At 64.7% G+C, this 56183-nt stretch carries 55 protein-coding genes (1 of these 55 cut by a window edge); 30 read left to right on the top strand and 25 right to left on the bottom strand.

The genetic code is table 11. The annotated features are described in order from the left end of the window. Positions 1-28: 28 nt before the first annotated feature. Positions 29-1732, bottom strand: coding sequence for a potassium-transporting ATPase subunit KdpA (gene kdpA, locus NLY36_RS10435; protein ID WP_023699137.1), 1704 nt, complete (start codon positions 1730-1732; stop codon positions 29-31). Between the two features lie 18 nt (positions 1733-1750). After that, a complete protein-coding gene (locus NLY36_RS10430) occupies positions 1751-1840 on the bottom strand; it encodes a K(+)-transporting ATPase subunit F (RefSeq protein ID WP_023669708.1) in 90 nt (29 codons plus the stop codon). Positions 1841-2242: 402 nt separating this feature from the next. On the opposite strand from NLY36_RS10430, the gene NLY36_RS10425 reads away from it, so the two are divergent. Next, positions 2243-4033 carry a flavin-containing monooxygenase gene (locus tag NLY36_RS10425; RefSeq protein WP_023735104.1) on the top strand — a complete coding sequence of 597 codons (1791 nt, stop codon included), beginning with the start codon at positions 2243-2245 and terminating at the stop codon, positions 4031-4033. A gap of 154 nt (positions 4034-4187) precedes the next feature. Here the strand turns inward: NLY36_RS10425 and NLY36_RS10420 are convergent, their stop codons facing one another. Next, complete coding sequence (locus NLY36_RS10420; protein ID WP_023735103.1) at positions 4188-5414, bottom strand: amidohydrolase/deacetylase family metallohydrolase; 1227 nt, start codon at positions 5412-5414, stop codon at positions 4188-4190. Positions 5415-5518: 104 nt separating this feature from the next. After that, positions 5519-5884 (bottom strand): RidA family protein, encoded by a 366-nt coding sequence (locus NLY36_RS10415; RefSeq protein WP_023735102.1) that lies wholly within the window; start codon positions 5882-5884, stop codon positions 5519-5521. 175 nt (positions 5885-6059) lie between these two features. Here NLY36_RS10415 and NLY36_RS10410 point away from each other — a divergent pair, with 175 nt between their 5' ends. Continuing rightward, positions 6060-6545: a hypothetical protein gene (locus NLY36_RS10410; RefSeq protein ID WP_023698654.1), complete on the top strand. Its 486-nt coding sequence runs from the start codon at positions 6060-6062 to the stop codon at positions 6543-6545. A 132-nt stretch (positions 6546-6677) separates the two neighbouring features. On the opposite strand, the gene NLY36_RS10405 is transcribed toward NLY36_RS10410, so the two are convergent. Further along, entirely contained in the window at positions 6678-6908 is a 231-nt protein-coding gene (locus NLY36_RS10405; protein ID WP_023698653.1) for a hypothetical protein, read from the bottom strand. Between the two features lie 146 nt (positions 6909-7054). Between NLY36_RS10405 and NLY36_RS10400 the strand changes: the two genes are divergently transcribed. The 3 genes from NLY36_RS10400 (at position 7055) to NLY36_RS10390 (ending at position 10430) form a co-directional block, all read left to right on the top strand. Next, a complete protein-coding gene (locus NLY36_RS10400) occupies positions 7055-7696 on the top strand; it encodes a glutathione S-transferase family protein (RefSeq protein WP_023698652.1) in 642 nt (213 codons plus the stop codon). 137 nt (positions 7697-7833) lie between these two features. Next, positions 7834-9336, top strand: a complete 1503-nt coding sequence (locus NLY36_RS10395) for a helicase HerA domain-containing protein (RefSeq protein ID WP_023735101.1) — start codon at positions 7834-7836, stop codon at positions 9334-9336. 128 nt (positions 9337-9464) lie between these two features. After that, entirely contained in the window at positions 9465-10430 is a 966-nt protein-coding gene (locus NLY36_RS10390) for a hypothetical protein (RefSeq protein ID WP_023726477.1), read from the top strand. Between the two features lie 70 nt (positions 10431-10500). Here the strand turns inward: NLY36_RS10390 and NLY36_RS10385 are convergent, their stop codons facing one another. Further along, positions 10501-10944, bottom strand: a complete 444-nt coding sequence (locus tag NLY36_RS10385) for an SRPBCC family protein (protein WP_023735100.1) — start codon at positions 10942-10944, stop codon at positions 10501-10503. 415 nt (positions 10945-11359) lie between these two features. Here NLY36_RS10385 and eglC point away from each other — a divergent pair, with 415 nt between their 5' ends. Genes eglC through NLY36_RS10370 form a run of 3 tightly spaced genes read left to right on the top strand, consistent with a single transcriptional unit; the run spans position 11360 to position 15868 of the window. After that, positions 11360-12784: an endo-1,3-1,4-beta-glycanase EglC gene (gene eglC / locus NLY36_RS10380; RefSeq protein WP_023698648.1), complete on the top strand. Its 1425-nt coding sequence runs from the start codon at positions 11360-11362 to the stop codon at positions 12782-12784. Continuing rightward, positions 12785-14545 (top strand): type I secretion system permease/ATPase, encoded by a 1761-nt coding sequence (locus tag NLY36_RS10375; protein ID WP_023698647.1) that lies wholly within the window; start codon positions 12785-12787, stop codon positions 14543-14545. A gap of 3 nt (positions 14546-14548) precedes the next feature. After that, positions 14549-15868, top strand: a complete 1320-nt coding sequence (locus NLY36_RS10370) for an HlyD family type I secretion periplasmic adaptor subunit (RefSeq protein ID WP_023735099.1) — start codon at positions 14549-14551, stop codon at positions 15866-15868. Here the strand turns inward: NLY36_RS10370 and NLY36_RS10365 are convergent. From NLY36_RS10365 to NLY36_RS10355, 3 genes are all read right to left on the bottom strand, one after another. Beyond that, positions 15855-16169: a type II toxin-antitoxin system RelE/ParE family toxin gene (locus NLY36_RS10365; protein WP_023735098.1), complete on the bottom strand. Its 315-nt coding sequence runs from the start codon at positions 16167-16169 to the stop codon at positions 15855-15857. The two genes, NLY36_RS10370 and NLY36_RS10365, sit on opposite strands and share 14 nt — an antisense overlap. Further along, complete coding sequence (locus NLY36_RS10360) at positions 16166-16447, bottom strand: type II toxin-antitoxin system ParD family antitoxin (protein ID WP_023669694.1); 282 nt, start codon at positions 16445-16447, stop codon at positions 16166-16168. The genes NLY36_RS10365 and NLY36_RS10360 overlap by 4 nt, the downstream gene beginning before the upstream one ends. 68 nt (positions 16448-16515) lie before the next feature. Next, positions 16516-17511, bottom strand: coding sequence for a GlxA family transcriptional regulator (locus tag NLY36_RS10355; RefSeq protein ID WP_023728507.1), 996 nt, complete (start codon positions 17509-17511; stop codon positions 16516-16518). A 51-nt stretch (positions 17512-17562) separates the two neighbouring features. Between NLY36_RS10355 and NLY36_RS10350 the strand changes: the two genes are divergently transcribed. The 6 genes from NLY36_RS10350 to NLY36_RS10325 all read left to right on the top strand — a co-directional run bounded on the left by NLY36_RS10350 (position 17563) and on the right by NLY36_RS10325 (position 21902). Beyond that, the gene (locus tag NLY36_RS10350; RefSeq protein WP_023710841.1) at positions 17563-17925 is read left to right on the top strand and encodes a hypothetical protein; all 363 of its coding nucleotides are present in this window, start codon (positions 17563-17565) and stop codon (positions 17923-17925) included. A gap of 3 nt (positions 17926-17928) precedes the next feature. Next, positions 17929-18360 (top strand): type II toxin-antitoxin system VapC family toxin, encoded by a 432-nt coding sequence (locus NLY36_RS10345; protein WP_023735097.1) that lies wholly within the window; start codon positions 17929-17931, stop codon positions 18358-18360. A gap of 35 nt (positions 18361-18395) precedes the next feature. Further along, positions 18396-19544: an amidohydrolase gene (locus tag NLY36_RS10340; protein ID WP_023735096.1), complete on the top strand. Its 1149-nt coding sequence runs from the start codon at positions 18396-18398 to the stop codon at positions 19542-19544. A gap of 88 nt (positions 19545-19632) precedes the next feature. Further along, positions 19633-19992: a hypothetical protein gene (locus NLY36_RS10335; RefSeq protein ID WP_023735095.1), complete on the top strand. Its 360-nt coding sequence runs from the start codon at positions 19633-19635 to the stop codon at positions 19990-19992. Positions 19993-20097: 105 nt separating this feature from the next. Further along, positions 20098-20973 (top strand): alpha-1,2-fucosyltransferase, encoded by an 876-nt coding sequence (locus tag NLY36_RS10330; RefSeq protein WP_023735094.1) that lies wholly within the window; start codon positions 20098-20100, stop codon positions 20971-20973. Continuing rightward, positions 20970-21902 (top strand): glycosyltransferase family protein, encoded by a 933-nt coding sequence (locus NLY36_RS10325; RefSeq protein WP_023735093.1) that lies wholly within the window; start codon positions 20970-20972, stop codon positions 21900-21902. Before NLY36_RS10330 ends, NLY36_RS10325 begins: the two co-directional genes overlap by 4 nt. On the opposite strand, the gene NLY36_RS10320 is transcribed toward NLY36_RS10325, so the two are convergent. Then, positions 21868-23079, bottom strand: coding sequence for a cytochrome P450 (locus tag NLY36_RS10320; RefSeq protein WP_023735092.1), 1212 nt, complete (start codon positions 23077-23079; stop codon positions 21868-21870). The genes NLY36_RS10325 and NLY36_RS10320 overlap by 35 nt on opposite strands. 13 nt (positions 23080-23092) lie before the next feature. After that, positions 23093-23761, bottom strand: a complete 669-nt coding sequence (locus NLY36_RS10315) for a GNAT family N-acetyltransferase (protein WP_031202403.1) — start codon at positions 23759-23761, stop codon at positions 23093-23095. A gap of 198 nt (positions 23762-23959) precedes the next feature. On the opposite strand from NLY36_RS10315, the gene NLY36_RS10310 reads away from it, so the two are divergent. Together NLY36_RS10310 and NLY36_RS10305 are read left to right on the top strand one after the other, a co-directional pair. Then, the gene (locus NLY36_RS10310; RefSeq protein WP_023735091.1) at positions 23960-24952 is read left to right on the top strand and encodes a hypothetical protein; all 993 of its coding nucleotides are present in this window, start codon (positions 23960-23962) and stop codon (positions 24950-24952) included. A gap of 160 nt (positions 24953-25112) precedes the next feature. Further along, positions 25113-25553: a lipid-binding SYLF domain-containing protein gene (locus NLY36_RS10305; RefSeq protein WP_023735090.1), complete on the top strand. Its 441-nt coding sequence runs from the start codon at positions 25113-25115 to the stop codon at positions 25551-25553. 293 nt (positions 25554-25846) lie between these two features. Here the strand turns inward: NLY36_RS10305 and NLY36_RS10300 are convergent, their stop codons facing one another. From NLY36_RS10300 to NLY36_RS10265, 8 genes are all read right to left on the bottom strand, one after another. Then, positions 25847-26827: an ABC transporter permease gene (locus NLY36_RS10300; protein WP_023735089.1), complete on the bottom strand. Its 981-nt coding sequence runs from the start codon at positions 26825-26827 to the stop codon at positions 25847-25849. Positions 26828-27062: 235 nt separating this feature from the next. Continuing rightward, on the bottom strand, positions 27063-28034 hold the full coding sequence (locus NLY36_RS10295) for an ABC transporter permease (protein ID WP_023735088.1): 972 nt from the start codon (positions 28032-28034) through the stop codon (positions 27063-27065). Beyond that, positions 28031-29581 (bottom strand): sugar ABC transporter ATP-binding protein, encoded by a 1551-nt coding sequence (locus NLY36_RS10290; RefSeq protein ID WP_023735087.1) that lies wholly within the window; start codon positions 29579-29581, stop codon positions 28031-28033. Before NLY36_RS10290 ends, NLY36_RS10295 begins: the two co-directional genes overlap by 4 nt. 277 nt (positions 29582-29858) lie before the next feature. Further along, complete coding sequence (locus tag NLY36_RS10285) at positions 29859-30893, bottom strand: ABC transporter substrate-binding protein (RefSeq protein ID WP_023735086.1); 1035 nt, start codon at positions 30891-30893, stop codon at positions 29859-29861. A 78-nt stretch (positions 30894-30971) separates the two neighbouring features. Continuing rightward, positions 30972-31886, bottom strand: coding sequence for a sugar phosphate isomerase/epimerase family protein (locus NLY36_RS10280; protein ID WP_023704173.1), 915 nt, complete (start codon positions 31884-31886; stop codon positions 30972-30974). A gap of 21 nt (positions 31887-31907) precedes the next feature. Then, the gene (locus tag NLY36_RS10275) at positions 31908-33443 is read right to left on the bottom strand and encodes a mannitol dehydrogenase family protein (protein ID WP_023714098.1); all 1536 of its coding nucleotides are present in this window, start codon (positions 33441-33443) and stop codon (positions 31908-31910) included. Next, entirely contained in the window at positions 33440-34222 is a 783-nt protein-coding gene (locus NLY36_RS10270; RefSeq protein WP_023691914.1) for an SDR family oxidoreductase, read from the bottom strand. The genes NLY36_RS10275 and NLY36_RS10270 overlap by 4 nt, the downstream gene beginning before the upstream one ends. Before the next feature lie 79 nt (positions 34223-34301). Beyond that, the gene (locus NLY36_RS10265; protein ID WP_023735085.1) at positions 34302-35189 is read right to left on the bottom strand and encodes a MurR/RpiR family transcriptional regulator; all 888 of its coding nucleotides are present in this window, start codon (positions 35187-35189) and stop codon (positions 34302-34304) included. A gap of 289 nt (positions 35190-35478) precedes the next feature. On the opposite strand from NLY36_RS10265, the gene NLY36_RS10260 reads away from it, so the two are divergent. Further along, on the top strand, positions 35479-36663 hold the full coding sequence (locus NLY36_RS10260; RefSeq protein WP_023735084.1) for a Gfo/Idh/MocA family protein: 1185 nt from the start codon (positions 35479-35481) through the stop codon (positions 36661-36663). A 6-nt stretch (positions 36664-36669) separates the two neighbouring features. Here the strand turns inward: NLY36_RS10260 and NLY36_RS10255 are convergent, their stop codons facing one another. The 3 genes from NLY36_RS10255 to NLY36_RS10245 are packed head-to-tail and all read right to left on the bottom strand — an operon-like array spanning position 36670 to position 39712. Next, a complete protein-coding gene (locus tag NLY36_RS10255; RefSeq protein WP_023710857.1) occupies positions 36670-37533 on the bottom strand; it encodes a carbohydrate ABC transporter permease in 864 nt (287 codons plus the stop codon). Continuing rightward, complete coding sequence (locus NLY36_RS10250; protein ID WP_023698623.1) at positions 37530-38420, bottom strand: carbohydrate ABC transporter permease; 891 nt, start codon at positions 38418-38420, stop codon at positions 37530-37532. Before NLY36_RS10250 ends, NLY36_RS10255 begins: the two co-directional genes overlap by 4 nt. Then, the gene (locus NLY36_RS10245; protein ID WP_023698622.1) at positions 38420-39712 is read right to left on the bottom strand and encodes an ABC transporter substrate-binding protein; all 1293 of its coding nucleotides are present in this window, start codon (positions 39710-39712) and stop codon (positions 38420-38422) included. The genes NLY36_RS10250 and NLY36_RS10245 overlap by 1 nt, the downstream gene beginning before the upstream one ends. Before the next feature lie 316 nt (positions 39713-40028). Between NLY36_RS10245 and NLY36_RS10240 the strand changes: the two genes are divergently transcribed. From NLY36_RS10240 to NLY36_RS10210, 7 genes are read left to right on the top strand one after another with little or no spacing between them, the layout of a single operon-like run. Then, positions 40029-41303 (top strand): extracellular solute-binding protein, encoded by a 1275-nt coding sequence (locus NLY36_RS10240; protein ID WP_023735083.1) that lies wholly within the window; start codon positions 40029-40031, stop codon positions 41301-41303. A 48-nt stretch (positions 41304-41351) separates the two neighbouring features. Further along, positions 41352-42284, top strand: coding sequence for a carbohydrate ABC transporter permease (locus tag NLY36_RS10235; RefSeq protein WP_027049764.1), 933 nt, complete (start codon positions 41352-41354; stop codon positions 42282-42284). Further along, complete coding sequence (locus NLY36_RS10230) at positions 42281-43138, top strand: carbohydrate ABC transporter permease (RefSeq protein WP_023698619.1); 858 nt, start codon at positions 42281-42283, stop codon at positions 43136-43138. Before NLY36_RS10235 ends, NLY36_RS10230 begins: the two co-directional genes overlap by 4 nt. After that, entirely contained in the window at positions 43135-43875 is a 741-nt protein-coding gene (locus NLY36_RS10225) for a PIG-L deacetylase family protein (protein ID WP_023698618.1), read from the top strand. The genes NLY36_RS10230 and NLY36_RS10225 overlap by 4 nt, the downstream gene beginning before the upstream one ends. After that, the gene (locus tag NLY36_RS10220; RefSeq protein WP_023698617.1) at positions 43872-44747 is read left to right on the top strand and encodes an ROK family protein; all 876 of its coding nucleotides are present in this window, start codon (positions 43872-43874) and stop codon (positions 44745-44747) included. Before NLY36_RS10225 ends, NLY36_RS10220 begins: the two co-directional genes overlap by 4 nt. Next, positions 44744-45514: a GntR family transcriptional regulator gene (locus NLY36_RS10215; RefSeq protein WP_023683130.1), complete on the top strand. Its 771-nt coding sequence runs from the start codon at positions 44744-44746 to the stop codon at positions 45512-45514. The genes NLY36_RS10220 and NLY36_RS10215 overlap by 4 nt, the downstream gene beginning before the upstream one ends. Before the next feature lie 37 nt (positions 45515-45551). Beyond that, a complete protein-coding gene (locus tag NLY36_RS10210; RefSeq protein WP_023686509.1) occupies positions 45552-46343 on the top strand; it encodes a sugar isomerase domain-containing protein in 792 nt (263 codons plus the stop codon). A gap of 60 nt (positions 46344-46403) precedes the next feature. Here the strand turns inward: NLY36_RS10210 and rsgA are convergent, their stop codons facing one another. Continuing rightward, a complete protein-coding gene (gene rsgA / locus NLY36_RS10205; RefSeq protein WP_245260180.1) occupies positions 46404-47417 on the bottom strand; it encodes a ribosome small subunit-dependent GTPase A in 1014 nt (337 codons plus the stop codon). A gap of 268 nt (positions 47418-47685) precedes the next feature. On the opposite strand from rsgA, the gene NLY36_RS10200 reads away from it, so the two are divergent. Next, the gene (locus tag NLY36_RS10200) at positions 47686-47823 is read left to right on the top strand and encodes an endonuclease/exonuclease/phosphatase family protein (protein WP_023691904.1); all 138 of its coding nucleotides are present in this window, start codon (positions 47686-47688) and stop codon (positions 47821-47823) included. A gap of 459 nt (positions 47824-48282) precedes the next feature. On the opposite strand, the gene NLY36_RS10195 is transcribed toward NLY36_RS10200, so the two are convergent. Beyond that, entirely contained in the window at positions 48283-49878 is a 1596-nt protein-coding gene (locus tag NLY36_RS10195; protein ID WP_023704161.1) for a GMC family oxidoreductase, read from the bottom strand. 305 nt (positions 49879-50183) lie between these two features. Between NLY36_RS10195 and NLY36_RS10190 the strand changes: the two genes are divergently transcribed. The 4 genes from NLY36_RS10190 to NLY36_RS10175 all read left to right on the top strand — a co-directional run bounded on the left by NLY36_RS10190 (position 50184) and on the right by NLY36_RS10175 (position 54878). Further along, positions 50184-51254: a sugar ABC transporter substrate-binding protein gene (locus tag NLY36_RS10190; protein WP_023683136.1), complete on the top strand. Its 1071-nt coding sequence runs from the start codon at positions 50184-50186 to the stop codon at positions 51252-51254. 102 nt (positions 51255-51356) lie between these two features. Continuing rightward, the gene (locus NLY36_RS10185) at positions 51357-52397 is read left to right on the top strand and encodes an ABC transporter permease (protein ID WP_245260942.1); all 1041 of its coding nucleotides are present in this window, start codon (positions 51357-51359) and stop codon (positions 52395-52397) included. Positions 52398-52402: 5 nt separating this feature from the next. Then, complete coding sequence (locus NLY36_RS10180; protein ID WP_023704159.1) at positions 52403-53905, top strand: sugar ABC transporter ATP-binding protein; 1503 nt, start codon at positions 52403-52405, stop codon at positions 53903-53905. Positions 53906-53909: 4 nt separating this feature from the next. Further along, entirely contained in the window at positions 53910-54878 is a 969-nt protein-coding gene (locus NLY36_RS10175) for an ABC transporter permease (protein ID WP_023704158.1), read from the top strand. A gap of 74 nt (positions 54879-54952) precedes the next feature. Here NLY36_RS10175 and gloA read toward each other — a convergent pair whose 3' ends face one another. Beyond that, complete coding sequence (gene gloA, locus NLY36_RS10170) at positions 54953-55363, bottom strand: lactoylglutathione lyase (protein ID WP_019856614.1); 411 nt, start codon at positions 55361-55363, stop codon at positions 54953-54955. A 157-nt stretch (positions 55364-55520) separates the two neighbouring features. Here gloA and NLY36_RS10165 point away from each other — a divergent pair, with 157 nt between their 5' ends. Beyond that, positions 55521-56183: the 5' end (the start) of an FAD-binding oxidoreductase gene (locus NLY36_RS10165; RefSeq protein ID WP_023735081.1), read on the top strand. It continues 780 nt past the right edge of the window; 663 of the gene's 1443 nt are visible here — the first part of the coding sequence; it begins with the start codon at positions 55521-55523; the stop codon falls past the right edge of the window.

The raw sequence follows: 56183 nt of genomic DNA, 5'->3' as shown, positions 1-56183 counted from the left end.
TTTGGGTAGAACCAGGACATGACAAGCCTCAGAATGTCTGGCCGTTGATGGCAGCCAGGTGCTCGACGATCGGTCCGATCGCCAGTGCCGGGAAGAAGGTCAGGCCGACGACGATCAGGATGACGCCGACGAGCAGGCCGACGAACAGCGGGCCGTCGGTCGGGAAGGTGCCGGCGGAAGCCGGAACCGTCTTCTTCGTCGCTAGCGAGCCGGCAATGGCAAGCGCTGGAATGATGACGAAGAAGCGACCCACCCACATGGAGATGCCGAGCGTGATGTTGTACCAGGGCGTGTTGCCGGAAAGGCCGCCAAAGGCCGAGCCGTTGTTGGCCGCCGCCGAAGTGTAGGCATAAAGAACCTCGGAGAAGCCATGCGGACCGCCATTGGCCATCGAGGCGACGGCGCTTGGCAGCACGACCGCTATTGCCGTGAAGACCAGCATGACCAACGGCAGAGCGAGGATGGCGAGCATTGCCATCTTGACCTCCTTGGCCTCGATCTTCTTGCCGAGATATTCGGGCGTGCGGCCAACCATCAGGCCGGCGACGAACACGGTGATGACGATGAACATGACGATGCCGTAGAAGCCGGCGCCGACGCCGCCGACGATGACTTCGCCGAGCTGCATGTTGAGCATCGGGACCAGGCCGCCAAGTGCTGTGAACGAGTCATGCATGGCGTTCACCGCACCGCAGCTCGCAGCCGTGGTGATGACGGCGAATAGTGCCGAAGCGGCAATGCCGAAGCGGCTCTCCTTGCCTTCCATGTTGGCGCCGTCGACGCCCAACGCATGGACCAGCGGATTGCCCGCGGCTTCCGCCCAGTAGCAGATAACGACGCCAGCGATGAACAGCACACCCATCGTGGCCAGGATCGCCCAGCCCTGGCGCTGGTTGCCGACCATGCGGCCGAAGACGTTGGTGAGTGCAGCACCCAGCGCGAAGATCGTCACCATCTGGATCATGTTGGAGATGGCGTCGGGGTTTTCGAAAGGATGCGCGGCATTGGCGTTGAAGAAGCCGCCGCCATTGGTGCCGAGCATCTTGATGGCGACCTGCGAGGCGACCGGCCCAAGGGCGAGCGTCTGCTTGGCGCCCTCCAGCGTGGTGGCGTCGACATAAGGCCCGAGCGTCTGCGGCATGCCGAGCCAGACATAGACAAGGGTGAGCACGATGCTGAGCGGCAGCAGGATGTAGAGCGTGCAGCGGGTCATATCGACCCAGAAATTGCCGATCGATTTGGCCGAGGCGCGGGCGAAGCCGCGGATCAGCGCCACCGCAATGGCAATGCCGACGGCGGCGGACATGAAGTTCTGAACAGTCAGGCCGGCCATCTGCACGAGGTAGGACAACGTGCTTTCGCCGCCGTAATTCTGCCAGTTGGTGTTGGTGACGAAGCTGACGGCAGTGTTGAAGGCGAGATTGGGTTCGACCGATGCCATCCCGGCCGGATTGTAAGGCAGGACGCCCTGCAGGCGTTGCAGAAAGTACAGCACCAGGAAGCTGGCAAGGCTGAAGAAGATGATTCCTGCCGCGTAGGTCGTCCAGTGCTGCTCCTCGCGCTCGCTGGTTCCCGAAATGCGGTAGAGGCCGCGCTCAACGGGCCCGAGTATGGGCGAGAGAAAGGTGCGATCGCCATTGAAGACGCGGTACATGTAGCCGCCGAGCGGCTTCACCAGCAAAACGACGATCCCGCAATAAACCAGGATCTGTATCCATCCGTTGAGTGTCATGGGTTTCCGTGCCTTGCTTCAGAAGCGTTCTGGGCGAACGAGGGCGTATGTCAGGTAGACGAGCAGGAACAAGGTCACGCCGCCACCGAGGATGTAATCGACAAGCATGGTGCGATCCTTCCGCTTAAAGAGCGTCGCAAGCTTTGATGTAGGCGAGGGAAAGACCGAAGAACAAAACCTCGATCCCGATGACGACGATGTCCATTTGTGTTGGTCCTTGCTTCTGCTTGTATTTGGCGCCAGCGACTGGCGAGCCAGAAATTCCATGAGAACGGCCCGCCGTAACTCTGGGGTCACGGCGTCCGCAGCGTTTTGCTCGAGATGGAATATGGACCCGATCGCCATAAAGGTTCGAGACGGGGCCGGGAGGAAAGATATAAAATTCCTATAAAGATTTCCGGGAGATGGCTCCGTTCCGGGCCGCTAGAAACCGACGCCATGATATCGCGACCCCTCTTGCGGCGGCTCCGTCTTTCGAAACAATGGGAACGCAAAACGAGGGAAAAACAGATGCTCGACATGGCACCATCGAAACAGGCGGCGACATGGCTTTGCGCGCTTGCACGGGCGCTGGAAGCTGATGACGCCGAGGCGGCCGCCAACCTGTTCGTCGAGGATTGCTACTGGCGCGATCTGCTGGCTTTCACCTGGAACATCACCACGATGGAAGGCCGCGATGAGATCCGCGACATGCTGCAAGCGACGCTGGCGGAAGCGAAGCCCTCACACTGGACGCTGTCCGGCGAGGCGACCTCGGATGAGGGCACCGTCGAGGCCTGGTTCACGTTCGAAACGGCGGTCGCGCGGGGCGAAGGGATTGTGCGCCTTACGGACGGCCGCTGCCGGACCTTGTTCACGGCGGTGCGTGAGCTCAAGGGGTTCGAGGAACAAAAGGGACCGGCGCGGCCGCTTGGTATCCGTCACAAGGCCGATCCGAAGCGCGAAACCTGGGCGGAGGCGCGGGCGCGCGAGACGCGCGACCTCGGCGCCACCGAGCAGCCCTATTGCCTGGTGATCGGCGGCGGGCAGGGCGGCATCATGCTCGGCGCGCGGCTGAGGCAGCTCGGTGTGCCCACCATCATCATCGAGAAAAATGCGCGCCCCGGCGATTCCTGGCGCAACCGTTATCGCTCGCTCGTGCTGCACGATCCGGTCTGGTACGACCATCTGCCCTACATTCCGTTCCCGGAGAACTGGCCGGTGTTCACGCCCAAGGACAAGATGGGCGACTGGCTGGAGATGTACACCAGGGTGATGGAGCTCAACTACTGGGTCGCCACCAAATGCCTCAGCGCCAGCTATGACGAGGCCGAGAAGGTGTGGACTGTGGTGGTCGACCGCGTCGGCCGGCAGATCACGCTGAAGCCGAAGCACATTGTCTTTGCCACCGGCGCCTATGGCCCGCCACGCCAGATCGCGCTGCCCGGCGCCGAGACCTTCAAGGGCGAACTCCTGCATTCCAGCCAGTATGCAAGCGGCGAGAAATTCCGCGGCAGACGTGTCGCTGTCATCGGCGCGGCAAGCTCGGGGCACGATGTCAGCGTCGACCTCTGGGAGAGCGGCGCAGACGTCACCATGATCCAGCGGTCGCCGACGACAGTGGTGAAATCCGACACTCTGATGGAAGTCGGCTTCGAGATCTTCTCGGAAAAGGCTTTGGCGCGCGGCATCAGCACCGACAAGGCCGACCTGATCGTCGCGTCCACGCCGTTCGCGCTTGTACCCAAGGGCCAGCGGGATCTTTACGAGGTGATCAAGGCACGCGACGCAGACTTCTACGACCAGCTACGCGCCGCCGGCTTCGCCATCGATTTCGGGGAGGACGAGACCGGGCTGTTGATGAAGGCCTACCGCACCGGCTCCGGCTACTACATCGATGTCGGCGCCTGCGAACTGATCATCAATGGCGAGATCAAAGTGAAGAGCGGCGTCGGCATCAGTTCATTGACGCCGACCGGCATCCTGTTCGACGACCGCAGCGAGCTGGCCGTCGATGCGATCGTCGCCTGTACCGGCTACCAGTCGATGAACGAGACCGTGGCGGCCATCGTCTCGCGCGAGGTCGCCGACAAGGTCGGGCCATGCTGGGGCCTCGGCTCCGGCGTCAAGGGCGATCCCGGTCCTTGGCAAGGCGAGCTGCGCAACATGTGGAAGCCGACGGCGCAGGACGCGCTGTGGTTCCACGGCGGCAATCTGGCGCTGTCGCGGTTTTACTCGAAATATGTGGCGCTGCAGATCAAGGCGCGGATGGAAGGGATTGCGACGCCGGTGTTTGGGGCGGTGAGTAACGCAGGGCGCTAGCGATCTCCTCCCCCCTCGAGGGGGAGATGTCGCCGAAGGCGACAGAGGGGGTCGCCGCGCGTGGAGCGCTGACCTCCAGCTGCCGCGAGGAGCTTGCGTCCGGTCGAACCGACCCCCTCTGGCCTGCCGGCCATCTCCCCCTCAAGGAGGGAGATTATCCACGCCCGAAATGCCGTGCCGCGACCTCGACATGCGTATGTGCCGCATGCGGCTCGAAGCGCTCGGTCTCGTTGTGGTCGGGCGCCTCGTTCGGCCACCAGACACCGCCGATAACAATGCCTTCTGAGACCAGCCGCTGATCCGCGATCAGCGCCGCACCGACCGCATCGACGAAGGTAAAGCGCCCGGGGCGCAGTCTCAGCACCGCGACATCGCCGACACCGCCAACTTTCAGCGTCCCAAGCTCCGGCCTGGCGATCGCCTCGGCTGGCCTTTGCGTGGCGGCGCGCAGCACCTCGACCAGCGGCATGCCCAGCGCCATCAGCTTCGACATGCAGACCAGTATGTCGAAGGCCGGACCGTCGACGCAGTAGAGATGCACGTCGCTGGAGATGACGTCGGGCGCGAGGCCCTCGGCCAGCATCGCTTTCGCCACGGCGAAGTCGAACGATCCCATGCCGTGGCCGATGTCGAAGATGACACCGCGTTCGCGGGCCAGCCGCATGTCCGGCCGCACCGCGCCGGAAGCGAACACCGGCGCGTTGGGGAACGGGCGAAAACAGTGCGTGAGGATGTCACCCTTGCGCAGGCGCGGCAGCACCTCGGAACGGCCGGGCGGCGGCTCGTCTATATGCGCCATCAGCGGCAGGCCGGCCCGGTCGGCGGCTTCCAGCGCGAGGTCCACCGGCGCGATGCCGCTGGTGCCGCCGGCATGCTTGCCGGAGCGCACTTTTACGCCGACGACGACACCGGCGTGCTCGCGCACCGCGGCCACCGTCTCGCGTGGCTCGCAGAGCCTGAGATCGCTGCATTCGCCGACAGAGACGCTTTGCGAGAAGCCGAATATGCCGGCAAAGGAGATGTTGACATAGGCCAGGATGCGCACCTTCGAGCGCTCGATGACATGGCGGCGAAAGCCCAGAAAATTGCCGGCGCCGGCGCTGCCGGCATCGATGAAGGTCGTGGTGCCGCTCTTGGCCGCCAGCCGGTCGGCGTCGACGCCCAGCGAGGTGCCGCCCCAATAGACATGGCTATGCAAATCGATGAGGCCGGGCGTGACGATGCAATCACGAGCGTCGACTATCTCGGTGGCGTGCTCGGCATCGATCGCCGCCTCGATGGCCACGATGCGTCCGCCCGCAACGGCGACATCGCGCGGCGCGTCCAGGCCCGAGGCCGGATCGATCAGGCGGCCGCCCTTGATCAGGAGATCGAACTGCATCGGCGCCTGCCTCTCTTCGTTTTGGGGCATGATCTCTGGACAAAACGGTTTCCGTTTGTCCGAGAAAACCCCGTCTCCACTTTTCGGGATCATGCCCCGGCTGGTCAAACCGGCCGGTAGGCGACGGCTTCGACCTCGATCTTGATGTCGATCATCAGCCGCGATTCGACCGTGGTGCGGGCCGGCGGATTCTTCGGGAAGTGCTTGGCGTAGACGGCATTGAAGGCGCCGAAGTCGCGCGCGTCCTCGAGCCAGACCGTGGTCTTGACGACATCGTCCATGGTGCAACGGGCCAGCGCGAGTGCCGCCTTCACATTCTGCAGCACCTGCTCGGTCTGCTCGGTGATGCCGCCCTTGACCACGATGCGGTCGCCGTCGACCGGCACCTGACCTGAGATGTAGACGAAATCCCCGGCGCGCACGGCCGGCGACAGCGGCACGTGGGATGTTCCAAAACACTCTTTGGGCAAGGGAAACTCCTGTTCAGAATGGCGGGCCGCGCCCCGTTTTCGCCGACCGCTCTACGCCTGTCCCGGTGATCCTCATAGGGGGCTTTTTGGAAAGCAACATTTTTCCAAACGCGTGTTGCTTTATCGCAGGCTCGCCAGCATCTTGCGCGTCGCATTTTCCCGACAGGAGATTTCAATGACCTTCGACAAGAACCCGTTTCCAGAGGGCGATGCCGATCGTCACGCGCTCTGGGAAATGCTGGTGCGGCGCGACATCGACGCCTTTATCGGTCAGGACTGGTCGATGGTCGAGGATAATTTCCTCGCCGACAGCTTCTTCGGCATGCATGCGCATTTCCTCAGCGATGCCGACGCCTGGCGTCTGCAATTCCCGAGCCTTGCCGTCTATCGCGACGAATGGCTGCGCCAGGCCAAGGAGACGGCGGCGACCGAATTCGCCGAGCCGCTGCGCGAGGCGCTGTTTCGCGTCACCAACATGCGCGACATCGACGTCGATGGCGACCGCGCCGTGCTGCACAAGAAGTTCAACGGCTCGGTGGCCAAGGCCGATGGCAGCGTCGACAAGCTGAAATGGCAGACGCTGTATTTTTGCAGGAAGGTGGCGGGCCACTGGAAGATCGGCGGCTTCGTCGGCTACATGCCACATCCCTTGGGGATCTGAGTCTTGCCGCTTATGCTACTGCCGGCCTTCGCGCACGAAGACGTGCGCCTCCCGGGCTGCAGTTGTAAAAGCTCGCCAACCGAACTCACTCGAGCTCAAGCGAGTTGAACGGGACAGGTTCGTCCCACAGGGCTAGCGGGAGCGGTGGTCGAACACGACCCCCATGGTCTTACCAATTGCCGCCATGACGACGAGCTCGACGAGATCGTCGTCGCTGTCGACACAGGTTGGATCCATGCGGCGGATAGCGTCGAGCGCCGCCCTGGTCGAGACGGTATCGCCGGCGCGGAATCTGGAAAGCGCAGAGGAAACAAGGTTCTGGGTTGTCACGTCGATGACAGGTACGCTCTGCACTACGTTCATGGCTTCCTCCTGCCAAGAACCCTCTCCCGAAGGAAATAATACGCCGAACGACGGCGTGTGCCAGCGGAATCGTGGTCCGACCAGATTGCCGAGATGGCACGTTTGCGTGTTTGATAGGATCGAGCCCACAGCATCCAGGACCGGACATGAAACTGCACTTCAGCCGCAATCCCAATCCGCGCCTCGCGGTTGCAACGGCACGTCATCTGCAGGCCAAGGTCGAGTTTGAGTTTGCGGCACCCATGGCGCCCGGGCAGGCTGAGCGGTTTCGTCAGCTCAATCCCAATCTTACCCTGCCGATATTGGCATGGCCGGGCGGCAGCCTGTGGGAAGCCGACGCCATAGCCTGCCTTCTGTCGCGCGAAGCGGGTTCGGATTTCTGGCGCGGCGGCGGCGACCAACCCGACATGATCCGCTGGCTGAGCTGGGGCAAGGAAAATTTCGTCCGGGCCTGCGACACCGTGCATTTCGAGCGCGGAACCAAGCAGCGCTACGGGATTGGGCCCGTCGACCAGGGCAAGGTCGAGGAGGGGCTGGCGGAGTTCCGCATCGCGGCAGCGATTCTCGAGGCGGAGCTCGCCAAGCGGCCATGGCTTGTGGGCAAGTCGCTTTCCTATGCCGATTTCCGCATGGCCACGTTTTTGCCGTTCAACGATGCAGCCGGCCTGCCGCTGGCGGACTATCCCTCTGTTCTGGGTTGGTATCGCCGGCTCGAAGCCATCGATGCTTGGCGCGATCCCTTCGACGGGCTGGAAGCGCCGCTTCTGCCGCCGGTCAACTCCGCTTGATGTGCCTTCCCTTTGGGCAGATGGGCTGATGTGTGGCGCTTTGGCAGCATAGGTGTGGAACAGCGGGCGAGTTGCCATGGCGCGCTCGACGGCTCGCGGCCGGGTTGATAAGCCCTGTCCGCAAGGAGAGTCGTGACATGACCGTAGCCATCGAGATGGGACAGACGACGGCGGGTGCGCCGGCGGCGCTCGACCTTGAGGAGCTGCTGGCGACCCGGCTTCTGGTGCAAGGCAATTCCGGCTCCGGCAAATCGCACCTTTTGCGCCGGCTCCTGGAGCAGAGCGCGCCCTGGGTGCAGCAGACCATCATCGACCCGGAAGGCGATTTCGTCTCGCTGGGCGACCATTACGGCCATCTGGTCATCGATGCCGAGGAGCATACGGAGCGTGGCCTGCAGGCAGCCGGCGAGCGGGCGCGCATCCATCGCGTCTCCACCGTGCTCAATCTCGAAGGGCTCGATGCCGAGAACCAGATGCGCCGCGCCGCTGCCTTTCTCGGCGGGTTGTTCGAGGTTGCCCGCGAGCATTGGTATCCGATGCTGGTGGTGGTCGACGAAGCGCAGCTGTTCGCGCCCGCCGTGGCAGGCGAAGTGTCCGACGAGGCGCGAAAGCTCTCGCTCGGCGCCATGACCAATTTGATGTGCCGCGGCCGCAAGCGCGGCCTTGCCGGCATCATCGCCACGCAGCGGCTGGCAAAGCTCGCCAAGAATGTCGCGGCGGAGGCGTCCAATTTCCTCATGGGCCGTACCTTCCTCGATATCGACATGGCGCGCGCCGCCGACCTTCTGGGCATGGAACGGCGTCAGGCCGAGGCGTTTCGAGACCTGGAGCGCGGGCACTTCATGGCGTTGGGCCCAGCGCTGTCGCGCCGTCCGCTGGGCGTGCGCATCGGCCAGACCGAGACCAGCCCGCGCAACGGTACGCCGCGGCTGATGGCAATGCCGGAAACAGCGCTCGAGGACGCACGGGCCATCATCCTGGCAGCGCCGCCGCCCGAGACGATGCGCGCGCCGCGCCGGATGGCGTCGCCGGAGCTGCTCGACCAGCTGATGGCGGCCAAATCGGCGGCGATGGAGATCCGCCCGGAACCTGCGGAACCGGCGGTAAGCGCCGAGGATATGGCCGAGCGGCGAGAGCGGGTGGACCGTGTCCTGCGCGCCATCCTGGCGCAGCCCGATGCGGGTTTCCGCGTCATCGGCGTGCTTTATCAGGAGTTCGTCGTCCGCTGCCGCATCGAAGGCCTCGCTTCGGTGGTGCCGGACCTCTCAGAATTCCGTCGCATGCTGACGCGTGCCCGCGCCGGGCTCGGCGCCGACATGGCAGGCGATGACGCCTGGCAGGACGTTTCCGTGCGCGCCTCGCTGCTGCCCGAGGACATGCAGGGCGTGTTCATGATGATCGCCCGCGCCGCCAAGGCGGGTTGGCCGTGCCCGAGCGACGCGGCGATCGCGCGCGCCTACGGCTCGCATTCGCTGCGGCGCGCCCGGCGGCTGCTCACCTATATCGAGGAGCAGGGCCTCATCGTCTGCCAGCTCGACGGCACCGGCCGCCGCACGGTGACGCTGGTCGAGCTCGCCTGGGCGACGGCGCCGGGCGACCCCAATGCCGCGGAGGCGGAACAGGGCAGCCTGGCGCTGTGAAAGGCGAACAGGCAGCTACCTGACTTGCTTGCGCGGTTCTGAACAAGATGTGTTTCGCCGATCGGCGCGCGACGATTTATGATGGGTTTCCGAGAATCGCAGAACGGTTCGGGCGGGAGGGTTGTCCGGTGCGGTTGAAATCTCTGGCTGTCTTTGTCTTTGGCCTCCTCGCCGTCGCCGGCATCGCCTTGACGATGTCTGCCCGGTCTTTTGCCGCGTCCTCCGATATACCGGCCTGGCTGCAGGCCCATGTCGGCAATGACGACGGCGAGATTTCGCAAGTGGTGCTGGAGCGGGCGCGCGCGCTTTACCTGAAGAAGGTCGCGCAAGGCGCGGTCCACAATGGCTGCTATTTCGCCATGGATGCGACGCGCCCCGGCGATCTCGGCAATGGCGTGCTAGGGCGGCGCTACTACGTCATTTGCGAGGCCAAGCAGTCGTTCAGGGCGATCTCGTCGGGCCATGGCGGCGGCCGCAATTTGAAAGGCGTGGTCGATTTCTCCAACGGCAAACGCTGCGCGAAAAACTTCGGCAATGCCCTGGACTCGTCCTTGACGACCGGTGGCGCCTATATGACCGGCGAGGCAAAGACCTCATTCAAGGGTTTTTACCGCATCGGCGCAAAAAAGGACCAGGCGCTGCTGCGCACCTTCATCCAGTTCGACGGTGAGGGGGAGACGGCGAATGCCAGGCAGCGGGTGATCGGTGGCCACGCGGCGCGGCTGTTGCGCGGCATGTGCCTGCGCAAGAACCCGAACAGCTCCTATGCCGACCATGACGGCTTCGTGCCATACGGCAAGCTGGTGGATTATGCCGGCGGCCGCAGCAATGGCTGCACCAGCTGGTCGCCGTCCGACGCCGACCAGATCATTTCGATGGTGAAGGGCAATCCGACGACGCTCTATATATACCCGGAATCGCGCGACATCACCGCCGTTGGTAAATCGGGCGCCTATTGGAATGCGTCCTGCCTGAAGGAGATCGGCAAGCCGAAATTCTGGCCGCGAAAGAGCCTTGAGCCGATCATCGCGCAATACGCCAAGGACAACCCGCCACCGCCGCCACAACCGTTGCCGATCTGCACCGGGCCGTGAGGGATGAGTCCTCGGCTCGGCATTGTCGGCGGCGCGGACTGGCTGGGCGGCGCCGCCGATCCGATGGGCTCTACTGATTGATCTCGGGTTCGACGAGCTTTGCCAGATTGCGCAGCGACTCCTGCCAGCCGAGATAGCAGGCTTCGGCCGGAATAACGTCCGGGATGCCGGCCTGCGTGATGTCGAGTTCCGTGCCGACCGACACTTTCTTCAGGAGCACGGTCACTTCGATCTGGCCGGGCAAATTGGGGTCGTCGAACCTGTCGGTGTAGCGCAGGCGCTCGCCGGAAACGAGTTCGAGATATTCGCCGCCGAAGGAATGGCTGCCGCCCGTCGTGAAGTTTCGGAACGACATCTTGAAGGCGCCACCGACTTTCGCGTCGAAGCTGTGTACCGTGCAAGTGAAGCCGTTCGGCGGAAGCCATTTCGCCAGCGCGTCGGCTTCTGTGAATGCGCGGTAGACCTTCTCCGGGCTGGTCGGCAGAACGCGGTGCAAACGTACGGTGCTTGGCATCTCTTCGGTATCCTTTGTGGTTTCGTTGTTCGATGCCCCAAGGACGGGTGAACCTCACCCGGTCCGACATAGCCTGTCAAATTTTCTTGAGCCCTTTGCCGGCTGCCATCTGCCCGCGACTTCGAGTCGCCGCCTCAGGCAGGCGGTCGTGTCGCGTCAAATTGCATGCTCATTGACAGGTTGCCTAACCTTTCGGCGCGGATCTGACAATTTATTAAAATTGTAAGTCTCTCCTACAAAGTTGTATTAGGATCAGCTTAACGCCTTCGGCATTATTTATTAAATGATGGGCGACGATCTTCTTCGTGTACTATAGGATGATTCCCTGGAACGATGGATCAATTTAAAAGTTGATCCGAAATGGTTGCTCGAAGGTTGTCGAACGATCAAGACAGCACGCACAAGGAGTGTCGGAATGACCACAGTCCTCAACGCCAAAGGCATTCCACTTCCCTATACCGGCGCTTCCACCCATTGGTTCTCGGCGACTGGAGGCGCGTCTTACCGCTACGGCACCTCGGGCAACGATTCCTTCTGGGGCGACACCAACGTCAAGGTCACCATGTATGGCGGCGCGGGCGACGACTATTACCATCTCTATTCGACGATCAACAAAGCGGTCGAAAACTACGGCGCGGGCGTCGACACGATCGATACCTGGATGAGCTACAAGCTGCCCGCCAATTTCGAGAACCTCGTCGTCACCGGCGACGGCCACTATGCCTTCGGCAATGCTCAGGACAACATCATAACGGGCGGCGCTGGCAGCCAGACGCTGGACGGCGGCAAGGGCAATGACGTGCTGATCGGCGGCGCCGGCGCCGACACCTTCATCATCACCAAGGGCAATGGCAGCGACCTTATCTCCGATTTCGGCGCGACCGACACGGTGCGCCTCAACGGCTATGCCTTCACCTCGTTCGAGGCCGTCCACGCCAATATGGTCCAGGTGGGATCGAACGTGCAGCTGAACCTCGGCTCGAGCGAGGTGCTGGTGTTCCACAACACCACGATCGACAAGTTTCAGCCCGGCCAGTTCGAGCTGCCGATCGACAAGACCGGCATGACGCTGTCCTTCAACGACGATTTCAACACGCTGAGCCTGTGGAACGGCCAGAGCGGCATCTGGGATTCCAATTTCTGGTGGGGGGCGCAGAACGGCAGCTCGCAGCCCCAGAACGGCGAGCTGCAATGGTATATCGACGCCAATTATGCGCCGACCAGCTCGGTCCATCCGTTCAGCGTCGCAAGCGGCGTGCTCACCATAACCGCGGCGCATGCGCCCGACGACATCAAGCCGCTGATCAACAATTACGAATACACTTCCGGCATACTGACGACGCACGACACCTTCTCGCAGACCTATGGCTATTTCGAAATGCGGGCCGATCTCCCGGAAAATGCCGGCGCGTGGCCGGCCTTCTGGCTTCTGCCCGAAGACGGTTCATGGCCCCCGGAACTCGACGTGATCGAAATGTATGGGCAGAACCCGAATGCGCTTCTCATGACCGCGCACACAAATGAGACGGGAACCCACACCACGGTCGGGTCGACGGTGAATGTCTCCAACACCGACGGCTATCACACCTATGGCCTGTTGTGGACGCCGGACAAGCTGGTCTGGACCTATGATGGCGTCCAGGTCGCGGAAGCGGCGACGCCGTCCGATATGAACAAGCCCATGTATATGCTGGTCGACCTTGCGGTCGGCGGTCAAGCCGGCGCGCCGCCCGACCATCTGGCGACGCCCGCGCAAATGAAGATCGACTATATCCACGCCTATACGCTGAACGATTTGCAGCAGAGCCATCTGAGCACGACAGCCGAGCACGCGGTCTAGATGTCACGGGACCGCGCGCCACTCAGGGATGCGGCCATCGGCCTGCGCCCGGTTTTCCTGCCCGGCATCGCCGATATCGGCATCTTTTCGTTGCTGATCAACATCCTGCTCCTGGTGATCCCGCTCTATCTGCTGCAGGTCTATGACCGGGTGTTGCCGTCCTCCAGCGTCGAGACGCTGCTTTATCTCTCGGCCATGGCGGTCCTCGCGCTCGCCTTCCTCGGCCTGCTGGACGCGGTCCGCGCCATCTACGCGCAACGTGTTGCGGCCACCGTCGACCTGAAACTGGGCGCGCGGACATTCGCCGCCTCGCTTGGCGCCAGACATGCCGGCAGCGGGCTGTCGCCGCTGAACGACCTTGCCACGACTTGCGCCTTCATCAGGTCGCGCGGCGTGGCGGTGTTGTTCGACCTGCCGTTTGCGCCCGTCTTCCTGGCCTTGCTCTATTTCATCCATCCCGTCCTGTTCTGGCTGACGCTCGCCGGCGCCGTGCTGCTGTTTCTCTTGGTCGTGGCCAACCAGCTTGCCATCGGCAGGAACGATGCCATGTCGGCGGAACGCTCGGCGGTGGCCAGCCAGGCGGAACAGGCCTTCGCCCGCAACACCGACACGCTGCGCGCCATGGGCATGGTGCAAAATGCCGCCGCGGTCTGGGGACAACACGTTGCTGAGGCGCTGACCCTGCATGACCGTTCCGGAAGCGCCAATGCGATCTTCAGCGCGACGTCGCGGGCGCTGCGCATGATGCTGCAACTGGCGATCCTCGGCGCCGGCGCGTGGCTGGTGCTACAAGGGCAGATGACCGCCGGCATGATCTTCGCTTCGTCGCTGGTGTCGTCGCGCGCGCTGCAGCCGCTCGACCAGCTGATCGGATCCTGGCGGCAGATCGTCGACGCCAAGCGATGCTGGAAGCGGCTGGACACCGCCCTTGCGGCGCAACCAGCGCAGGGGCGCAAGCTCGCACTGCCCGATCCATTGGGCGCGATTTCGGTGCAGGATCTGTTCTTCATCGCGCCGACTGCGGCTTTCGGCACGGAGCCCATCCTCAAGCGGTTGAATTTTGCCATCGGCGCCGGCGAAGCGGTGGCGATCGTCGGCCCGAGCGGGGCCGGCAAATCGACGCTGGCGAAATTGCTTGTGGGCGCGCTGCAGCCGACCGGCGGCGCGGTCAGGGTCGACGGCGCCGACCTGAGGAGCTGGGACGAAACCCAGCTTGGCAGGCATATCGGCTATCTCGCGCAGGAGGTGGAGCTTTTCCCGGGATCGATCGCGCAAAATGTCGCCCGCTTCGAACCCGACGCCGATGACGCCGCGATCGTCGAAGCGGCCAGGCGCGCCGAGGCGCATGAGCTGATTCTCACGCTGCGCGACGGCTATCAGACCATGATAGGCCCGTCGCATACCGTGCTGTCGGGCGGCGAGCGCCAGCGGATAGGGCTGGCGCGCGCCTTCTACGGCAAGCCACGCATGCTGGTGCTGGACGAGCCCAACGCCCATCTCGACGGCAGTGGGGAGGCGGCGCTCGAAGGGATGCTTTCGGCCGCGCGAAGTGTAAGCGTCACGACCGTCGTCATCACGCATCGCCCTTCGATCGCCGCGGCCTGCGACCGCGTCATGGTCCTGCGCAACGGCATGGTCGAAGCTTTCGGCCCTGCGAGCGAGGTGCTGAGGCAACCGGCGGCCGGCAAGGCCGGGAGCGCGGTGGTGACAGGCTCGTTCGTGCCGACCGTGCGCCCGCACAGCGTCCGCTTCGGGTCATAGACGATGATGCAGCAGAGCCTCGCCTTCGAAGGTCGACCGCGCACCGACTTCCGCCGCATGGCCGTCGTCGGCTACGTGGCCATAGCGCTCTTCGTCGGCTGCTTCGGCTATTGGGCGGCGAACGCGCCGCTCTCCGGCGCGGTGATCACCTCCGGCACGATCTCGGCGACGGGCGGCAACATCCTCATCCAGCACCCCGAGGGCGGCATCATCGAGCAGTTGCTGGTGCATGAAGGCGACCGCGTGCAACAAGGCGAACCGCTGGTCCTGCTCGACCGCAGGGCGGCCGAGACCGACCTCAACCGGCTGACCAGACAGACGATCGCGCTCAGGGCAAGTGCCGCGCGACTTGAGGCCGAGCGCGACGGATCGGACAGGCTGGCGCCGATCGCCGAAGCAGCACCCGCGCCGTTCCAGCGCGATTTCGACAATCTGGTGCACGAACAGCAGAAGGAGTTCGAGGCCAGGCTCGCCCGGTTCCGCTCCGAGCAGTCGATCCTGGCGCAGCGCGTCGCCATGCATCGTGAGTCGGCGCTGGGACTGGAGGCGCAGAAACTCGCCATCCAGCAACAGGCCGAGATCGTGAAGAAGGAACTCGGCATCAAGACCGGCCTGCTCGACAAGGGTCTAACCAACCGCAGCGAATATTCGCAGCTTCTGCGCAGCGAGGCCGATCTGGTCGGCCAGGCCGGCGCGCTGGAGGCGGATATCGCAGCGACCAAGACGCAGATCGTCGAAGCCCAGGCGCAGGTCGAGCGCGCGACCACGCAGCGCGTCGAGGACGCGCTGACCAAGCTCGACGAGGTTCGCACCAGCCTGGCCGACATCGGCGAACAGATCACCGCAGCCGAGGCGGTGCTGGGGCGCACGACGATCAAGGCGCCGGCAGCCGGCATCGTGGTATCCTCGATCTACAACTCCAAAGGCAGCGTGATTGCGCCGGGGCAGAAGATCATGGAGATCCTGCCGACCGCGTCGGGCCTCATCGTCGACGCGAAGCTGCGGCCGAAAGACGTGGACCTGGTTCGCGTCGGCCAGCCGGCGAAGCTCAGGCTGTCCGCCCTGAACGCGCGCCTCACCCCTGAGGTCCCGGCTACGGTGACGCAAATTTCCGCCGACCGGCTGATCGATGAAACCACGCATGAGGCGTATTTCCGCGCCAGGCTGAAGATCACCGACACGCTGCCGCAGGGCGTGAAAGCCGAGCAGCTTTACCCGGGAACGCCGGTCGAGGCGTTTATCAGCACCGGCGACCGAACCTTCCTCGAATATCTGGCGCGGCCGATGCTGGACTCGTTCGCGCGGGCGTTCACGGAGCGATAGGCGCCAACTCGTCCTCCCAGTTGACGCCGCCGTAGAACACCCTGAGAATCACCACCTGGTCGCCTTCTACGGTGAAGGCCACAGTCAGGCGGCGCTCGAAGCCAACGATGCGAAGCCCCGGCCGCACATCATCCCTTAGGGTTCCGCGTTCCGAGGCATGGTCGAGACCCAGGCAAAATCGCTCGATCCGCTCGATGTAGCGAAGGGCGGTGAGGTTGCCGGATGCGTGAGCGACCGTATCGTATATCCATAACAGGTCCGTCTGGGCTTCCGGCAAAAGGACAACATGCCGGCGCTTCACACGTTCCCCTTGAGGCGAGCTGCGTGATGTGCGCGGATGCTGTCAAAAGACTTGTCGGCCGGGATGGCCTGGGAGGGGTCTGCCTTCCACCTATCATAGGTCGGCGCGACCTCCTCACGCAGCCAGCGCTCCACGGCGGCGTCGCGTTCCTGCAATGCGCGAAGACCGGCGCGGATCACTTCACTGCTGGTCGCGTATGTGCCGGACCGAACGAGCTGGTCGATGAAAGCAGCCTGCTCGGCCGGCAGGCTGAAGGTGCGTTTTTCGGTGGCGGACATGGATCCCTCCTATCAGGTTGGTATGATATTATCATACCAACGGCGAGATCGCACGCCCCAATATAGGCTTAGGGACCGCTCCCCTTGCCGTCGGCAAAGACACCGGACATTCGGTTCGGATGCCTGAGATGGGTCGGCGTGATACCGGTCTGATGGCGGAAGACACGGCTGAAATGGCCGGCATTGGGAAAACCGCAGCGGTAGGCGATGTCGCCGATTGCCAAGTCGCTCCCCTCCAGCAGCGACTTGGCCTGATGTACGCGCAGCGCAAGATAGGCGGCCATCGGGCCGATGCCGAGCTCGGCGCCGAACAGCCGCTCAAGCTGGCGCCGGGATAAATGCAACCGGCCCGCGATCTCGGCGACCGACAGCGTCTCCTGGAGATTGCTTTCCATCAGAAGCAGCGCCCGTTTCACCGCTCGGCTCGACGCGGCCGGAAAGAGATCGCCGACGGGCTGCACATCCAGGCTCGAGCGGATGCGGTCGAGCACGAGGATCTTGGCGGCTTTTTCCGCAGCCTTGCGGCCGATGAACTGCGACACGAAATGGCCGGCAAGGTCGGCCGCACCCGTGCCTCCGGCGCAGGTCGAGCGGCCCCTATCGACGGAAAACAGGCTGTCGGCATGGGCGTTCACATCAGGGAATTGGCTGCGGAAATCCTTGATGTGAAACCAGCTGACGGCAGCACTGTAGCCATCGAGCAGACCGTAGCGCGCGAGCACGAAGCTGCCGGTGCAGAGTGCCGTCAGCGGCACGCCCTTTTCGGCCGCCCGCAACAGAAAGGCCTCCTTTTCGGAGCTGAGGCTGCGGTTGGTGTCGAGCAGGCCACCGACCACGACGACATTGTCGAACTCCTGCGGATTGCCGATCGCCTTGGTCGGCAGCAACTCGACACCGCAACTCGCCCGGATCGGCAGGCCACGCTCGCCGACGATCTCCCAGTCGAACTCGATCCGGCGGCTGCGGTCGCCTTCATCGCCGGCGAGCCGCAGCGTGTCGATGAACAGCGACAGCGGCGACAGCGTGAAGTCGCGAACCAAGAGAAACGCAAACCGCCTGGCCATTGTTGCTCCGAAACCGTTCCTTCGGGTGGATGGAAGCAATTATCGCGAAAGATGTCGCACAGGCGAGCACGCGGCGCTTTTCAGGAGAAGCCACCGGATGTCGGAGATGAGATTGACGACTTTCTGATGCGCCGTCACGGTACCGCCTTTGGCTTCAACAGGCCGAGACCGCTCGCATCCATAACAATTTGCCGCTATATTGGGTTCATGACAAAAGCACAGACCAAACAGGAGCTGACCGGCAAGTGGGTGGTGCGCGATTCCCGCAGCGGCCGCTACGTTGAAGTGCGCGGTGCTGATTCGATGAAGTCGTCGCAGTTGCCCCTGAAAAAGGGTGTGGACCTTACGAAGCCGATTGCTAATCAAGCCCTCAAAGGCGGCTCTCACCAGGTGCGCAAACCCAGGGATAGTTGATCCTTGCCAGGGGCGCTTCTCGACACGCATACGTTTTATTGGCTGGTAACGGCCGCAGGCACGCTTTCGGAAGAAGCTCTCATCGCAATCGCCGAGAGCCAAACTGCGGGCAAGCTTTATGTTTCCCCAATCACTGCGTGGGAATTGGCGATCGCGTCCCATAAGCCGACGCACAAGAACCCGCCCTATCTCGGCATAGGAACGCCGTCGAAATGGTTTTCCGAGGCAGTTGCAGCAACGGGATCTAAGATCATCCCGATCAAGCAACGTATCGCTTGCGAGGCAGCGACCGTGGTGACCGATACGGGGCATAAGGATCCCGGCGACTGCTACCTGATCGCGACGGCGCGAGCAAGAAAAATTCCGATCATCACCCGCGACACAATCATGCAGGGGCTTGCCTCGCCGGACTATCTACAGGTCATTGTATGTTGAGTTTGCAGCCACAGCACCAAAGCGGAGCCCAAGCCATGACCCTGACCAATCGCGATATCATCGAGCTGACGGCATGGCGCCGCAAGCTGCACCAAAACCCGGAAATCTCCAACGAGGAAGAACAGACCGCCAAGGAAGTCGTCAGCTTCCTCGCCGATACAGCGCCGGACAAGGTGCTGACCGGCCTCGGCGGTCATGGCGTGGCGGCGGTCTATGACAGCGGCCAGGCGGGACCGACGGTGCTGTTCCGCTCGGAGATCGATGCGCTGCCGATCGAGGAGCTTTCGGGCGTCGAGCATGCCTCGCAGGTGCCGGGAAAATCGCATATGTGCGGCCATGACGGCCACACCGCGATCCTGGCCGCACTTGGCCGCCAGCTCGGGCGTGAGCGGCCGGCCCGCGGCCGCGTCGTCTTGATGTTCCAGCCGGCGGAGGAGACCGGCAATGGTGCGGCCGGCGTCGTCGCCGATCCACGCTTTGGCGAGATCGCGCCGGACTTCGCCTTCTCGCTGCACAATCTGCCGGGCGTGCCGTTCGGCGAGGTGCGGCTCAAGCCCGGCGTCGTCAACTGCGCCTCGCGCGGCATCCGCATCGTGCTGGAGGGCAAGACCGCGCATTCCTCCATGCCCGAAACCGGCGTGTCGCCGATGCCGGCGATCAGCCAGCTGATGCCGGCGCTTCCGGCACTGGGGCGCGGCACTTTCGCCGATGACGATTTCAGCATGGTGACCGTCACCCATGCGACCATGGGCGAGGCCGTGTTCGGCATCGCGCCCGGACATGCGGAGGTGTGGGCGACGCTGCGCACAAGGCGCGACGAGCGCATGGCGGAGCTGGTCGCAGCTGCGGAAGCCCTGGCTGCCAGGATCGCGGGCGAGCACCACCTTTCCGTGCGCTGCGACTATCACGAGATCTTCGTCGCCAGCGTCAATGCGCCGGATGCGGTGGAGCATCTCAACCGCGCACTCGACGAGGAAGGTGTCGCGCGCAGCGAAGAGGCCCTGCCGATGCGCGCCTCGGAAGACTTCGGCATCTTCGGCCACAAGGCGAAGTCGGCGATGTTCTTCCTCGGCGCGGGCGAGCGCACCCCGTCATTGCACAATCCCGACTATGATTTTCCCGACGATCTGATCCCGATCGGCTCGAAGATCTTCATGCGCACGGCGCGCAACCTGCTGGGCTGAGCGCCCATGCAAGATACGCATCCTGAAGCTGCCTTTTTGCTGCTGGAATCGTCTTGTAGTCGCGTCCTACATTAGGAGGGGCTTGCGGATGAGAATTGCAATGGTCGTCGCGTTGACTGCGACAGTGGCAGGGTGCGTATCGTCTCCGGTCCAGTATGGAGCCTCGCTCTCGACACAAGACCCGAAATGGCCAACGCCGGAATGCCAGCAGGCGCGCACGGAGGCCTTGAAGTACGACAGGCGCGAGAAGGAGAATCCCGGATGGGCCGCTGGCGTCGTGCTTGGGCCTTACAGCATGGGGCTCGTTGCGGCCATCAAGGAGAATGAGCAGAAGCGGCGCCGGCTGCTCGCACGCGAGGTGCATTTGCAGTGCTCAAGCCTGCCCTTGCCGAGGGATCTGGACTTCGATCCAAAGATCTACGCGCCAAAGCCGACGCATTATCCCTGAGGGTGGCTTGCCGGCGGCGATCATGATGCGCCCTTGGCGTCAGAGGCCAGTCGACCGGCCCGCGCAGCTCGGGTAACAATGACCGTCTTTGGCGAAAGGGGTCCAATGCGGCAAGTGCCCATCGTGATGCAGCCGTTTGGCGGCATGGCGAACAAGATGTTCCAGTACATGTTTTGCCATGTGCTGGCGAAGCGTATCCCCGGTGGCTATGTCTGCGACGCCGACCTGCCGGAATGGTCCATTGCCAGGGTGCGGCCGCCTTTGTTGTGGAAATACCGGCTGCTTCGGGTCGACGGCTATCACCGCTACGACCTCGACGGGATCATAGCCGCGTTCCGCGACAGGCGGGCGCGGAGCATCCGCTTCAAGGGCTTCGCGCAGCGGCTGGGTTATTATGACCGGGACGAGGTCTCCGGGCTGTTCGACGGGCGTGCCGTCGCCGCGCCGACCCATGGCGACGATTTTCTCGTCATCCATGTGCGGGCCGGCGACATCCTCGACGGCTTCCACCGCAACTATTGCCCGATGCCATTCGGCTTCTTCGAGACGCTCATCAAGGATAGCGGCCGCAAGCCGGTCTTCGTCGGCCAGACCCATGACGACAACGATTATTGCCGGCGCCTGCGTCAGCGTTTTCCCGATGCTGTCTTCGCGCCGAAGGCGTCGCCATTGACGGATTTCGAGACGCTGCGCCGGGCGAGCCATCTCGTCACGGGGGTGAGCAGCTTCTCCTGGCTGGCCGGTTGGTTGTCTTCGGCGCGGACGATCCATCTGCCGGTGGCCGGCATATTCGACCCGCGCATCAGGCCGGATATCGACTTGCTGCCGCTTGACGACCGGCGCTATCGGTTCCACCAGTTCGACATGGGCGACTGGACGGGCTCTTCGGAGCAGCTTGCAGCATTTTATGGCGACGCGATCCCGTTCCGGCAGGTCGAGCCTCAAGCAGCAGCCGGTGGCGCGGGGAAAGCGTTGCGATGAGAATTCCGTTTTCCGTTAACAGGCCGGTGATCTGCGCGATCATGAAGCTGGAGCAGCCCTATGTGATCGAGTGGGTCGCCTGGCACAAGCTGCATGGCTTCGACCTGATGATCGCCGACAACTGCAGCGCCGGACCGCAGACGGCGGTGCTCCAGGCGTTGCGCGATGCCGGCTGGATCCGGCTGGTCGACTGGCGACACGACACGGTGCTGCCGCAGCGGCGGGCCTATTCCTATCTTTACTGGCAGGCATTGCTCCACGGCTATCGCTATCTGGGCTTCATGGACGCCGACGAGTTCCTCGAGCCGCTCGACGCGCCGCCCTGGAGCGGAGCCGAACTGGTCCGCTCGCTTTTGAGCCGCCCGGGCGTGCGCAGCGTCGCCTTTCGCTGGGTGAATTTCGGCAGCGACGGCAAAGAGGCCTATGACGACGAACTGGTGACGGTGCGGTTTCAAAGGCGCGGCACGCATGACGCCCCGACCGCGCGCTGGAAGAAGTCGTTTGCCCGCGTGTCCTCGGTCCTGCGCAAGGCGCTGCGGGATCCCGGGCAGTTCATGCCGCACCCGCACGGTTTCCGCATCTCGCTGCGCAGGACGCTGGTCGACGGCATGACGCTCGACAAGCACCCGGCGGCCATGCCGATGGAATGGAAGATCGGCTGGATCCGCCACTATGCCGTGAAATCGAGGCAGGAACTGGCCGACAAGCATGCCCGCGGCGGCGGCTTCACGCCGTCGAGCGAGGCGCCGTCGCTGGACGAGTACCGGGTATCGAGAGATCAGAACGATATTCTCGATCCGCTCGACGATGCGACGGTGGGCGCCTTGCGGGCAAAGGTTTCGGAAATCGTCAGGTCGCTCGACCCGGCGGTCATCGCCCAGACGCGGCCGCTTTTCACGCAGCGGGGTCGAGGATCAGCGGCGCGGTAGCCATGCCGTGAAACGACATCGTGGCGCGGCGCTCGGCATTTGCGGCATCGAGCCGCCATCCGGGCGCACGGGTGAACAGGGCTTCTATCATCGCCGCGATCTCGATACGGGCGACATGTTGCCCGAGGCAGACATGCAGGCCGGTGCCGAAGGTCATCGACATGGCTGGCGGGCGCGTGAGGTCCAGCCGGTCGCCATCGGCGAAGACGGCATCGTCGCGATTGCCGCTGCCGAGCACCGGCACGACCGCTTCGCCAGCCGCAATCCTGACGTCGCCGAGGTCGATGTCCTGCGCCGCGATGCGGGCGACGGCGTATTGCACCGAGGCGCCATAGCGCAGCAGTTCGGCCGCCGCGCTGCTCCAGTCGACAGCGCCGCGCTCGAGCAGCGCGCGCTGTTCGGGAAAGCGATCCAGCGCAACAATTGCGTTGCCGAGAGCGTCGACGACAGTCTCCTGTCCGGCAAACAGCATGAAGACGATGTTGGCCACCATGTCCCCGCTCGACCAGCGGCCTTGCGCAACCTCCCGCACCATGCCGGCAACCATTCCGTCCGGCCGGTAGGCCTGTCGAGCCAGCCGCTCCTCGACAAAAGCTTGGCATTCGCGATAGGCCTCGGCGCTTGCTGCCGGCGGCTGCGCTCTTCGCAGGTCGAATGCGCTGGCCATGCGGCGGGTCACCGATTTCAACGCCCAAGGGTCCTCGATCTCGATGCCGAGGATTTCCTGCAGCAGCCAGAAGGACACCGGCACGGCGAGCCCGGCGACGGCGTCGACGCGGCCATCCGCCAGCGCACGCTCGACCAGCTCGTGGCTCAGCGCGCGAAGACCTTGCGTCAGCGCTTCGATGGCCGGCCGTGAGAAAAAGCCAGCGACCGGCCGGCGCAAGGCGCCATGCTGAGGCGGATCGGCGAGCAGCACCGAGCGGCTGAGCAGAGCCATGGGCGCATGGTCGACGAGCTTGCGGCGGACCTCTTCATATGTACCCGGCGGCGCCTGAAGAAGAGCGGGATGCTTCAGCGCGCCCGACACCAGCTCATGGCTGAACACATAATGCGCGTCGGCCAGCTCGGGATAGGGCGCGACGCCGCGCGCAATGCCGCCGGCGGCGCGCATGCGGGCGAAATGCGGAAACGGGTCGTCGCCGAGCGCGAACGGATCGAAATGCGGAGCTGTCATGACGGCTCGAATCTCATGCCTTGAGATTCTTGGCTGAAATGACCCTGAAGCCGCCTGACGTGGCGTCCTGCGGGAAGAAGTCCGGCATGACGTAGAGGAACTCGCATCCGTAGACGCGGTAGTGCATGCGCAGCAGCGGATCGCGGATGATCTCTTCCAGCGGCGGTCTTGTGCCGGTCTGGTTCCAGCGGTCGATGGTGGCGCGGAACCGCGCATCGGCCTTGACATGATCATACTCTTCGCCCGAGGAGCCGGCATAGGACGAGCAGCGGCCATCGCCGATCAGCCAGCTGGCGCCCAGGCGGCGGCCGTGGCTCTCCATCTCCTTCAAGAGCCGCACCGCCGTGTTGGAGCCGCGATGGCTCGGCCGGACGCAGAGATTGTAGGCGTAAAGTGCGTAAACCGGCTCGCTGCGCGGCAGCGATGCATAGGCATCGAAATTCCTGGGGAAATCGGCGCGCACCAGCGGATCCTGGCTGGTCTCGGTAAAGCAGATGGTGCCAGCAAGCAGATCGCCATCGATCGCGCCGAACATGGTGTGTCCGAGTGCCAGCCGGTGGCGGATGGTCGTTTCGCTCGCCTGCAGCGGTGCGGCCCAGGCGGCAGCCTCAAGCTCCATCAGCAAAGGGATGTCTTCCAGGTCTAACCGGCGGATGGGTATCGCAACATCGTCTAAATTCATGTGTCGGCTGCCTCGACTTCTAACGCGTTGATGGCGCATGGCAGTTTCTTGCCAATGCGGTTTGCAGCTTCACGGAAACGTCAACCTGTTCTATCTCCTGTTTGACGCATGCCGGATGGAGAACCATTTCACGGCTTTCACAAGCCTGTCTAATTATCATGGTTCCCCTTTGCAATTACATACGGACAACGGAAACGCATGATATTTTACGTCGCGCACCGGGAGCACGCCTACACGCAGGCGGTGGTGCTTCTGTATCACCGGACTGACCTGGAGGCGTGGTTCCGGCTGGTGCGCTACGAGGATGCCGGGCTGCTGCGCGGCGTTCGCGCCGGGGTGGTCATCTGGTCCGACATGGACCGGCTGACATCGGACGAATTGAGCCGCGCGGCCGGCATCAGCGCCGAACTGGCTGACAACACCGGCCTGACGCAGCTCAATCACCCGACCGCCAGCCTGCAGCGCTTCGACCTGCTGCGCCTGCTTCATGCCGACGGCAGCAACGCTTTTCGTGTGTTCAGGCCGGACGAGCTGGAAGAGGCGATACGCTATCCCGTTTTCATCCGCGACGAGACGGGCGCACTCTACAGGGAGCCGCCGCTGCTGCACGACCGGCCGGCGCTGGACGCCGCGATCGCCCGGCTGGACGGTAGCGATCTGGTGCGGCCGATGGTGGTGGAGATGATCGGCACCCCCGGAATGGACGGTTATTTCAGGAAGTACGCGGCGTTTCGGGTCGGCGATACGATCTACGGCCAGCATTGCGCCATGTCGAAATCGTGGTTCGTCAAGAATTCGCCCGAGCAATTGCTGCCGGCGCATATCGAAGAAATCAGGACCTATATCGATACGAATCCTGACGCCAATGCGGTCATGCAGGTCTTCGAAAAAGCCCGCATGCAGTATGGCCGCATCGACTACACTTTCGTGGACGGCAGGCTTGTAGTGTTCGAGGTCAACAGCAACCCCACCGTGCTCAGCGACCCGCCGACGCCGTTCGCCATCTATGACCCCAAGCCCTTTGCCGATCTTCAGGCCGACGCGCTGCTCGCGCTGCCGCAGGCTACCGAGGCGGGCTCGCTGGCTGCAATCGACACCGCCCACCAGTCGGCGCTGGCCAAGTTGCGGCGCCATTACCAGATGAGGCGGTTGAAGTTAACGCTGCGAAAAGTGCTCAGGAAGAGGAAATAGCCGCCGCCTCCTCCGCAACCCGAAAGTACACCACGTCAAGTTTCGTCGGATCTTGTCACAGCCTGCCTGGAACCAAATCACGGGCTAGATTGTTCAAGTTTGTTACGACGCCGACGAGCCCTGCCGGTTGGGCAAGCGGCGATCCTGAGGAGCTCCCACCATGACCATCTCGTCCAGCTTTCGTTCGCTCGCGGTTGCGGCCATCACAACTGTGTCCGTCAGCGCTGCCAGCGCCGCGCATGCCGATAGCGGCACGATCCGCTTTGCCGTCTACAAGGCGGCCTTCTTCGTCGGCGGTTCCGGCGGCGAGGGGACGCTGACCTTCCACGGCCGCTCCTATCCCATCACGATCGGCGGCGTTTCGGGCGGCTTCGCCTTCGGGGTTTCCAAGACCTATTTCCGGGGCACCGTGCGCCATATCCGCAGGGTGCGGGATGCGACCGGGGTTTATGGCGCGGCCGGCGGTGGCGGCGCGCTTGGCAAGGGCGCGCAGGTGATCGTCATGACCAACGACAAGGGCGCCACGCTTGAACTCACGGGCCGACAGGTGGGGCTGCAGGTGAATGCGGATCTGAGCGGGATGGCGATTTCGTTGAAGTAAGGGGGCGCTCCCTCGCGTTCTCGGTGGGGTAAGCTCGTCTGGGGCGATGATAATCGCCTATGGCTGCGCCAGCCCCCTCATCCGGCCGCTTCGCGGCCACCTTCTCCCCGCTGGGGAGAAGAGGCTGGCGTTGACGCTGGCGCCCTCCTCTCCCCTCGGGGAGAGGTCGGATTGCCCGAATTGCCCTTCGCAATTCGGTTGGCAATCCGGGTGAGGGGGAACTTGCTCCCGTGCGCTTGGCCTGAACCTTGGATGGGGAAGCTTCGCCCAATGCAGCGTCGGGCGCCAGCCGCCTACCGCTCCTCCACAATCCGCAAATACGCCGCCGTCACGAACAGCACGATCAGCCCGAACAGTATCCGTCTCGCCCCCTCCGGCATCTGCAGGATGGTCAGCAGTGTTGTCAGCACGGTCAGGATCAGGGCGCCGATGATGGTGCCGGTGTAGCCGCCGCGGCCGCCGAAGATGGAGGTGCCGCCGATGACGGCGGCGGCGACCGAGGGCAGCACCAGCGGTTCGGCGAGCGACAGCGAGGGGGCCTTGATCAGGCCGATATAGAGCAGGCCGGTGAGGCCGGCGAGCACGCTGGAGGTGACGTAGAGCGCGGTGATGACCTGCCAGTATTGCACGCCCGACAGGCGGGTCGCGCGCTCATTGTCGCCGACGGCGTAGAGCAGGCGGCCGAAGCCGGTGCGGGCGAGCGTGAAGACGATGAGGGCGGCGAGCGGCACGAACAAAAGCAGCGCGTTGGGGAAGCCCCATGTCACGCCGGTGCCGAGCCAAGCCAGGAAGTCGGGGATTTTTGCGCCCGACGCGATGACGGTGCGCTGATAGACCTGCAGGCAACCGGTGCCGATCAGGCTGGTGCCCAGCGTCATGATCAGCGGGTGGACGCGGAAGACGCCGACGCCGATGCCGTTGACGAGGCCGATCAGCACCGCCGGCATCATCGCCAATAGGAACGCCACCGCCGGATCCTGGTTGACCACTTGCGTGGCCATGATGAAGGCGCTCATCGTCGCCACCGTGCCGACCGACAGGTCGATGCCGCCGGTCAGCATGGTCATGGTCTGGCAGCCCGCCAGGATCGCCAAGGGAATGGCGAATTTAATAGTGTTGGCGATCCAGCGCTCGTTGACGATGCCGGGGCGCAGGACCTGCAGGATCACGACCAGGATGATCAACAGGATGATTAGCGGAATGAGCGGGCGGTCGGCCATGAAGCGTTTTATGCGGCGGCCGAAGGGGACGGGGGTGATGGCGGCGGTGCTCATGGGGTTTGCCCAATGTTCTGCGAGGACGGCGCTCTACGGCGCCCCCCTCTGGCCTGCCGGCCATCTCCCCCACTTGTGGGGAGATTGGCAGCTTCAGCGCCTCGCTCATTCTTGCAAGGTTGGAGATTGGCGAAGGTCGTCGCGACATCCAATCTCCCCCCTTGTGGGGGAGATGTCCGGCAGGACAGAGGGGGGCGCGAAGGAACGCTGACGTCTCTCTGCGACAGCCCGCCCATCACTGCCGCCCCCGCATCGTGATAAACGCGCCGAACATCACCACCGCCACCATGATCAGCCCCTCGATGATGGCGGTGACGTTGGGGTCGATGGCAAGCAGCGTAAGATCCGTTCGCACCAGCCTCAGCACGAAGACGGCGACGATCGGGCCGAGCAGGCCGCCCTTGCCGCCGCCGAGCGCGACGCCGCCCAGCACCACGGCGGCGACGCTGGCGAGCAGATAGGGGCCGGGGATGGGGGCGCCGTTGCCGGTGCTCATGGTCAGCGCCAGGCCGCCAAAGGCGGCGAACAGACCGGACAGCGCATAGGCGATGATGCGGGTGCGCTTGACCGGCACGCCGGAGCGGAACGCCGCCAGTTCGCTGGAGCCGATGGCGTAGATGGAGAGGCCGAGGCGCGAGCGCCTGAGCGGTATCCAGATGACGCAGAGGCAGACGATCAGCACCAGCAGGGCCTTGGGCAGCCAGGCGTCTATGGCGTCGGGCAGGCCGGGGATCGGCACGGTGCCGGAGATCAGCGCCTTCAGCCATTCGGCGATGCCGCCGCCCGGCGCGTCGAGCACCAGCAGGGCGGCGCCCTGCAGCACGAACAGCATGGCGAGGGTGACGACAATGTCGGGCACGCGGGTGACGACGATGAGCAGGCCGTTGAGCGCGCCAAGGCCAAACCCCATGGCCAGCACGAAGGGCACCACGAACAGCGCGTATTCCTCGCTCGCGCCATTCATCATCGACGCCGCGGTGACGCTGGTCAGCGCCATCATGGCGGCGACCGACAGATCGATGCCGCCGGCGATGACGACCACCGTCTGCGCGGCGACTGCGAAGGCATAGGGCAGAACGGCGCGGGCGAGCGAGCCGAAATCATTGCTGCCATAGGCCGGCTGGATGATCCTGGTGGCGATGAACAGGACGATGAGCAGGGCGAACAGGCCGACGACCCAGCCTTGGCGGCGCAGGAAATGGCTCATGGCGCGGCCTCCGGCGAAGCCGAAGTGTTCGCGGTCGGATCAGCCAATATGCCGATATCGGCCTTGGCGCCGCGCGGCAGGCCGTAGGCGGCGCGCATCAGCGCAGGCTCGTCGGCCTCCTCGACCGGAAAAATGTCGACGAGGCGGCCGCCGAAGATGACGATGACGCGGTCGCAGACGCGCTGCACCTCTTCGAGTTCCGAGGTGTAGAACAGCACCGACTTGCCGTTGCCGGCGAGTTCGCGCAGCAGCTTGTAGATCTCCTGCTTGGTGCCGACATCGATGCCGCGCGTCGGGTCGAAGCACAGGATGGTGCGGGCATCCGCCGCGATCCAGCGGGCGATGGTCACCTTCTGCTGGTTGCCGCCGGACAGGCGCTGCACCTCGCCCTGCGCGCGGGTGTCGATCTGCAGCCGCTCGATCGCGCTGAGCACGGTCGCGCGTTCGCGGCGCATGTTGATCGGACCCCAGTTGCGCAAGGCAGCGCTGAAAGGCAGCGCGATGTTTTCGCGCACCGAGCGCTGCATGGCGAGCGCTTCCGAGCGGTCGCCCGGCACATAGGCAATGCCGGCGCGGATGGCGTCGATCGGATGCGAGAATTTCACCGGCTGGCCATCGACTTCGATCGTGCCGCCGGAGGGCCGGATCAAGCCGGCAAGGGCGGCGAACAACTCGTCCTGGCCCTGGCCTTCGAGCGCGACGACGCCGGCGACTTCGCCGTCGGCGAGATCGAAGGAGACATCGCTGAGCTTGGCGCCGACGCGCAGGTTTCGCACCGAAATGCGCGGCCGGGTGGTCGCGGGCGCGCCCTTCTCGGCGGCACTGCGGGCAGCGACATGGGTTTTCACGATGCGGGTGCCGAGCATCAGCTCGACGATCTTTTCTTCCACGCCCGGCACGATGTCGACGACGCCGACGGTCTCGCCGTCGCGCAGCACGGTGGCGCGGTCGCACAGCGCCGAGATTTCGACGAAGCGGTGCGAGATGAAGATCACGGCGCGGCCCGAATCGCCTTGGCGGCGCACCACTTCCAGCACCTTTTCGGCGAGGTTGGCGGGCAGGGCCGCCGTCATCTCGTCAAGCAGCAGCACGTCGGGCTCGACGGCGAGCGCCCGCGCCAGGTCGAGCACGCGCAGCACGGCCAGCGGGATGTCGCGCGCGGTGTCGCGCAGATCGAGGTCGGCAATGCCGAGCTCGCGCACCCAGGCGCGGAACGGCTCGACCGGCGTGCCGGTGAGCCTGAGATTGGAGAGAACGTCGAGATCGGGGATCAGCGACGGCTCCTGGTAGACGGGCAGCAGCCCGGCGCGGCGCGCGGCGGCCGGCGAGCGAATGTCGCGCGCTTCGCCGCGGATCAGGATGCGGCCGGCGTTCGCCGGAATGGCGCCGGTGAGGATCTTCACCAGCGTCGACTTGCCGGCGCCGTTGGCGCCCATCAGCGCGTGCACTTCGCCGGGCAGGACGGAGAGCGACGCGTCGCGAAGTGCTGCAACTGCACCGTAGTTCTTGGCGACGCCGGTGGCGTCGAGGACGGGGCTGGTAGTCAAATGGTTTGTTGTCAAAATTGATGGTTCCAGAAACTAATGTCGGCGCTCTACGGCGCCCCCTCTGTCCTGCCGGACATCTCCCCCACAAGGGGGGAGATTGGCAGTTCCGGCGCCGCCCCTCGTCTTGCGACGTAGAAAATTAGCGAAAGCCGAGATGACAGCCAATCTCCCCACCTGTGGGGGAGATGTCCGGCAGGACAGAGGGGGCGCCGTAGAGCGCTAGTCTGTGTGGCGAGGACGGCCGTTCGCCGTCCTCGCCAGTTCATTCAAACCAGGCTTACTCCCCCGGCCCCTTGCAGGCCACGATCTGCTCCTTCGTGTAGGTCGTCCACTCCGGGATCGAGATCGAGACCGGCCATTCCGGGCTGAGCGACGGGTCGGCGGCTGCCTTCAGCTTGGCCTTGCCTTCGTCGGTCGCGTTGTCCCACAGCTGCGGGTCGACCAGCACGGTCTGCTGCGCTGGCTTCTTGCCGTCGAGGATCTGCAGCGCCAGCGTCACGCCCGCGCCGCCGATCGAGCCGGGGTTGGTGACGGCTGCACCGACGAGACCTTTCACCGAGCTCAGCTGGCCGACGAAGCCGGCATTGTCGGCGCCGACCACCGGCACCAGCGGCGCCTGCGATTCGACCAGCGCGTCGACGATGACGTTGTCGATGCCGGAGGTCCACACACCGTTGAACGGCGTGCCGGTGGCCAGGAACGACAGCATCTGCTGCTTGGCCTGATCCTGCTGCCAGCCGGTGAAGACTTCCTGAGCCACCTTCACGCCGGGGTTTTCAGCCAGCGCCTTCTTGAAGCCTTTGTCGCGATCCGAGTCCGCCGAGGCACCCGCTGCGCCGCGCATGTAGAACACCTCGCCCTTGCCGCCCATCTGGCCGAACAGCCATTTGGCGCCGAGATAGGCATACTGTTCCTGGTTGTTGGAGATGATGTAGGCCGACGGTTCGGTCACCGCCTGGTCGACGGCAACGACGACGATGCCGGCCTTGGTGGCTTCTTCCAGGCCCGCCTTGATGCCGGCGGGATCAGCGGGGTTGACGACGATGGCGTCGACCTTGGCGCTGATCAGATTGCGAATGTCTTCGAGCTGGCCGGCGGCATCGGTGTTGCGGTGGGCGATGTTGAGCTTCGTCACTTCGCCCGAAGCCAGCGCCTGCGCCTTCATGGCGCAGACCATTTCCTCGCGCCAGCCATTGCCCTGCACGGTGTTGGAAATGCCGATCGTATATTTGGCTTCGGCCGACGACACGCCCATCGATGCCAGCAAGGCAGCGCCCGCAAGCAACGGGACCATGGTCAGTATTTTCTTCATGTCAGTACTCCTCCACATTGTTGTTTTTCGTCTCAGGGCCAGACCCTTCGGCAGGATCGGACCAAGTCATTCACCTCGTCATTTGACGAAGGGGCGCAGCACGTCGCGGGCGAGCAGGAAGCCCCGCTTCACCGCATCGTCGTTGCCTTCAAACCGCCTGTCCTCATGTTCGATGATGACCGAGCCGTCATAGCCGGCGCGGTAGAGGCCGGAGAAGAAGCCTCTCCAGTCGACATCGCCCAATCCCGGCATGCGCGGCACCTGCCAGCCTATCCCGGCGGAAAGAATCCCGCGCTCATACAAACCATCATGATCGATCATCAAATCCTTGGCGTGGACATGCAGCATGTAGGGGCCGAACTCCCGGATGAAGCGGCCCTGGTCGATCATCTGCCAGACCAGATGCGAGGGGTCGAAATTCATGCCGACCTCGCCGCCCCAGGCCTCGAGGATGCGCCGCCAGATGTAGGGCGAATAGGCGATGTTGTGCCCGCCCGGCCATTCGTCATAACTGAAGATCATCGGGCAGTTCTCGAAGGTGAGTTTTACCCCGTGATCGCGCGCATAGGCGACGGTCTCGGGCCAGACTTTCAGCGCGTCCTGCCAGTTGACGTCGACGGTCTTCGAGGCATCGCCACCGCAGAAGGTGTTGACCACCGGCACGCCCATATTGGCGGCCAGCACGATGACCTTCTTCAGATGGCCGATGACGGCCTCGCGATGGGCGGGGTCCGGATGCAGTGGGTTGGGATAGTAGCCGAGGCCGGAGACCGTCAGCTTCTTCTCCGTCAGCGAAGCGACGATCTCCTTGGCCTGCGCGGGCGAGGTGGAAGCGGCATCGATATGGCTGGTGCCGGCATAGCGTCGCGTCGCGCCGGATGTCTTCGGCCAGCAGGCGATTTCCAGCGCCTCGAAGCCGGCCGAGTGCGCCCAGTCGGCGACCTCGCCAAGCGGCGTCTCCGCAAACGGTGCTGTAAGCACTCCAAGTTTCATTCTGCCTCCCTAGACCGACGACTATAATGCCGATTGTTTGGATCGCTTCAACCTCGCGACCTCATCTTGTTCGAGACTGTGCCGGACAGCCGCCATCGGATCGTCCGACAGCAGGTCGCCCAGCGCCGATATCACGGCCGCGCGGAACGTATCGTCGGCGGCAAGGCCGGGGCCGAATATCCCGTCGATGGCAAGGATGGCGGACACCAGCGCGCTGGCATCGTGACCGGTCGCGTCGGCGATTGCGGCGACCTTGCCGGCATAGGGGTCCGACACCGGCCAGCGTCTGCCGAAACGTCCCGAGGCCTGGATCAGATAGGCCATCCAGCCGGCGACCGGCACCGACAGCAGCCCGATGCTTTGGCCCTGGCTCAGCCGGTCGCGGATCGGGTTGAGCAGGCGCTGGACGATCTTCTGCGAACCGTCGGTCGCGACCTGGTGGTTGCGGTGGCGGATCGCGGTGTTCTTCAGCCGGGCAAGGCTCTGCTCGACATAGGCGAGCGGCAGGACGCCGGATACCGGCATCAGCGTCGGCACAGTCTCCTCGACCAGCATGCGCCTGATGAAGTCCGACAGCAGCGGGTTGGCTATGGCATCCGATGTGTGCTCGAGCCCGGCCAGCACGCCGAGCGTAGCCAGTGTCGTCTGGGCGCCGTTCAGCACCCGCATCTTGAGATGCTCGAACGGCGTGACGTCGTCGACGAAGGTGGCGCCGACCAGATCCCAGCGCGGCATGCGGCCGGCGAATTTTTCCTCGATCACCCACTGCCGGAACGGCTCACCGACAGCGACGGCGGCATCGTGGTAGCCGAACCATTGTTCGACACTATCGAGGTCATCCTGCGTCACCGCCGGCGCAATGCGGTCGACCATGGCCGAGGGGAATGCGACGTTGGCCGCGATCCAATCGGCCAGCCCATTGCCGCGCGGTTCGGCAAAGCTGCGCACGACGTTGCCGAGGATGACGCCATTGGCCGGAATGTTGTCGCAGGACAGCAGCGTCAGCGGCCGCCCATGCGTGGCCCGGCGCTGCTCCAGCGCCCGCACCAACAGGCCGGGCACGCTGCGCGGCGTCTCGGGGTTGGCGAGGTCATGGACGATATCAGGGTGGCCGAGGTCGAGTTCGCCGCTGGACGGGATGTGGCAATAGCCTTTTTCGGTCACCGTCATCGTCACTAGCTCGATATCGGGTGAGATCAGCACGCCGAGCGCCGGTGCCGCACTCTCCTGGCTGTCGACCACCCGGACGATGCTGCCGATGACGCGCGCCTCGATGTGGCTGTTCTCGCGGATCAGCCTTGTGTAGAGCCCGCCCTGCCGTCCCAGCGTGTCGGCAAGGCTGGGCGGACGGATGTTGATGCCGACGATGCCCCAGCGGTCGAAGCGCAGCGAGATGAGATCGTCGGTGTATTCGGCCTGATGGCAGCGATGGAAAGCGCCGACGCCGAGATGCGCCATGCCGGGCGCCAGGAGCATACGGTCATAGGACGGTGTCTGGACCGAGGCCGGCAAGCGGTCGAGCAGCGCCGGCCCAAGCGTTTCGGTGGAGGCGCTCACCGGTTCGCCCCGATCACCGCCTGCTCCTGGTCGATGACCGCGCCGGTCATCGGGCCGGCGGCGTCGGACAGCAGGAAGACGGCGAGGCTGGCGATGTCGTCCGGCGTCAGCAACCGGCCGAAAGGCTGCGCGGCATTGGCCTTCTCAAGCCAGCCAGGGCCGTTGCCCAAAGTCTCCGCCTGCATGATGCGTTCGGCCGGCGTGTCCGTCCAACCGACATTGATGCCGTTGACGCGGATGCGGTCGAAACGGTGGGCGTTGGCGGCGTTCCTGGTCAGCGTCGCCAGCGCGCCCTTGGTGGCGGAATAGACGGCAAGCTCCGGCGAGCCGCAATGGGCATTGATCGACAGGATGTTGAGAATGGCGCCACCTTGGCCGCGCTGCTTCATGTCGGCAATCGCCGCCTGCATCAGGAAGAACGGCGCGCGCGCATTGACGGCAAACAGCGCCGCCCAATCGTCGAGGCTGGCGTCGAGGAAAGAGGCGCGATCGGTCAGGCCGGCGGCGTTGACCAGCGCATCGATGCGGCCGAAGCGCTCGATGCAGGCCTGCGCCAGAAGGGTGGGGGCGTCAGCATCGGCAAGGTCGGCGGCGACGAAGATGGTCGGCGTGCCCAATTGCGAAAGCTCGGCCGCCACGGCCTCGCCACGCGCCCTCTCGCGCCCGGTGACCAGCAGCCCGGCGGCACCGGAACGCGCCAGCGTCTCGGCAATGGCGCGGCCAATGCCTTGCGTCGACCCGGTGACCAGAGCCACCTTGCCGTCAAGCCGGATCTCCATTCCTCCTCCCGGGAATAAAGTTTCTATTTTTTTAAATATGGAACGGCAATTCTGGATAGTCAATTGTGCCAGCGGCGGCTCATTCGCCGCGCCGCGCCGAAACCCCATGGACCAGCGCCATGCCGACAGCGAGTGACGCCGCCAGCGAGCGGAAGCCGGCAAAGTCGGATTCCACCACTTCCAGCCAAGCGTCCGAGAGCCGAACCAGCGGGCTGAAAGTGCTGTCGGTGACGGTGACGATGCGGGCCTTGCGCTCATGCGCCACCGCGACGAGATCGGGCGTGATCGAATTGTAGGGGCTGAAGGAGACCGCAAGCACGGCGTCCCGTGCGCCGATGCAGCCGATCTGGTCGAGTGCGGAGGAGCCGACATTGTCGACCAGCACGTTGCGCACGCCTTGCTGCGACAGTGTCAGCGACAGATAGGCGGTGACCGGAAAGGCGCGCTTGGAGCCGATGACATAGATCAGCTCGGCGGCCGCCAGCAGCGTTACCATCTTGTCGAAACTCGCGACGTCGAAGCCGGCTTCGATGCGGCCAAGCGAGGCCTGCGATGCCCCGACCATGCCGTGCAGGAAATGCAGATTGGGCTCCGTCTCGGTGCGCGGCTCGCCGCGCCCTTCCGGCCACGATCCCTTGATGTGCTCCTTGAACAGGCCCTGGAAATCGGAAAAGCCGGAATAGCCGAAGATCTGCGCAAAGCGTACCAGCGTCGAGGGCTGCACGCCGGCCTGTGCCGCCACCTGCGCGATGGTGCCGAGCGCGACATCGCTCGGATGCTGCCACAGGAAGATCGCCACCTGGCGCAGCCGCTTGGGGAAATGCACCGTGCCCGACGACAGCACGGCGCGCAGCTCCTCGTAGGTCTGCGGCTGGATGTAGCCGAGCGCCGCCAGAGAGCGCCCGCGCTTGCGCGTCGCCGCCTCGTCGGTGCTCGATCGCCCGGATGCCTTGCTTGCCCCACTCATGATTTCAGGCTAGCGCGGTACGATCGTTTTACAATATGAAAATTGGAAATCGCGTTCGAAAGGGGTGCGGTTTCCCAACGTCGTCATCCTAGGGCGAAGCAGGAGCGAAGCTCCGTCGCGGAGACCCTAGGATCCATGCCGTGACGATGGTCGAGGAATGCAGCGGACGAGAAGGTTCTGCACCGTAGCATCGCTCTGATGTCACGGCATGGATCCTGGGGTCTGCGCTGCGTCGCTGCGCTCCTTGCTACGCCCCAGGATGACGAAGCCACAGGTGGAGGAGTTTGAAATGGTCTACGCAACATCGGACGGATCGGCGGGCAAGCGGCTCAGGGTCGGCATGGTCGGCGGCGGGCGCAATGCCTTTATCGGCGCCGTGCATCGGCTCGCCATGCGCCTGGACGACCAGATCGTACTGGTCGCCGGCGCGCTGTCGTCGGACCCGGAGAACGCCGCCGCCTCGGCCGCCGAGATCGGCATCGCGCCCGAGCGCAGCTACGCCGACTATCGCGAGATGGCGCAGGCCGAAGCCGCGCGGCCGGATGGTATCGAGGCGGTTGTCATCGTCACGCCCAACCATCTGCACGCGCCGATTGCCACGGCCTTTCTCGAGGCCGGCATCGACGTGATCTGCGACAAGCCGCTGTCGACGACGCTGGCCGACGCTGAGGCGCTGGTGGCGCTGGCGAAGGCGAAGAAGCGCCGCTTTGTCGTCACCCTCAACAACATCGGCTACGCCATGGTCCGCCAGGCGCGCGAGATGGTGGCGGCGGGTGCGCTTGGGCGGATCGTTTCCGTGCACGGCGCCTACATCCAGGACTGGCTGACCAAACCGATCGACGCCGACGGCCAGAAGCAGGCGGAGTGGCGCACCGATCCGGCGCGCGCCGGGCAGTCGGCGGTGCTGGCCGATATCGGCGTGCACGCCTTCAACCTGGCGAGCTATATCTCCGGCTGCGAGGCCGAGGCGGTGTCGGCGGATCTGTTCACCGCCGTGCCGGGACGCCGGCTCGACGACAATGCGCATGTGCTGGTGCGCTGGACCGGCGGGGCGCGCGGCACGATCCTGGCCAGCCAGACCTCGCCCGGCCACTACAACGATCTCTCGGTGCGCATCTATGGCGACAAAGCCGGGCTCGAATGGTCGGGCGGCCGGCCGGAAGAACTGCGCTTCTCCATCTACGGCGAGGAGACCCGCACGCTGGTGCGCGGCGGCCATGGCTCGACCACTGAGAGCCAGCGCGTGTCGCGCATGCCGGCGGCGCATCCGGAGGGATATATCGAGGCCTTCGCCAATATCTACCGCGACGCCGCCGATATCATTCGCGCCCATCGCTCTGGTGGGGTGGTCGATCCGGCGCGTGCGGCGCAGGTGCCCGATGTGGTGGAGGGCGCGCGCGGGGTGAAGTTTGTTGCGGCGGCGGTGGAGTCGAATGCGGCTGGTGGGGTGTGGACGGCGGCGCGGTTCGGGTGAGGCGAGCTATCCCTTGATGGCCGAGCCGACGATGGAATCGACGAAGAAGCGCTGCAGGAAGACGAACAGGATGAGCGGCGGCAGCACGGCCAGCGTCGCGCCGGCCATCACCAGGCCGGTGTTGACCGCACCTCTGTTGTAGCTGAGCAGGCGGCTCAGGCTGATGACGATCGGATAGGCGTCGGCATTGCCCTGCAGCACGGTCAGCGGCCACAGATAGCTGTTCCAGTGGTAGACGAAGGCGAAGAGGGCCAGAGCCGCGATTGCGGGGGCGATGCTGGGCGCGACGATCTTGTAGAGGATCAAGAACTCCGAGGCGCCGTCCATGCGCGCGGCGTCGATGAGCTCGTCGGGAACGCCGGAGATGAACTGGCGCATCAGGAAGATGCCGAAAGCATTGGCGAGATTGGGCACGATGATGCCGGCGAGGCTGGCGTTGAGGCCGATCGAGCCGACCAGGCGATAGAGCGGGATCAGCGTCACGATCGGCGGCAGGAACATGGTGGCGATCAGCACAGAGAACAGCAGCGACTTGGCGGGGAAGTGGTATTTGGCGAAGGCGTAGCCGGCCATCATGCTGGTCAGCAGGATGCCGGCGGTGGTGATCGAGGCGATGACCAGGGAATTCCACATCGAGCGGCCGACATTGACCACGCCCGACACCTTCTCATAGGCGTCGAAGCTCGGCGTAAGGGGGATCCACACCGGCGGCACCTGCATGCTCTCGGCCGGCGTCTTGAGGCTCGACAGCACCATCCATACCAGCGGGAAGGCCGAGGCGACGGCGACCAGCAGCATCAGCGTCGCCAGCAGCGCCTTGCGGCCCGACGGGCGCCGGCGCGACAGCCGGCTCGACGATCCCGCGCTCATTCGTCGTTCTTCCGGTTGGCGAAGGCAAACAGCGCGCAGACGACGACAATCAGCGAAAGCATCAGCATCACCGCCATGGCCGAACCCAGTCCACCCTGCGCACGCTCGATGCCGACGCGGCGGATGTGGTAGGTCAGCACATTGGTCGAGCCGACCGGCCCGCCCTGCGTGATCAGGGCAACCGGCTCGAACACCTGCACGGCGTTAATGATGGCGATGACGGCGCTGAACAGAAGCGTGCGCCGTATCAGCGGCAGGGTGATGAAGCGGAACTGCTCGAAACGGTTGGCGCCGTCGAGCTTTGCTGCTTCATACAGGCTGCCGGGGATTTGCGTCAGTCCGGCGATCGCCAGCACGGTGAAATAGCCGACCTGCTGCCAGACATTGAGGAAGACGATCGAGATCAGCGCCGAGCGCGGCGACGACAGGAAAGGCTGCGGGCCGATGCCGATAAGGCCGAGCATCTGGTTGAGAGGGCCTTCGCTCGGCGAATAGAGTTTCGACCACACCAGCGCGACAGCGATCATCGGCACCATGTAGGTGGCAAACAGCACCGTGCGCAGCGCCGTGCCGCCGGCGACGTCGCGCTGGTAAACCATCAGGCCGAAGGCCACCGACAGAGGCAGGATGAGGACGACGGAGAGCGCGGTGTAGACGGCTGTGTTGGCGAGCGCGGCCTTGAAATCGCGGCCGACCGAGGAGACCCCAAAAATCTCGCGGAAATTGTCGACGCCGACGAAGCCGGCGCTGGAAAACGGTGTCTGCGTCGACCAGTCCTGGAACGACAGCCAGACGGTGAGCAGCATTGGCAACAGGACGAAGATGCCGATCAGCGTCACGGCGGGCGCCAGCATGATGCCCGCCGAGGCACGGTACCTCTGAATCATTATTTGGCGGCGCGCTCCAGGATCGAAATGGCGTCGGCCTGCGCCGTCGCCTGCGCATCCTTGGCCGAGACCTGGCCATACTGCAACGCCTCGAGCGTCTGCTGCAGCGATTCCGAGAATTCCTGGCCGCCCGGCACCACCGGGAACGGCTTGGCGTCGGTGAGCACGCTGACATAGCCGGAGAGGAATTCCGAGCCGAGCTTGTCCTTGTGCGCCTCGATGTCGGAGAGGCGTGAGGGCAGGATGCCCATCGACATGAGGATATCCGACATCGCGGAAGCGCCGTTCTTGCCGGACTTTGGATTGTTCAGCCAGGCGAGGAAGTCCCACGCCGCCTTCTGCTCGGCGGCACCTGCATTGGCGTTGACCACGGTCATCCAGGAGTAGGAGATCGAATGCGGCTTGTCGCCGCTCGGGCCGACGGGAATCGGCGCCGTTGCAATGTCGGCGAATCTGTCGCCCATGCCGGCCTTCAGCGCGCTCTCCCACCAATTGGCCATGATGATCATGCCGGTCTTGCCGGAGACGAAATTGTCGAGGAAGGGGCCGGTGGTGTTGGCGTCGGCTGTCGCCATCGACGGCACGCTGGCGCCCGACTTGATCAGGTCTTCATAGAGCTGGAAAGTCTCCGCGGCCTGCGGGCTGTCGAGCACCGGCTTGCCGTCCTTGACCAGGTCGCCGCCATTGGAGACCAGCAGCGAGGCGAAGGGGTGGACGACGCCGGCCGCCCAGGAGTTGATCATGCCGAAGCCTTGCTGTCCCGCATCCTGGTTGGTCAGCTTCTTGGCCGCATCCTTGAACTCGTCCCAGGTCTTGGGTGGCGCCGCGATGCCGGCCTGCTTGAGCAGCGCCTTGTTGTAGTTCAGCGCATAGACGTCGATTTCGTTGGGGATGCCGTAGAGCGTGCCGCCGACCGAGGCGGCGCTGGTGATGCCCGCCGGCCATGCGGCCTTGACCTCGCTGGCCACCGCATCGGGGGCGGGCGCGACCAGCTTGTCGCGCGCCAGTTCCGGCAACCAGAGATCGTAGATGCCGCCGATCGTCGGGCCGTCCGCGCCGCCGCCTTGCGAGCGCAGCGTGGTCAGGAGGTCGCCGAAGGGGACGGCGCGCACGGTGACGCTGACATCCGGATTGGTCTTGGCATAATCCTTGGCCGCCGCTTCCAGCAGCGCGACCGTCTCCGGCGACCAGTGGGTGAGATAGGAGATGTTGACCGATTGCGCCCAGCCGGTGGTGGGCAGGATGGCGAGGCCTGCGGCCAGTGCCAGTTTCGACGTCCAGGCAAACGACATTCCTCATCCTCCTATCGGTTCACAATGACGTTATGACAAGTTAGCGCGGCGACGCAAGGGCTTGCTGGCGAAAAAGTCTCACATGGCACGGCCACAGATTTCTTTGCGGCGCTGGAATGTGGATATTTATCGTTAGGTAACAAACGGATGCGGGTACTGCAATGTCGTGAGGGGGCCAACGCCGCCATTCCTGAGGCGCAGCAGACCTCTTGCGAATGCCGCTATGTCATTATAATGACTTTTCCCGAGCCAATGACTCTCTCACGGCAGGAAATGCCGCGGGACGCCAAGGACAGAGAACAATGGGAGACTGGCAATGAGCATGCTTTCACTTGACCGGCGCGCAGCACTTGGCCTGATCGGCGGCCTTGCCGCCGCCTGCGCCGGCGTCTTCGCCTCATTGCCGGCGCGAGCCGCCGACAGCACGGTGACGCTGTGGAGCTGGCGCACCGAGGACGAGGGAGCGATGCGCCGCATCTTCGATGCCTTCGAGGCGAAGAACCCCGGCATCAAGGTCGCCATCCAGTTCACGCCCGATGCCGACTACCAGAACCGGCTGAGCACGGCGCTGCGCGGCGGGCGCGGGCCCGACATCGCCCAGCTCAAGGCCTATGGCGAATTGCAGCCCTTCGTCGAGGCCGGCTATCTCGACGCGCTGGACGACAGCGTGCCGGAGCTGAAGAACATGGAGGACGCGGCGCTTGGCGGCGCGCGCGGCCGCAGCGACGGCAAGCTCTATGGCGTGCCCTATTCGGTGCCGATGATGGGCGTCTTCTACAACCAGGATATCTTCGCCGCCCAGGGCATCGAGATACCGAAGACCTACAAGGATTTCACCGCTGTCTGCGAGAAGCTGAAGGCGGCCGGCATCACGCCGATCGCCACCGGCGGCGCCAACGGCTCGGCCTGGGAACTGGAGATCGCCGTCGGCGTCGTCGGCCCGACCGTCTATGGTCCTGAATTCTACGACGAGATGATGAGCGGCAAGGCGACCTTCGAGGATCCGCGCTATGTCGCGGCGCTGAAGCGCTTCGCCGAGCTGAAGCCGTATTTCCCCGACGGCTTCGCCGGCATCGACTACACCACCGCCACGCAGCAGTTCATCGGCGGCAAGGCGGCGATGTTCCTCGGCGGTTCGTTCGAGAACGGCAGCTTCAAGGCGCAGAACCCGAAGCTGAAATTCTCGATCTTCCCGTTCCCCGCCGACGATGCCGGGGCAAAACTCTACACCTCGGCCTTCTCCGACGGCTCCTATGGCCTGGTCTCCGAGAGCCAGAACAAGGAAGCCGCGACCAAGGTGCTGGGCTTCATGGCTTCGGCAGAGTTCGCGCAGATGTTCGCCGACGAGCTCGGCTGGCCGCCGGCCCGCACGGATGTGACGGTGAAGGATCCAGTGCTGGCCTCGATGATGGAGATGGCGAAGAATTCGACGCCCTATCTGACGCTGGTCGGCTTCCGCTGGCAGTCGCCGACGGCGTCTTCGGTGCTGCAGTCGGAGATCATCGACATGATCGAAGGCAACATCGCGCCGGAGAAGCTGGCGGCCGACATGCAGGCCGCAGTCGCCACCTGGTTCAAGCCGAAGCAGTAGGCGCGGCCGGTCGCAAAGCGGCCGGCCTCTCACGGACCAGAAAAGCGCATGAGCACCCTTCGCCGCACCAGCAGCCTTCGCCGCACGCAGCAGCGCATGGCCGTGCTGTTCACCCTGCCGGCGCTGGCGGTCTATGCGCTGTTCGTCCTCTATCCCCTGGGGATGTCGCTCTGGGGCAGCTTCTTCGTCTGGAAGGGGCTGCGCATGGTCGAGTTCGCCGGCCTGTCGAATTTCTCAAGGCTGTTCGTTTTCCCCAGCGGCGCGCGGCTCTACGGCGCGCTGTGGCACAACACCGCCTGGTTCTTCGGCATCATGCTGTTCCAGAACGGAATCGGGCTTTTGTTCGCCTGGCTGCTGTTCCTGCGCGACAGGGGTGCTGCGTTCTTCCAGTCGGTGTTCTTCTTTCCGGCGGTGCTGAGCCCGGTCATCGTCGGCGCGCTGTGGCGGTTGCTTTTGGCACCGGGCGGCGTCGTCGAATGGGCGCTGAACGGGCTTGGCCTGCACCAGGGCAGCCTGACCGTGCTCGGCAACAGCCACACCGCGCTCGCCATGCTGATCGCCGTCGATGCCTGGAACTGGATGGGCCTGCCGGTGCTGATCTACACGGCAGGTCTGCGGCAGATTTCCGGCCAGATTTTCGAGGCGGCAAAACTTGACGGCGCCGGCAATGCGCGCATGCTGTTCTCGATCGCGCTGCCGCTGCTGATGCCGGCGCTGGGCACGCTGACGACGCTGTCGTTCATCAACACCTTCAACCAGTTCGACATCGTCTATGTCATGCAGGGCGTGCAGGGCAATCCGAGCTATTCGACCGACACGCTGGTGACCTACTTCTACCGGCTGGCCTTCGGCGCGGAAGGCGCTGTCGGCATCACCGATATCGGTCTGGCGCTGGCGCTCGGCACCGTGCTGTTTTTGATCCTCAGCATCGGCACGCTCATGATGCTGCGCTTCTTCGACCGCCGCACGGTGCAGCTATGAGCGCGCTGGCGATTTCACAAAGACCGGCCATCTCTCGGCAGCTGGCGCGGCTGCCCGGCTGGACGGTGCTGGTCGTTTGGACGGCGGCCGTGCTGTTGCCGCTCTACATCCTCATCGTCTCCTGTTTCAAGACCACGGCCGAGATCTACGACAACAGGCTCGGCCTGCCGCAAAGCTTTGCCTTCGACAATTTCATCAACGCCTGGACGCGCGCCGATCTCGGCCAGAATTTCATCAACAGCCTGATCGTCACGGGCGGCGCCGTCATCCTCACCATCGTCGTCTCGGCGATGGCCGCCTATCCGCTCAGCCGCTACAAGCTTGGCTGGAATGCCATCATGCTCGGCCTGTTCCTGTCCGGCATCATGCTGCCCATCCGGTTGGCCTCGGTCGAACTGTTCACGCTGATGCGCAATCTCGGCCTGCTGGATTCGCTGACCGGACTGATCCTGGTCTATTCGGCGATCCGCATTCCCTTCGCCGTCTTCATCTTCGCCAATTTCATGCGCGTCTTGCCCTCCGAGTTGGACGAGGCGGCGCGCATGGACGGCGCCGGCGAGGTCCGCATCCTGTTCCAGATCATCCTGCCGATGGTCAAGCCGGCGGTGTCGATCGTGGCAATCTTCACCGCGATCGCGGTGTGGAACGATTTCTTCTTCCCGCTGATCTTCATCTTCGACGACCGCTACAAGACGGTGCCGCTGGCGATCAGCGTCTTCGTCGGCCAGTTCCGCACCGACTGGGGCCTGGTGTTCGCCTCGCTGGCGATATCCATGGCGCCCATCCTGATCATGTATTGTCTGCTGGCGCGGCAGATTCGCGAAGGCGTCGGCACCGGAGGGGGCATGAAATGATCGAAGACAGGATTTATGCGGCGAAATCCATCCTGGTGGTCGGCGCACACGCCTTCGATGCCGAGGTGATGGCCGGGCCGCTGGCGGCCGCTGCCGTCAAGCGCGGCGCCACGGTGACCTTCCTGCATCTGACCATGGGTGAGCAGGGCCATCCGTACCTGGTTCCCGCGCATTATTGCGTGCAGAAGGAAGAGGAAGCGGGCAGCGCGGCGGAGCGGCTCGGCGTCGCCATGCGTAGCTTTGGCCTGCGCGACGGCTTCCTGCCCACAGACGATCAGACGGCGCTCGAAGTGGGCGACATCATTCGCGAGCTGAAACCCGAGATCGTCATCACCCATTGGCATGGCAGCTGGCACAAGGACCATCGCGCCGCCGCGCATTTGACGAAGACCGGTATCTTCTTCGCCGGACTGCCGACCGTTGCCAGCGACCATCCGGCGCACACGCCGCAACTGCTGCTGTTCGGCGAGAACTGGGAGGACGATGACGGCTTCCGGCCCGAGCATCTCGTCGATGTCAGCGACGGGTTCGAGGCCTGGCGCGACGCGGTCATGGAGTATGAGCTGGCGCGCGGCCTGAGCAGCTTCCCCTATGTCGACTATTACAGTTCGCTCTACCGGCTGCGCGGCTGCCTGCGTGGCACGCGCCATGCGCAGGCCTTCGCGGCGGCGTCGCATTCGTGGAATGCCGGCAGCGGCCTGTTCTCGCTCCCCTTCGGCAAAGGGTCCGGTCGATGAGGCGGGTACTCGCCATCGATCTCGGCGGCACCAATCTGCGCGCCGCCGTATCTACGGGCGATGTCGGTGCGTTGGAGGCGCTGGGCAGCGAGCCGGCGCCGGCAACCCTTGGTGCCTTCATTGCGCGCATCGACGCGCTGTGCGCTGAGGCCGGGTCGGTCTCAGCGCTTGGCATCGCGGTGCCGGGTCTGGTCGAGGGCTCAATCTGCCGCTGGATCCCCAACTTGCCGTTCCTCGACGGCGTCGATATCCAGCCGCTGTTTCCCGAACTGCGCGTAGCGCTCGGCAATGACGCGCAGATTGCGCTGCTGGCGGAGGCTGTCGAAGGCAGTGCGAAAAACATGTCGGAAGCGATCCTGCTCGCCATCGGCACCGGCATCGGTTCGGCGGTGCTGGCCAATGGCCGCATCGTTGCCGGCGCGCATGGCGGCGCCTGCTCGTTCGGCTGGGCCTGCGCCGACGTGAGGGATCATGGTGAAGAGCGCAGCGGCTGGCTGGAGCGCGTCGCGTCGGGCCGGGCGCTTGATGCCCTTGCCGGACAGATCGGCCTTGCCGACGGCCGCCAGCTGATCGCCGCTGCCCAGGCCGGCGAACTGGCCGCACTCACCTTGCTTGAACTGCCGGCGCGACAGCTCGGCACCGCGCTTGCAGGCGCTGTCGCGCTGCTCGATCCGCAAGCGGTTCTGATTTCGGGTGGTTTGGCGGAGGCGCTGGATGTGATCCGGCCGCCGCTGCTTGCAGCGCTGCGACGCCAACTGCCGCCGCATCTGCGCGGCATCGACGTCAAGCCCGGAAAATTCGGTCCCCGCGCCGGCCTCGTCGGCGCGGCGCTGGCCGGCGCCGTTGGGCAAGGGTGGAGGCATGTGCGATGAGCGAAGCAAGCTTTCAGCAGCCGGACCGCAGACGGCCGGAGCCGCTCTGGTATCAGGTCGAAGAGGCGATCCGCGCCATCGTCAAGAGCGGCGAATGGGCAACGGGCGACCAGATCCCGGCGGAGGACAGGCTGTGCGCCCTGTTCGGCGTCAGCCGCATCACGCTGCGCCACGCCTTGCGCAACCTCGAGGAGGCAGGACTGCTCAGGCGCGAACATGGCCGCGGCACGTTCGTGCGCTCGACCACGCTGGTCGCCGGCACGCGCGAGCTGACCAGCTTCACCCAGGAGATGGGCAATATGGGCGTGGTCGCGGGCTCGCGCCTGCTCGACTGCAGCCTGACCACCGCCAACGCGGCGGCTGCCGGCGCGCTGGAGATCGAGGAAGGCGATCCGGTGGTGCGCATTCGCAGGCTGCGGCTCGGCAACAACGAGCCGATCGGCATTCAGACGGCGCAGCTGTCGGCCGTGCGCGTGCCGGGCTTCCTCGATGCCGGCCTGCTGCAGGGCTCGCTCTACGAGGCGCTGGAGCGCCATTACGGCATCGTGCCGGTGGCGGCGCGGGAAAACTACCGGGTCGGCGCGGTCGGCGCGGCGGACGCCGAACTGCTCGACCTCGCTGTCGGCAGCCCGGCCTTCGTCGTCGAACGCATCACCACCGACGAGCGCGGCCCGTTCGAATTCACCGTCTCGATCATGCGCGGCGACCGCTACGAAATCCGCTCGACGCTGCGCGCCGGACGCGTGCCGCTGAACCCGAGAAGCTGATCCATTCCAGACCGACACAGCAAACAGGAGTACCCACGTGTCCGATCTCTACATCCACCGTCTCGCCGCCCTCATCGACCAGGCTGCGAAAGCCAATGAAGAGGCCTTTGGCCAGGCCGCCAGCCGCTTTGCCGACTCGCTCGAGGGCGGCGGGCTGGTGCATCTCTATGGCTCCGGCCATTCGGTGCTGCCGGTGCAGGAAGTGTTTCCGCGCTATGGCAGCTATGTCGGCTTCAACCCCCTGACCGACCCGCGCGTGATGTGGCACAATGTGCTCGGCGCCGGCGGCGTGCGCGAGCTTTTGTGGCTGGAGCGTACGGAAAGATACGCCGAAAAATTCCTCGACCACCAGCCGCTCAACAAGGGCGATTCGATCATCATCTTCGGCCATAGCGGCCGCAACTCGTCGGGCATCGACACCGCGCTCTACGCCAGGAAGCGCGGCATCTTCGTCGTCGCGGTCACCAGCAAGAACAATCTGGACAAGCCGGCGACGCACTCCTCCGGCAAGCGGCTGGCCGATGCCGCCGACCTCGTCATCGACACCTGTTCGCCGATCGAGGACGCCATCGTGCCGGTCGAGGGCTGGAGCCGGCCGGTGTCGGGCTCATCGACGGTGCTTGCCATGATCCTGGCGCATGAGCTGATCGCGCGCACCGCCGAGCAGCTCGCCAAGCGGGGCATCGAACTGCCGGTCTTCGCCTCGCCGACCATTGCCGGCGTGACGTTGCACGACACCGACGTCATCTATGGCGTCTACCGCGAGCGTATGCTGGAGGCGCAGCAGAAGCACCTGCCGACCTTCCAGGCAACGATGCGCGGAGAGTGAAAAAAGGGAGGCCCGGCACATGCCGGGCCTCCGACGTCTCGTTCCGCAATTCCTATCCTCTCAACGCCGCTTCGGGCGCCCGGCAGGCGATTTGTTGCCGCGTGGCCCGCTCTGAACCGGCGTGTTGCCCTGGTTTTCCTCCGACAGCTTGCGCCAGCGGGCAAGGCGCTCGGGGTCGAGCGTACCCGCCTTCAACGCAGCCTGCACCGCGCAGCCCGGTTCGTGGACATGGGTGCAGTCGCGGAACTTGCACAGCGGTGCGAGCTCGGTGATTTCGGCAAACAGCGTGTCGATGCCGGAGGCGACGTCGCTGACATGCAGCGTGCGCATGCCCGGCGTGTCGATCACCCAGCCGCCGCCGGCAATGGCGTGCAGCGATCTGGCTGTGGTAGTGTGGCGACCCTTGGCATCGTGCTCGCGAATGCCCGCAGTCTGTTGCGGCGATTGCTGCGCCGATCCGGCCAGCGTGTTGACCAGCGTCGATTTGCCGACGCCGGAGGAGCCGACCAGCGCCACCGTCTGCCCTGCGCCACACCAGGGAGCAAGCGCCGCTGCGGCATCGGCGACGCGCGGGTTCAGCATCACCACGGCCAGTCCACGCTGCAGGGCGGCGGCCTGGCGTTGGTAAGCCTCGGCATCGTCAGCGGTGTCGGCCTTGGTCAGCAGGATCACCGGCGTCGTTCCGGCCTCGTTGGCCAGCGCGAGATAGCGCTCGAGCCGGGCGATGTTGAAATCGGCATTGCAGGACGTCACGATGAACAGCGTGTCGACATTGGCCGCGGCCAGCTGCGGCACCCTGCCTCCCTGTGTGCGGCGCTCCAGCACCGTCTTGCGGGTCAGGCGGCGCCGCAGCAGATGCGTATGCGGCTCGACCAGCACCCAGTCGCCGACGGCATAGTCGCCGGTGTTGGTATTGGCCGGCAGCGTCAGATCCACTGGCCCTGACAGAGACAGACCGGCCAGGCGGTCGCGGTGCACCGAGGCGATGCGCGTCGGCACTAGGTTTGCCTCATCGGCTTCAAGCTGGTCGCCGAAGAAATCCGTCCAGCCCAGGCTTGCGAGGGAAGCCGTCACGGTTTTGACCACGGGGACGGCGTCACAGACATCGGAGAGTATCCTTTGGCAAAATGGGCGCGGACCCTCGGGGCGGTTGTTCAAGCCGTGTATGGGCGGCATGGCGGCATTTGGCAAGCCGAACCGCGCCGATGGCCAAGCCGTTTCGCGCACCGCGTGGAACGCATCGAGGCGGTGGTTCGCTGAACGTCACCAGACACGGAATCCTATCGTGGCACCTATCCGCGTCGCGTGCGTCGAGGGTCGTTCAACATTGAGGAAAAGTCCTATGCGCTTACGCGTCGTTACTCTCAATGTCTGCAACACGGAAGGCGAACCGGAGCGCCTGGCGGCCATCAACCGGGAGCTGAGGCGGCTCGACCCCGATCTGTCGCTCTCCAGGACGTCGTCCAGACAGCCGATGTGAAATCCCTCGATACGCTGCCGATGGTCTTGATTTGCATGCCACGCATCAGGCCTCGTCGTCGACCTCGAAGTTGGCAGGGACGGCTGAGGATGGCAGGTCGAGAAGCCTGCCAAAAGGGGGAGGGGGATGGCCGGTACCGCAGGGGGCGGGGGGTTGGGATGGGGTTGCCTGAAGCACCGGCCAAAGCGGGACAAGTCCCACGCCCACAAGCTAGCAGAGCTTGGATCGGTTCATATGGTGTGATCGCGGAACTGGCGCAAAAGCGCTTTCACATCCCCGCGCAGGCGTCGGCAACGAGCCCGCAACCGGGGGTTTCCTGTCGGTTGGTGGGTTGCGCAAGCGTCGGTTGAAGGCGCTGCGGGAGGCTGTCGTTTTTAGTGCGGTTCGAGTGCTATGCGCTCAGCGACAGGTGCTCAAGGCAGGGCAATCGCGTGGCGCCACCACATGCGATTGTCCTGCTTACGCCACCGGCAGCGTTCGCCCCGCAATCAGATCCGCAGCCTTCTCCGCAATCATGACCACGGCGGCGTTGGTGTTCGACGACACGATGCTTGGCATGACCGAGCTGTCGCAGACACGCAGGCCTTGCAGCCCGCGCACGCGAAGCTCGGGGTCGACGACGCTGTCGGCATCGCCGCCCATCCGGCAGGTGCCGACTGGGTGATAGGCGCTGCGGCCATGTTCTCGGGCGAAGGCTTCGAGTGCTGAGCGCCCCTGCATCGCCTTGCCGGGCAGATGCTCGCGGCTGATGTATCTGGCGAAGGCTGGCTGCGACAGGATTTCGCGGCTGATCTCGATGCCGTCGATGGCGCGTTCGAGATCATAGCGCTCGGCGAACGGGTTGGGGTCGATGATGGGCGCATCGCGCAGGTCCGCGGACTTGAGCGTGACGCTGCCGCGCGAACGCGGGCGCACATGGTAGGAGTTCAGCGTGCAGCCATTGCCGCCGGGAACCGAGCCGATGCCTTCCTCGACGCCGGCGCCGGGCAGGAAATGGAACTGGATGTCCGGCGTCTTCTCCGCGCGGTCGCCCCACCAGAAGCCGCCGGCCTCGACGATGTTGGAGGCCACCGGCCCCTTGCCGAACAGCGCATATTCAAGACCGGCAACCGCCTGCCAGCGCTTCTTCTTGTAACGGTCGATGCCATGCGGTCCGTTGAGCTCGGCGACGACATCGACGTCCATGTGATCGTGCAGATTCTGGCCGACGTTTTTGGAATCGTGGACCACCTCGATGCCGTGATGGCCGAGATGCACGGCCGGGCCGATGCCGGACAGCATCAGCAATTTCGGCGAGCCGATGGCGCCGGCGGCGACGATGACTTCGCGCTCGGCGCGGAGCAGTTCGGTGCGGCCATTGACGATGATCTCGACACCGATGGCGCGGCCGTTCTCGACCACGATGCGGCTGACGGAGGCGTCGGTGCGTAGCGTCAGATTCTTGCGGCCGAGCGCCGGCTTCAGATAGGCGACCGCCGTGCTCGAGCGTTTCCCCCGACGCGTCGTCGTCTGGTAGAAGCCGGCGCCCGCCTGCTCACCGGCGTTGAAGTCGGCGCGGAAAGGAAGGCCCGCCTGCTGCGCCGCCTTGACGAAGATGCGGGTCAGCGGATGCGGCGCGCCGCTGGAGACGCCGAGCGGGCCGTCAGTGCCGTGCTGCGCATCGGCAAAAGTGTCGTTGCCCTCGGAGCGGACGAAGTAGGGCAGCACGTCGGCATAGCTCCAGCCGGCACAGCCATTCTCAGTCGCCCAGCCGTCATAATCCTCAGGGCAGCCGCGGGTGAACACCTGGGCGTTGATCGAGGAGCCGCCGCCCAGCACGCGGGCCTGCGGATAGACCATGGTGCGGCCATCGATCTCCTTGCCGGGCGCGGTGTCATAACCCCAGATCAGCGGCCCCGACGTCATCTTGAAGAAGCCGACCGGCAAATGGATGTAGCGGTCGGTGTCGGGCGGACCGGCCTCGAGCAGCACGACGGACACGTCCGGGTCCTCGCTCAGCCGGGCGGCCAGAATGCAGCCAGCCGAACCGCCGCCGACAATGATGTAATCCGTCATTTCCACTCCCGGGTTCTCTTTGTTGGAGCATGATCTCCGGACAAAACGGTTTCCCGATTTGTCCGAGAAAACCGGTTCCCACTTCTAGGGATCATGCTCCGGCGGGCGATGAAAATCACCGCCCCTTCCTCTTGCGCGCGACGATCTCAAGTCGCTTGTGCCACGTCAAGAGAAAGGGTATGGTTATCGTGTTGAAGGGTTGTCGTACAAGTGGAGGAGCTTGACGACCCTCACCAGGAGGTCCCGGCCGCGCTCCCCGCGCAAGATGCCGGGCGGAACAGAATTCAATCGGGAGGATTCGAGGTATGAACGACACGAAGAATTTTGCGGTCAACCGGCGCACGCTGATGATGGGCGCCACCGCCGGCGTGGCGGCACTCGCCATGCCGAGCGTGCTGCGCGCGCAGGACAAGCCGACGCTGGTGACGTCGATCCGCTCGCTGTCCAACCCCTATCACGCGGTGTGGAAGACCGGCGCGGAAGCGTATGCCAAATGGGCCGGGCTGGAACACGTCACGCTGGTTTCGGAAGGCAACAGCGAGAAGGGCATTGCCGACATCAAGGCGATGCTGGCCAAGACCGGCGGCAACATGGTGCTGAATTCCGATCCCAACGACACGCCCGATGCGCGCCCGATCGTCGAGGCCTGCGCCAAGGCCGGCGCCTATGTGGTGACGCAGTGGAACAAGCCTGGGGATCTGCACCCGAAGGATTTCAACCCGAACTATGTCTCGCATATCGAGTTCGACGGCATCGACAGCGGCAAGACCATCGCCGAGATCCTGTTCAAGACCATTGGCGGCAAGGGCGGCATCGTCGCACTCGGCGGCCTGATCTCGACCACGGCGGCGATCGAACGCAAGAAGGGCCTCGATGCGGCGCTCGCCGCCAACCCGGACATCAAGCTGCTCGACTTCCAGGTCGCCAACTGGAAGTCGACCGAAGCCTTCGACCTGATGGGCAATCTGCTTACCCGCTTCGGCGACGACATCAAGGGCATCTGGGCCGCCAATGACGATATGGGCTCCGGTGCACTGGAAGCGCTGCGTGCCGAAAATCTCGCCGGCAAGGTGCCGATCGTCGGCGTCGACGGCATCAAGACGGCGGTCGATGCGGTGCGCACCGGCGAGTTCGCCTGCACCGTCACTTCGGATCCGTTCTGGCAGGGCGGCATGGGTCTGGCCATCGGCTACAACGCCAAGATCGGCAAGTTCGACCCGACCAAGGAGCCCCCGGAGCACCGCGAGTTCTACGGCAAGGCGGTGCTGATCTCGCACGACAATGTCGAGGAATATTACAAGACCAATGTCGATGCGAAGCCCGAGATCGACTGGAACGATCTGTGGGGCCGGGTCACCGGAGCAATCCGCACCTGATCCATCGGAGTGGGCTGCAACTCCCTGGCGGCCCGCTTCCTCCCGCAGCCGTCGCGATCCCCTTGTCGCGACGGCTGTCACCAGCAGACGGGAAGCGGTTTCTTGACAATCCATACAGAACCCCTGAAGTCCGTTTCGGACATCGAGCGGACGACGCCCATGACACCGTTCCCCGGCCGCATCGCGACATTCCTGGGCGGCAGGCGCTGGCGCAGCCTGGCGCCGCTGGCGGTGCTGATTGTACTCTGCGTACTCATCGCCATTGCCAACCCCAATTTCATCGAGCTGCGCAATCTGGTGCGGCTTGCGAATTCCGCCGCCGTGCCGCTGACGCTGGCGATGGGGCTGACCTTCATCATCCTGATGGGCAGCATCGACCTCGCAGTCGAAGGCACGCTTTCGGTGGCGGCGATGGTGCTTGTGCTGCTCGCCGCCAATGACGGCAACGGCAACGACTATGGCTGGTGGGCGGTGCTCGCTGCCATCGCCGCCGGCACCGCCATGGGCTTCGTCAGCGGTCTCATCCAGACCATGCTGCGCATCCCGTCCTTCATGGGCACGCTCGGCATGTGGTTCATCGGCCTCGGCCTGTCGGTCTATATGCTGGGCGGCACGGCCATCAAGCTGAACGACGCCTCGATCCGCGACCTGGCCTTGCACCGTTTCCTCGGCCTGCCGGTGGCGGTCTGGGTCGCGTTCGGCGCCTTCCTGCTCGCCACTGTCATCCAGTATCACACCAAGCTCGGCCGCCACATATTGGCGATCGGCGGTGATGAGGATGTCGCCAAGCTCTCCGGCGTCAATGTCGTGCGCGTGCGCATCACCGCTTTTGCGCTGGCCGGGTTCTTCTTCGGCATTGCCGGCGTGCTGGCCGCGGCACAGCTCGGCCAGTCGCACGCCGTCATCGGCGACGGCAGGCTGTTTGCAGCGGTCACCGCAGTGGTCGTCGGCGGCACCGCTTTGACCGGCGGCGAGGGCGGCGTCGTCAACACGCTGATCGGTGTGCTGATCGTCACCGTGCTTGCCAATGGCATGATCCTGCTCGGCATCTCGCCCTACATCCAGCAGACGGTGCAGGGTCTGATGATCATCGCCGCGGTGGCGCTGTCGCTCGACCGTGTCCGCCTGAAAATCGTCAAGTGAACGCCATGCTGCAGGCGTCCAGCATCATCAAGAATTTCCCCGGCGTCCAGGCGCTGCGCGACGTCTCAATCGAGGTGCGGCCCAATGAAGTTGTCGGGCTGATCGGCGAGAACGGCGCCGGCAAGTCGACGCTGATGCGGGTGCTGGCCGGCGGCTACCGGCCGGATAGCGGCTCGCTGACGCTGGATGGCGAACAGCTGCGCATGCGCAACGCCCGTGATGCGGCCAGGCATGGCATCGGCATGGTGTTCCAGGAGCAGTCGCTGGTGCTGAACCTGACGGTTGCCGAAAACATCTATCTCGGCGAAGAGGACCGCTTCACCCGCTTCGGCCTCGTCAATTGGCGCGCCATGAACGCGGCGGCGCGGCGGCAACTGGCCAAGATCGGCATCGACATCGACGTCACCGCGCGCACCTCCGAACTCACCTTCGCCGCACGCCAGATGGTCGAGCTCGCCAAGGCGCTGACCTTGGAGGAAGTGGTCGAGCGGCAGTTGCTGATCCTGCTCGACGAGCCGACCTCGGTGCTCAACGCCGCCGACATCGAGGTGCTGTTCGCGCGGGTGCGGTCGCTCAAATCCCGCGCCAGCTTCGTCTTCGTCTCGCACCGCCTCGAAGAGGTGCTCAATATCTCCGACCGCGTCTACACGATGAAGGATGGCGCCGTCGTTGCCGAACATCGTGCAGCCGAAGTCACCGCGCCTGAGCTGCACGAGATCATGGTCGGGCGCGGCCTGCAGGCCGAATATTACCGCGAGGCCCGCCAGCTCGCGCCGCGCGATATCGTGATGGTCGAGGCCAAGGGGCTTGGCGCCAACGGTTTCTATCACGGCGTCGATCTCTCGATCCGGGCCGGCGAGATTGTCGGCATTGCCGGCGTCGTCGGCTCCGGCCGCGAGGAGGTGACGCGCACCGTTGGCGGCTTCGTCCAGCATGATGCCGGCGAGATGAAAATCGCCGGCGATGCCGTGCGCTTCTCCTCGCCGGAGCCGGCTGTGCGCAAGGGCATCGGCTATGTCCCGCGCGAGCGCCGGCTCGAAGGGCTGGTGATGTTCCTGTCGATCGCGGAGAACATTTCGCTGGCCGATCTCTCCAGCGTCATGCGCCATGGCGCCATCGACTATGGCAAGGAGCGCCGGCTTGCCGCCGACTGGATCAAGCGGCTGCGCATCAAGGCGCCCGGTCCCGATGCCGCCTGCCGCAAGCTCAGCGGCGGCAACCAGCAGAAGGTGGTGCTGGCGCGCTGGATGACGGCGGGCTCGCGCATCCTGGTGCTCGACCATCCCACACGCGGCCTCGATGTCGGCGCCAAGGAGGAGGTCTACGAATTGGTGCGCGATCTCTCGGCGCAAGGCGTGGCGATCCTTTTGATTTCCGACACGCTGGAGGAAACGATCGGTCTGTCGCACCAGGTGCTGGTGATGCGCGACGGTGCAATCACCGCGCGCTTCGATGCCAGTCCGGGCAACAAGCCGAACCAGGTCGATCTTCTCAGGGCAATGGTGTGAACCGATGAATGAGGCGTTCTCCATCAGGCAGGTTTTCGAGGGCAAGTGGACGCAAGGCGCCATTCCGCTGATCCTGCTGGTCGGCCTGCTGCTGATCATCGAGATCGCCGCGCCAGGCTTCCTCACCGGCGAAACCGTGGCGCTTTTGTTTGCCAACACCGCCGTGCTGTTCATCCTGGCGACCGGCGTCACCTTCGCCATTCTGCTCGGCGGCATCGATTTGTCGATCCAGGCGGTGGCGTCACTAGCCAGCGTCATCCTGGCGCAATTGCTGCCGTCGCTCGGCCTCGCCGCCTTTCCGGTGGCGATCCTGTCGGGGCTCGCCTTCGGCGTGTTGAGCGGTGTCGTCCATGTCAAGCTGCGCGTGCCGTCCTTCGTCGCGACACTCGCCACCGGCGGCGTGGTCACCGGCCTTGCGCTCTGGGTCTCCAATGGCCGCGCCATCACCATCGAGGAAGGTGGCCGAGAAAACACGGCGTGGATCAACGCCACCATCATCGGCATTCCGGTGGTGGTGCTGATTTCGGCGGTCATCGGCATCGCCGCCTTTCTGGCGCTGCGCTACACACGCTTCGGCCGCCAGGCGATCGCGGTCGGCGCCGGCGAGCCGGCGGCGTGGGCCGCGGGCATCAATGTCGACCGCACCAAGATCATCGCCTTTGCCGCGTCGGGTATGCTCGCGGCCATCGCCGGCATCGTGCTGGCAGCCAGGCTGTCGAGCGGTTCGCCGGTGCTGGCCAACCAGCTGCTGCTGCCGGCCATCGCCGCCGTCATCGTCGGCGGCACGGCGATCACCGGCGGGCTCGGCGGCGTTGCCCGCACGGCGGTCGGCGCGCTGATCATCTCGATCGTGCGCATCGGCATGACCTTCGTCGGCGTCAATATTTTCCTGGAAAACATGGTGTTCGGCGCGGTGCTCATTGCCGCCGTCGCCATCACCATCGACCGCAGCAAGATCGCGGTCATCAAGTGATCCCGCCTCCCAGGCAAGCGCGGACAGGACGGGACCGCATCGGCGCGAGGCCGATGCGGTCCGGCCCGATCGGATTACATCGTGTCGAGGCCGATCAGCTCGATCTTGTAGCCGTCGGGGTCTTCGACGAAAGCGATGTGGGTGGTGCCGTGCTGCATCGGGCCGGGCTTGCGCGGGATCTTGGCGCCGCGCTTTTCCAGTTCGGCGCAGACGGCGTAGATGTCGTTGACGCCGAGCGCCAGATGGCCGAAGCCGGTGCCGATCTCGTAGGGCTCCTCGCGGCCCCAGTTCAGCGTCAGCTCGACGACGGCTTCCTTGTCCTCGGGGCCGTAGCCGACAAAGGCGTTGGTGAACTTGCCGCCGGGGTAGTCGTCGCGGCGCAGCAGGGTCATGCCGAGCACCTCGGTGTAGAAGGCGATCGACTTGTCGAGGTCGAGCACCCTGATCATGGTGTGCATATAGCGAAATCCCGGGGCGTCGCTCATTGGGGAAGTCCTCCGAATTCTGTGATTTGCGGGTCTGATCATCCACATCGAACGCTTGGCGGCAAGCCTCGCTTGATGTTCTCAAGCAGGGTTGTATGATAACACGACAACGCCGGTATTTGTCCAGCCGTTTTGCCGAGGGGCCCAGAGCCAATCCATGAATGCCGTGCCGCCACCCTCCGCATCGCAGATCGCAGCCCTGGCCGGCTTGCTGCCGAATGGCGGGCTGCTGACCGAGGAAGTGGATCTGGCGCGCTACAGCCGAGATTGGTCGGGCGATCATTTCGGCCGGCCGCTGGCGGTGGCGCGGCCCTCTTCGGTGAAGGAGATGTCGGCGCTGATGCGGTTCTGCCATGCCGAGCGCATTCCGGTGGTGCCGCAAGGCGGCCTGACCGGGCTCGTGGGCGCCGCAGTGGCGGCGGATGGCGGCGAGATCGTCATCTCGCTGGAGCGCATGAACCGTATCCGTTCGATCAGCCCGATCGACTTTGCCATGGTGGTCGAGGCCGGCTGCATCCTCGAGGACGCCAAGCGCGAGGCTGAAGCGAGCGACTGCCTGCTGCCGATCACCTTCGGCGCGCAAGGCAGCTGCCGCATCGGCGGCAATGTCGCCACCAATGCCGGCGGCTTCAACGTGCTGCGCTACGGCATGACGCGCGACCTGGTGCTTGGCCTCGAAGTGGTGCTGGCCGACGGCCGCATCTGGAACGGGCTGAAAGTGCTGCGCAAGGACAACCGCGGCTATGATCTGAAGCAGATCTTCATCGGCTCGGAGGGCACGCTCGGCATCGTCACCGCGGCGGCGCTGAAACTATTCCCC

The organism is Mesorhizobium sp. C399B, assembly GCF_030323185.1.
Classification (GTDB): domain Bacteria; phylum Pseudomonadota; class Alphaproteobacteria; order Rhizobiales; family Rhizobiaceae; genus Mesorhizobium.
The sequence above is the reverse complement of the archived record's forward strand: the minus strand, read 5'-3'. Positions and strand labels throughout refer to the sequence as shown.

Excerpts from the sequence above, each read along its gene's own strand:
- NLY36_RS10295 (WP_023735088.1), bottom strand. The coding sequence starts at position 28,034 with ATGAGCCATTTCCTGCGCCGCCAAGGCTGGGTCGTCGGCCTGTTCGCC.
- NLY36_RS10245 (WP_023698622.1), bottom strand. The coding sequence starts at position 39,712 with ATGTCGTTTGCCTGGACGTCGAAACTGGCACTGGCCGCAGGCCTCGCC.
- NLY36_RS10325 (WP_023735093.1), top strand. The coding sequence starts at position 20,970 with ATGAGAATTCCGTTTTCCGTTAACAGGCCGGTGATCTGCGCGATCATG.
- NLY36_RS10190 (WP_023683136.1), top strand. The coding sequence starts at position 50,184 with ATGAACGACACGAAGAATTTTGCGGTCAACCGGCGCACGCTGATGATG.
- NLY36_RS10320 (WP_023735092.1), bottom strand. The coding sequence starts at position 23,079 with ATGACAGCTCCGCATTTCGATCCGTTCGCGCTCGGCGACGACCCGTTT.
- NLY36_RS10375 (WP_023698647.1), top strand. The coding sequence starts at position 12,785 with ATGTCACGGGACCGCGCGCCACTCAGGGATGCGGCCATCGGCCTGCGC.
- NLY36_RS10330 (WP_023735094.1), top strand. The coding sequence starts at position 20,098 with ATGCGGCAAGTGCCCATCGTGATGCAGCCGTTTGGCGGCATGGCGAAC.
- NLY36_RS10410 (WP_023698654.1), top strand. The coding sequence starts at position 6,060 with ATGACCTTCGACAAGAACCCGTTTCCAGAGGGCGATGCCGATCGTCAC.
- NLY36_RS10265 (WP_023735085.1), bottom strand. The coding sequence starts at position 35,189 with ATGAGTGGGGCAAGCAAGGCATCCGGGCGATCGAGCACCGACGAGGCG.
- NLY36_RS10405 (WP_023698653.1), bottom strand. The coding sequence starts at position 6,908 with ATGAACGTAGTGCAGAGCGTACCTGTCATCGACGTGACAACCCAGAAC.
- NLY36_RS10240 (WP_023735083.1), top strand. The coding sequence starts at position 40,029 with ATGAGCATGCTTTCACTTGACCGGCGCGCAGCACTTGGCCTGATCGGC.
- NLY36_RS10195 (WP_023704161.1), bottom strand. The coding sequence starts at position 49,878 with ATGACGGATTACATCATTGTCGGCGGCGGTTCGGCTGGCTGCATTCTG.
- NLY36_RS10175 (WP_023704158.1), top strand. The coding sequence starts at position 53,910 with ATGAATGAGGCGTTCTCCATCAGGCAGGTTTTCGAGGGCAAGTGGACG.
- gloA (WP_019856614.1), bottom strand. The coding sequence starts at position 55,363 with ATGAGCGACGCCCCGGGATTTCGCTATATGCACACCATGATCAGGGTG.
- NLY36_RS10230 (WP_023698619.1), top strand. The coding sequence starts at position 42,281 with ATGAGCGCGCTGGCGATTTCACAAAGACCGGCCATCTCTCGGCAGCTG.
- eglC (WP_023698648.1), top strand. The coding sequence starts at position 11,360 with ATGACCACAGTCCTCAACGCCAAAGGCATTCCACTTCCCTATACCGGC.
- NLY36_RS10335 (WP_023735095.1), top strand. The coding sequence starts at position 19,633 with ATGAGAATTGCAATGGTCGTCGCGTTGACTGCGACAGTGGCAGGGTGC.
- NLY36_RS10360 (WP_023669694.1), bottom strand. The coding sequence starts at position 16,447 with ATGTCCGCCACCGAAAAACGCACCTTCAGCCTGCCGGCCGAGCAGGCT.
- NLY36_RS10395 (WP_023735101.1), top strand. The coding sequence starts at position 7,834 with ATGACCGTAGCCATCGAGATGGGACAGACGACGGCGGGTGCGCCGGCG.
- NLY36_RS10425 (WP_023735104.1), top strand. The coding sequence starts at position 2,243 with ATGCTCGACATGGCACCATCGAAACAGGCGGCGACATGGCTTTGCGCG.
- NLY36_RS10280 (WP_023704173.1), bottom strand. The coding sequence starts at position 31,886 with ATGAAACTTGGAGTGCTTACAGCACCGTTTGCGGAGACGCCGCTTGGC.
- NLY36_RS10260 (WP_023735084.1), top strand. The coding sequence starts at position 35,479 with ATGGTCTACGCAACATCGGACGGATCGGCGGGCAAGCGGCTCAGGGTC.
- NLY36_RS10285 (WP_023735086.1), bottom strand. The coding sequence starts at position 30,893 with ATGAAGAAAATACTGACCATGGTCCCGTTGCTTGCGGGCGCTGCCTTG.
- NLY36_RS10420 (WP_023735103.1), bottom strand. The coding sequence starts at position 5,414 with ATGCAGTTCGATCTCCTGATCAAGGGCGGCCGCCTGATCGATCCGGCC.
- NLY36_RS10350 (WP_023710841.1), top strand. The coding sequence starts at position 17,563 with ATGTCGCACAGGCGAGCACGCGGCGCTTTTCAGGAGAAGCCACCGGAT.
- NLY36_RS10385 (WP_023735100.1), bottom strand. The coding sequence starts at position 10,944 with ATGCCAAGCACCGTACGTTTGCACCGCGTTCTGCCGACCAGCCCGGAG.
- NLY36_RS10255 (WP_023710857.1), bottom strand. The coding sequence starts at position 37,533 with ATGAGCGCGGGATCGTCGAGCCGGCTGTCGCGCCGGCGCCCGTCGGGC.
- NLY36_RS10355 (WP_023728507.1), bottom strand. The coding sequence starts at position 17,511 with ATGGCCAGGCGGTTTGCGTTTCTCTTGGTTCGCGACTTCACGCTGTCG.
- NLY36_RS10220 (WP_023698617.1), top strand. The coding sequence starts at position 43,872 with ATGAGGCGGGTACTCGCCATCGATCTCGGCGGCACCAATCTGCGCGCC.
- NLY36_RS10215 (WP_023683130.1), top strand. The coding sequence starts at position 44,744 with ATGAGCGAAGCAAGCTTTCAGCAGCCGGACCGCAGACGGCCGGAGCCG.
- NLY36_RS10250 (WP_023698623.1), bottom strand. The coding sequence starts at position 38,420 with ATGATTCAGAGGTACCGTGCCTCGGCGGGCATCATGCTGGCGCCCGCC.
- NLY36_RS10400 (WP_023698652.1), top strand. The coding sequence starts at position 7,055 with ATGAAACTGCACTTCAGCCGCAATCCCAATCCGCGCCTCGCGGTTGCA.
- NLY36_RS10305 (WP_023735090.1), top strand. The coding sequence starts at position 25,113 with ATGACCATCTCGTCCAGCTTTCGTTCGCTCGCGGTTGCGGCCATCACA.
- NLY36_RS10180 (WP_023704159.1), top strand. The coding sequence starts at position 52,403 with ATGCTGCAGGCGTCCAGCATCATCAAGAATTTCCCCGGCGTCCAGGCG.
- NLY36_RS10310 (WP_023735091.1), top strand. The coding sequence starts at position 23,960 with ATGATATTTTACGTCGCGCACCGGGAGCACGCCTACACGCAGGCGGTG.
- NLY36_RS10235 (WP_027049764.1), top strand. The coding sequence starts at position 41,352 with ATGAGCACCCTTCGCCGCACCAGCAGCCTTCGCCGCACGCAGCAGCGC.
- NLY36_RS10370 (WP_023735099.1), top strand. The coding sequence starts at position 14,549 with ATGATGCAGCAGAGCCTCGCCTTCGAAGGTCGACCGCGCACCGACTTC.
- NLY36_RS10300 (WP_023735089.1), bottom strand. The coding sequence starts at position 26,827 with ATGAGCACCGCCGCCATCACCCCCGTCCCCTTCGGCCGCCGCATAAAA.
- NLY36_RS10200 (WP_023691904.1), top strand. The coding sequence starts at position 47,686 with ATGCGCTTACGCGTCGTTACTCTCAATGTCTGCAACACGGAAGGCGAA.
- NLY36_RS10225 (WP_023698618.1), top strand. The coding sequence starts at position 43,135 with ATGATCGAAGACAGGATTTATGCGGCGAAATCCATCCTGGTGGTCGGC.
- NLY36_RS10270 (WP_023691914.1), bottom strand. The coding sequence starts at position 34,222 with ATGGAGATCCGGCTTGACGGCAAGGTGGCTCTGGTCACCGGGTCGACG.
- kdpA (WP_023699137.1), bottom strand. The coding sequence starts at position 1,732 with ATGACACTCAACGGATGGATACAGATCCTGGTTTATTGCGGGATCGTC.
- NLY36_RS10315 (WP_031202403.1), bottom strand. The coding sequence starts at position 23,761 with ATGAATTTAGACGATGTTGCGATACCCATCCGCCGGTTAGACCTGGAA.
- NLY36_RS10430 (WP_023669708.1), bottom strand. The coding sequence starts at position 1,840 with ATGCTTGTCGATTACATCCTCGGTGGCGGCGTGACCTTGTTCCTGCTC.
- NLY36_RS10340 (WP_023735096.1), top strand. The coding sequence starts at position 18,396 with ATGACCCTGACCAATCGCGATATCATCGAGCTGACGGCATGGCGCCGC.